51 protein-coding genes and 2 pseudogenes (1 of these 53 running past the window's edge) are annotated in these 57671 nt (G+C 68.0%); 36 read left to right on the forward strand and 17 right to left on the reverse strand.

Annotation, left to right across the window (positions count from 1 at the left end; translation table 11 throughout):
* The 5 genes from AC1DO7_RS10800 to AC1DO7_RS10820 form a co-directional block, all read left to right on the forward strand.
* Positions 1 to 736: acyl-CoA dehydrogenase family protein (locus tag AC1DO7_RS10800; RefSeq protein ID WP_477116086.1), on the forward strand; the 736-nt coding region annotated here is incomplete at its 5' end.
* 40 nt (positions 737 to 776) lie between these two features.
* Entirely contained in the window at positions 777 to 1967 is a 1191-nt protein-coding gene (locus AC1DO7_RS10805; protein WP_441614839.1) for a lipid-transfer protein, read from the forward strand.
* Between the two features lie 81 nt (positions 1968 to 2048).
* Positions 2049 to 2489 carry a MaoC family dehydratase N-terminal domain-containing protein gene (locus AC1DO7_RS10810; protein ID WP_441614841.1) on the forward strand — a complete coding sequence of 147 codons (441 nt, stop codon included), beginning with the start codon at positions 2049 to 2051 and terminating at the stop codon, positions 2487 to 2489.
* Positions 2490 to 2503: 14 nt separating this feature from the next.
* Entirely contained in the window at positions 2504 to 2920 is a 417-nt protein-coding gene (locus AC1DO7_RS10815) for a MaoC family dehydratase (RefSeq protein WP_441614843.1), read from the forward strand.
* Positions 2921 to 2945: 25 nt separating this feature from the next.
* Positions 2946 to 3770, forward strand: coding sequence for an SDR family NAD(P)-dependent oxidoreductase (locus tag AC1DO7_RS10820; RefSeq protein ID WP_477116087.1), 825 nt, complete (start codon positions 2946 to 2948; stop codon positions 3768 to 3770).
* A 50-nt stretch (positions 3771 to 3820) separates the two neighbouring features.
* On the opposite strand, the gene AC1DO7_RS10825 is transcribed toward AC1DO7_RS10820, so the two are convergent.
* The 4 genes from AC1DO7_RS10825 to AC1DO7_RS10840 form a co-directional block, all read right to left on the reverse strand.
* Entirely contained in the window at positions 3821 to 5557 is a 1737-nt protein-coding gene (locus tag AC1DO7_RS10825; protein WP_477116088.1) for a diguanylate cyclase, read from the reverse strand.
* A gap of 225 nt (positions 5558 to 5782) precedes the next feature.
* Positions 5783 to 6073, reverse strand: a complete 291-nt coding sequence (locus AC1DO7_RS10830) for a muconolactone Delta-isomerase family protein (RefSeq protein WP_441614849.1) — start codon at positions 6071 to 6073, stop codon at positions 5783 to 5785.
* A gap of 47 nt (positions 6074 to 6120) precedes the next feature.
* Positions 6121 to 7089: a tripartite tricarboxylate transporter substrate binding protein gene (locus tag AC1DO7_RS10835; RefSeq protein WP_441614851.1), complete on the reverse strand. Its 969-nt coding sequence runs from the start codon at positions 7087 to 7089 to the stop codon at positions 6121 to 6123.
* A gap of 51 nt (positions 7090 to 7140) precedes the next feature.
* Complete coding sequence (locus AC1DO7_RS10840) at positions 7141 to 8346, reverse strand: M20 aminoacylase family protein (RefSeq protein ID WP_441614853.1); 1206 nt, start codon at positions 8344 to 8346, stop codon at positions 7141 to 7143.
* A gap of 190 nt (positions 8347 to 8536) precedes the next feature.
* Between AC1DO7_RS10840 and AC1DO7_RS10845 the strand changes: the two genes are divergently transcribed.
* From AC1DO7_RS10845 to AC1DO7_RS10880, 8 genes are all read left to right on the forward strand, one after another.
* A complete protein-coding gene (locus AC1DO7_RS10845) occupies positions 8537 to 9478 on the forward strand; it encodes a LysR family transcriptional regulator (protein ID WP_441614855.1) in 942 nt (313 codons plus the stop codon).
* 403 nt (positions 9479 to 9881) lie between these two features.
* Positions 9882 to 10370, forward strand: a complete 489-nt coding sequence (locus tag AC1DO7_RS10850; RefSeq protein ID WP_441614857.1) for a VOC family protein — start codon at positions 9882 to 9884, stop codon at positions 10368 to 10370.
* A 2-nt stretch (positions 10371 to 10372) separates the two neighbouring features.
* A complete protein-coding gene (locus AC1DO7_RS10855; RefSeq protein WP_441614859.1) occupies positions 10373 to 11596 on the forward strand; it encodes an FAD binding domain-containing protein in 1224 nt (407 codons plus the stop codon).
* A 113-nt stretch (positions 11597 to 11709) separates the two neighbouring features.
* Positions 11710 to 12072, forward strand: coding sequence for a DUF485 domain-containing protein (locus AC1DO7_RS10860; protein WP_477116089.1), 363 nt, complete (start codon positions 11710 to 11712; stop codon positions 12070 to 12072).
* Positions 12069 to 13709 carry a cation/acetate symporter ActP gene (gene actP, locus AC1DO7_RS10865; protein WP_441614863.1) on the forward strand — a complete coding sequence of 547 codons (1641 nt, stop codon included), beginning with the start codon at positions 12069 to 12071 and terminating at the stop codon, positions 13707 to 13709. Before AC1DO7_RS10860 ends, actP begins: the two co-directional genes overlap by 4 nt.
* Before the next feature lie 31 nt (positions 13710 to 13740).
* Positions 13741 to 15498, forward strand: a complete 1758-nt coding sequence (gene lpdA, locus AC1DO7_RS10870) for a dihydrolipoyl dehydrogenase (protein ID WP_477116090.1) — start codon at positions 13741 to 13743, stop codon at positions 15496 to 15498.
* 112 nt (positions 15499 to 15610) lie between these two features.
* Positions 15611 to 16285, forward strand: coding sequence for a TetR/AcrR family transcriptional regulator (locus AC1DO7_RS10875; RefSeq protein WP_477116091.1), 675 nt, complete (start codon positions 15611 to 15613; stop codon positions 16283 to 16285).
* A gap of 43 nt (positions 16286 to 16328) precedes the next feature.
* Positions 16329 to 17252, forward strand: a complete 924-nt coding sequence (locus AC1DO7_RS10880) for a LysR family transcriptional regulator (protein WP_441614869.1) — start codon at positions 16329 to 16331, stop codon at positions 17250 to 17252.
* 109 nt (positions 17253 to 17361) lie between these two features.
* On the opposite strand, the pseudogene AC1DO7_RS10885 reads toward AC1DO7_RS10880, so the two are convergent.
* Together AC1DO7_RS10885 and AC1DO7_RS10890 are read right to left on the reverse strand one after the other, a co-directional pair.
* Positions 17362 to 18402, reverse strand: a pseudogene (locus tag AC1DO7_RS10885) (pyridoxamine 5'-phosphate oxidase family protein); the annotation flags it as partial.
* Between the two features lie 34 nt (positions 18403 to 18436).
* Positions 18437 to 19081, reverse strand: coding sequence for a glutathione S-transferase family protein (locus tag AC1DO7_RS10890; protein WP_441614871.1), 645 nt, complete (start codon positions 19079 to 19081; stop codon positions 18437 to 18439).
* A gap of 196 nt (positions 19082 to 19277) precedes the next feature.
* On the opposite strand from AC1DO7_RS10890, the gene AC1DO7_RS10895 reads away from it, so the two are divergent.
* The 12 genes from AC1DO7_RS10895 (at position 19278) to AC1DO7_RS10950 (ending at position 35549) form a co-directional block, all read left to right on the forward strand.
* On the forward strand, positions 19278 to 20183 hold the full coding sequence (locus AC1DO7_RS10895) for a LysR family transcriptional regulator (RefSeq protein ID WP_477116092.1): 906 nt from the start codon (positions 19278 to 19280) through the stop codon (positions 20181 to 20183).
* A 440-nt stretch (positions 20184 to 20623) separates the two neighbouring features.
* Entirely contained in the window at positions 20624 to 21736 is a 1113-nt protein-coding gene (locus AC1DO7_RS10900) for an alkene reductase (protein ID WP_441614875.1), read from the forward strand.
* Positions 21737 to 21952: 216 nt separating this feature from the next.
* The gene (gene ppk1, locus AC1DO7_RS10905) at positions 21953 to 24094 is read left to right on the forward strand and encodes a polyphosphate kinase 1 (protein ID WP_441643277.1); all 2142 of its coding nucleotides are present in this window, start codon (positions 21953 to 21955) and stop codon (positions 24092 to 24094) included.
* A gap of 62 nt (positions 24095 to 24156) precedes the next feature.
* Entirely contained in the window at positions 24157 to 25146 is a 990-nt protein-coding gene (locus AC1DO7_RS10910) for a LysR family transcriptional regulator (protein ID WP_477116093.1), read from the forward strand.
* Positions 25147 to 25246: 100 nt separating this feature from the next.
* Positions 25247 to 26218: a Bug family tripartite tricarboxylate transporter substrate binding protein gene (locus AC1DO7_RS10915; protein WP_477116094.1), complete on the forward strand. Its 972-nt coding sequence runs from the start codon at positions 25247 to 25249 to the stop codon at positions 26216 to 26218.
* Positions 26219 to 26220: 2 nt separating this feature from the next.
* A complete protein-coding gene (locus AC1DO7_RS10920) occupies positions 26221 to 27201 on the forward strand; it encodes a 4-hydroxythreonine-4-phosphate dehydrogenase PdxA (RefSeq protein WP_441614883.1) in 981 nt (326 codons plus the stop codon).
* A gap of 406 nt (positions 27202 to 27607) precedes the next feature.
* Positions 27608 to 31861, forward strand: coding sequence for a molybdopterin-dependent oxidoreductase (locus AC1DO7_RS10925; protein ID WP_477116095.1), 4254 nt, complete (start codon positions 27608 to 27610; stop codon positions 31859 to 31861).
* A 45-nt stretch (positions 31862 to 31906) separates the two neighbouring features.
* Positions 31907 to 32365, forward strand: a complete 459-nt coding sequence (locus tag AC1DO7_RS10930; RefSeq protein WP_441614887.1) for a nitrate reductase associated protein — start codon at positions 31907 to 31909, stop codon at positions 32363 to 32365.
* A gap of 336 nt (positions 32366 to 32701) precedes the next feature.
* Positions 32702 to 33085: a cupin domain-containing protein gene (locus AC1DO7_RS10935; RefSeq protein WP_441614889.1), complete on the forward strand. Its 384-nt coding sequence runs from the start codon at positions 32702 to 32704 to the stop codon at positions 33083 to 33085.
* 73 nt (positions 33086 to 33158) lie between these two features.
* Complete coding sequence (locus AC1DO7_RS10940; protein WP_441614891.1) at positions 33159 to 34472, forward strand: epoxide hydrolase family protein; 1314 nt, start codon at positions 33159 to 33161, stop codon at positions 34470 to 34472.
* Positions 34473 to 34572: 100 nt separating this feature from the next.
* A complete protein-coding gene (locus AC1DO7_RS10945) occupies positions 34573 to 34914 on the forward strand; it encodes a hypothetical protein (RefSeq protein WP_441614893.1) in 342 nt (113 codons plus the stop codon).
* A 305-nt stretch (positions 34915 to 35219) separates the two neighbouring features.
* A complete protein-coding gene (locus AC1DO7_RS10950; protein WP_441614894.1) occupies positions 35220 to 35549 on the forward strand; it encodes a CppA family protein in 330 nt (109 codons plus the stop codon).
* A gap of 300 nt (positions 35550 to 35849) precedes the next feature.
* On the opposite strand, the gene AC1DO7_RS10955 is transcribed toward AC1DO7_RS10950, so the two are convergent.
* Positions 35850 to 36641: a carboxymuconolactone decarboxylase family protein gene (locus AC1DO7_RS10955; protein WP_477116096.1), complete on the reverse strand. Its 792-nt coding sequence runs from the start codon at positions 36639 to 36641 to the stop codon at positions 35850 to 35852.
* A gap of 141 nt (positions 36642 to 36782) precedes the next feature.
* Between AC1DO7_RS10955 and AC1DO7_RS10960 the strand changes: the two genes are divergently transcribed.
* The 4 genes from AC1DO7_RS10960 (at position 36783) to AC1DO7_RS10975 (ending at position 41123) form a co-directional block, all read left to right on the forward strand.
* Positions 36783 to 37706: a LysR family transcriptional regulator gene (locus tag AC1DO7_RS10960; protein WP_477116097.1), complete on the forward strand. Its 924-nt coding sequence runs from the start codon at positions 36783 to 36785 to the stop codon at positions 37704 to 37706.
* A gap of 181 nt (positions 37707 to 37887) precedes the next feature.
* A complete protein-coding gene (locus tag AC1DO7_RS10965) occupies positions 37888 to 38772 on the forward strand; it encodes a LysR family transcriptional regulator (RefSeq protein ID WP_441614904.1) in 885 nt (294 codons plus the stop codon).
* Complete coding sequence (locus AC1DO7_RS10970) at positions 38765 to 39952, forward strand: YbfB/YjiJ family MFS transporter (protein ID WP_441614906.1); 1188 nt, start codon at positions 38765 to 38767, stop codon at positions 39950 to 39952. Before AC1DO7_RS10965 ends, AC1DO7_RS10970 begins: the two co-directional genes overlap by 8 nt.
* 52 nt (positions 39953 to 40004) lie before the next feature.
* Entirely contained in the window at positions 40005 to 41123 is a 1119-nt protein-coding gene (locus AC1DO7_RS10975) for an NAD(P)H-dependent flavin oxidoreductase (protein WP_441614908.1), read from the forward strand.
* 20 nt (positions 41124 to 41143) lie between these two features.
* Here the strand turns inward: AC1DO7_RS10975 and AC1DO7_RS10980 are convergent.
* A pseudogene (locus tag AC1DO7_RS10980) lies at positions 41144 to 41269 on the reverse strand (aldehyde dehydrogenase family protein); the annotation flags it as partial.
* Between AC1DO7_RS10980 and AC1DO7_RS10985 the strand changes: the two are divergent.
* Together AC1DO7_RS10985 and AC1DO7_RS10990 are read left to right on the forward strand one after the other, a co-directional pair.
* Positions 41262 to 41651 carry a hypothetical protein gene (locus tag AC1DO7_RS10985; protein ID WP_441614910.1) on the forward strand — a complete coding sequence of 130 codons (390 nt, stop codon included), beginning with the start codon at positions 41262 to 41264 and terminating at the stop codon, positions 41649 to 41651. The pseudogene AC1DO7_RS10980 and the gene AC1DO7_RS10985 sit on opposite strands and share 8 nt — an antisense overlap.
* Positions 41652 to 41928: 277 nt before the next feature.
* Positions 41929 to 42840: a substrate binding domain-containing protein gene (locus tag AC1DO7_RS10990; RefSeq protein ID WP_441614912.1), complete on the forward strand. Its 912-nt coding sequence runs from the start codon at positions 41929 to 41931 to the stop codon at positions 42838 to 42840.
* Positions 42841 to 43080: 240 nt separating this feature from the next.
* On the opposite strand, the gene AC1DO7_RS10995 is transcribed toward AC1DO7_RS10990, so the two are convergent.
* From AC1DO7_RS10995 to AC1DO7_RS11005, 3 genes are all read right to left on the reverse strand, one after another.
* Positions 43081 to 43560, reverse strand: a complete 480-nt coding sequence (locus tag AC1DO7_RS10995; protein ID WP_441614914.1) for a nuclear transport factor 2 family protein — start codon at positions 43558 to 43560, stop codon at positions 43081 to 43083.
* A gap of 177 nt (positions 43561 to 43737) precedes the next feature.
* On the reverse strand, positions 43738 to 44370 hold the full coding sequence (locus AC1DO7_RS11000; protein WP_477116098.1) for a flavin reductase family protein: 633 nt from the start codon (positions 44368 to 44370) through the stop codon (positions 43738 to 43740).
* Between the two features lie 76 nt (positions 44371 to 44446).
* Positions 44447 to 45133: a GntR family transcriptional regulator gene (locus AC1DO7_RS11005; RefSeq protein WP_477116099.1), complete on the reverse strand. Its 687-nt coding sequence runs from the start codon at positions 45131 to 45133 to the stop codon at positions 44447 to 44449.
* A 73-nt stretch (positions 45134 to 45206) separates the two neighbouring features.
* On the opposite strand from AC1DO7_RS11005, the gene AC1DO7_RS11010 reads away from it, so the two are divergent.
* From AC1DO7_RS11010 to AC1DO7_RS11025, 4 genes are all read left to right on the forward strand, one after another.
* Positions 45207 to 45971, forward strand: coding sequence for an enoyl-CoA hydratase/isomerase family protein (locus tag AC1DO7_RS11010; RefSeq protein WP_441614919.1), 765 nt, complete (start codon positions 45207 to 45209; stop codon positions 45969 to 45971).
* A 61-nt stretch (positions 45972 to 46032) separates the two neighbouring features.
* Positions 46033 to 47004, forward strand: a complete 972-nt coding sequence (locus AC1DO7_RS11015) for a Bug family tripartite tricarboxylate transporter substrate binding protein (RefSeq protein ID WP_441614921.1) — start codon at positions 46033 to 46035, stop codon at positions 47002 to 47004.
* A gap of 20 nt (positions 47005 to 47024) precedes the next feature.
* Positions 47025 to 48188 carry a CaiB/BaiF CoA transferase family protein gene (locus AC1DO7_RS11020; protein ID WP_441614923.1) on the forward strand — a complete coding sequence of 388 codons (1164 nt, stop codon included), beginning with the start codon at positions 47025 to 47027 and terminating at the stop codon, positions 48186 to 48188.
* 425 nt (positions 48189 to 48613) lie between these two features.
* Positions 48614 to 50041 carry an NCS2 family permease gene (locus AC1DO7_RS11025; protein ID WP_477116100.1) on the forward strand — a complete coding sequence of 476 codons (1428 nt, stop codon included), beginning with the start codon at positions 48614 to 48616 and terminating at the stop codon, positions 50039 to 50041.
* Between the two features lie 239 nt (positions 50042 to 50280).
* Here AC1DO7_RS11025 and metC read toward each other — a convergent pair whose 3' ends face one another.
* From metC to AC1DO7_RS11050, 5 genes are read right to left on the reverse strand one after another with little or no spacing between them, the layout of a single operon-like run.
* Positions 50281 to 51486, reverse strand: coding sequence for a cystathionine beta-lyase (gene metC / locus AC1DO7_RS11030; protein ID WP_477116101.1), 1206 nt, complete (start codon positions 51484 to 51486; stop codon positions 50281 to 50283).
* Between the two features lie 31 nt (positions 51487 to 51517).
* Entirely contained in the window at positions 51518 to 52375 is an 858-nt protein-coding gene (locus AC1DO7_RS11035) for an amino acid ABC transporter ATP-binding protein (RefSeq protein ID WP_441643280.1), read from the reverse strand.
* The gene (locus AC1DO7_RS11040) at positions 52362 to 53168 is read right to left on the reverse strand and encodes an amino acid ABC transporter permease (protein ID WP_477116102.1); all 807 of its coding nucleotides are present in this window, start codon (positions 53166 to 53168) and stop codon (positions 52362 to 52364) included. Before AC1DO7_RS11040 ends, AC1DO7_RS11035 begins: the two co-directional genes overlap by 14 nt.
* Positions 53155 to 53901: an amino acid ABC transporter permease gene (locus AC1DO7_RS11045; RefSeq protein WP_441614933.1), complete on the reverse strand. Its 747-nt coding sequence runs from the start codon at positions 53899 to 53901 to the stop codon at positions 53155 to 53157. The genes AC1DO7_RS11040 and AC1DO7_RS11045 overlap by 14 nt, the downstream gene beginning before the upstream one ends.
* The gene (locus tag AC1DO7_RS11050; protein ID WP_477116103.1) at positions 53901 to 54758 is read right to left on the reverse strand and encodes a transporter substrate-binding domain-containing protein; all 858 of its coding nucleotides are present in this window, start codon (positions 54756 to 54758) and stop codon (positions 53901 to 53903) included. The genes AC1DO7_RS11045 and AC1DO7_RS11050 overlap by 1 nt, the downstream gene beginning before the upstream one ends.
* A 317-nt stretch (positions 54759 to 55075) precedes the next feature.
* Between AC1DO7_RS11050 and AC1DO7_RS11055 the strand changes: the two genes are divergently transcribed.
* Entirely contained in the window at positions 55076 to 56080 is a 1005-nt protein-coding gene (locus AC1DO7_RS11055; protein WP_441614936.1) for a tripartite tricarboxylate transporter substrate binding protein, read from the forward strand.
* 166 nt (positions 56081 to 56246) lie between these two features.
* Here AC1DO7_RS11055 and AC1DO7_RS11060 read toward each other — a convergent pair whose 3' ends face one another.
* Positions 56247 to 57671: the 3' portion of a rhodanese-like domain-containing protein gene (locus AC1DO7_RS11060; protein ID WP_441643281.1), read on the reverse strand. The gene runs 294 nt beyond the window's last position; only the last 1425 of its 1719 coding nucleotides appear in the window; the start codon falls outside the window, past its right edge — the gene reads right to left on this strand; it ends in the stop codon at positions 56247 to 56249.

Consider the following 57671-nt stretch of genomic DNA (forward strand, 5'->3'; position numbering starts at 1 on the left):
CCTCAAGGCCGTGCGCACCACCGCCGTGCGCGAAGGCGACGAGTACGTGATCAACGGCAGCAAGACCTTTATCAGCAACGGCCTGAACGCCGACCTGATCATCATGGTGTGCAAGACCGATCCCGGCGCCGGCTCGCGCGGCGTCAGCCTGATCGTGGTGGAAGCGGAGCGCGACGGCTTCCGCCGCGGCCGCAAGCTCGACAAGGTGGGCCAGTACGCGCAGGACACCGCCGAGCTGTTCTTCGACAACGTACGCGTGCCGGTGGCCAACCGCCTCGGCGAAGAAGGCAAGGGCTTTGCCTACCTGATGGGCGAGCTGCCGCAGGAGCGCCTGAGCATCGCCGTGGGCGCCGCCGCCAAGCTGGAAGTGTGCCTCGAGCACACCATCAACTACGTGAAGGACCGCAAGGCCTTCAACCAGACCGTGTGGGACTTCCAGAACACCAAGTTCAAGCTGGCCGACATCAAGGCGCAGGCCGTGGCGGTACGCCTGCTGGTGGACCACTACCTGGCCGAGCACGTGCGCCGCCGCCTGACGCTGGAAGAAGCCGCGATCGCCAAGCTGTATGCCACCGAAGCCCTGGGCCGCGCGCTCGACGAGATGGTGCAGCTGCACGGCGGCTACGGCTACATGCTCGAGTACCCGGTGGCCCGCGCCTTCGTCGATGCGCGCGTGACGCGGATCTATGGCGGCACCAGCGAGGTCATGCGCGACCTGATCTCGCGCAAGCTCTGAACATGCCAGCGCAATCCCAAGCAAGCGAAGGAAGAATGACATGACTCGTAAAGTATTCGTCGCCGGCGTCGGCATGGTCCCGTTCAAGAAGCCCGGCACCAGCGAAACCTATGACACGATGGGCGCGATTGCCATCCGCCAGGCACTGGAGGATGCCGGCATCGACTACGCCGACGTGCAGCAGGCCTATGCCGGCTACGTCTATGGCGATTCCACCTGCGGCCAGAAGGCGCTCTACCAGGTCGGCATGACCGGCATCCCGGTCATCAACGTCAACAACAATTGCGCCACCGGCTCGTCCGCGCTGTTCCTGGCGCGGCAGGCCGTGCAAAGCGGCGTGGTCGACTGCGCACTGGCGGTGGGCTTCGAGTTCATGGTGCCGGGCGCGCTGAAATCCGCCTGGACCGACCGCGCCAGCGCGCTGGAGCGCGCCAACAACCTGGTCGACGAACTGGTCGGGCGCCCCGACGGCCTGAGCAACGCCATCCGCCAGTTCGCCGGCGCCGGCATGGCGCACATGAAGAAGTACGGCACCAGGCTGGAAACCTTCGCCAGGATCCGCGCCAAGGCCAGCCAGCACGCCGCGCGCAATCCGCTGGCGGTATTCCGCAACATCGTGAGCACCGAAGACGTGATGGCCGCGCCGATGCTGTGGGACGGCGTGCTGACGCGCCTGATGGCCTGCCCGCCGACCTGCGGCGGCGCCGCCGCGATCGTGGTCTCGGAAGAATTCGCCCGCAAGCATGGCCTGCGCACCGACGTGCTGATCGCCGCCCAGGCGCTCACCACCGATGTGCCCGCCACCTTCGACACCAGGGACATGATCCGCGTGGTGGGCGCGGAGATGACGCGCTCGGCCGCCAGGAGCGTCTATGAACAGGCCGGCATCGGCCCCGACGATATCGATGTGATCGAGCTGCACGACTGCTTCGCGCAGAACGAGCTGCTGACCTACGAAGGCCTTGGCCTGTGCAAGGAAGGCGAAGGCGAGAAGCTGGTCAACGACGGCGACAACACCTATGGCGGACGCTGGGTCGTCAACCCGTCGGGCGGCCTGCTGTCCAAGGGCCACCCGCTCGGCGCCACCGGCCTCGCCCAGTGCTACGAGATGACCCACCAGATCCGCGGCACCGCCGACCAGCGCCAGGTGGAAGGCGCCAAGGTGGCGCTGTCGCACAACCTGGGCCTGGGCGGCGCGTGCGTCGTCACGGTCTACAAGAAGCACGGATGACGATGCCCGGCGTCCGGCCGCAACTCCCGGACGCCGGACCCCGGACCCCGACCCTTCCCCTGCCCCGACGGAATCCCTGACATGATCGACAAGAAATTCATCGGCAAGGTGATTGCGGATTTCCGCACCACCGCCGCCCCCAGCCAGCTGCGCTTCTTCGCCAAGGCCACCGGCGAGACCAACCCGGTCTATACGGACGAGTCCGCCGCGCGCGACGCCGGCCACCCGGCCCTGCCGCTGCCTCCTACCTTCCTGTTCTCGCTGGAGCTGGCGCARCCGCCGAGCGGCTGGCGCGACGAGCTTGGCATCAAGGTCGAACGCATCCTGCACGGCGAGCAGTCCTTCATCTACCACCGCATGGCCTATGCCGGCGATACGCTGCACCTGCAGACCCGCATCTCCGACATCTACGAGAAGAAAGGCGGCGCGCTGGACTTCGTGGTGCGCGAGACGCGCGTGACCAACCAGGCCGGCGAGCACGTGGCCGACCTGCGCAGCGTGCTGGTCCAACGCAACGGCTGAAACGGAGAATCCGAATGAACAATCTGAGCTTCGACCAGATCCAGGTCGGCGATACCCTGCCCCCGCTGACGCTGGGAGCGGTCAACCGCACCACGCTGGCGCTGTTTGCCGGCGCCTCGAACGACCACAACGCGATCCATATCGACACCGACTTCGCGCGCAAGGCCGGCATGCCAGACGTGTTCGCGCACGGCATGCTGTCGATGGCCTACCTGGGCCGCCTGCTGACCCTGTGGGTGGACCAGCGCCAGTTGCGCGAGTTCGGCGTGCGCTTCGTCGGCATCACGCACCTCGGCCACCGCATCACCTGCAGCGGCCGTGTGGTGGAAAAAATGGAAAAGAACGGCGAGCGCCGCATCAAGCTGGAAATCCAGACCGCCAACCAGTATGGCGAAACCAAGATCCTCGGCGACGCTGTCGTCGCGCTGTAACTACTTGATACTCAGGAGACAAGACATGGGAACACTTGACGGCAAGGTGGCACTGGTCACCGGTTCGGGCCGCGGCATCGGCAACGCCATCGCCAGGCGCCTGGCCAGCGAAGGCGCACGCCTGGTGATCAACGACCTGGACGCCGAGCCGGCGCACCAGACCGTGGAAGAACTCAAGGCCATGGGCGTCGAGGCCGTGGCCTGCGTGGGCAACGTGAGCGCGCCGGATTTCGCCGAGCGCTTCGTCAACACCGCGATGACGAACTTCAAGAGCATCGACATCCTCGTCAACAACGCCGGCTTCACCTGGGACGACGTGGTGCAGAAGATGAGCGACGAGCAGTGGTACGCCATCCTCGACTGCCACATGACCGCGCCCTTTCGCATCCTGCGCGCCGCCTATCCGCACATCAAGGCCTTGCACRCCGCCGACCAGGAAGCCGGGCGCGAGGTCTACCGCAAGATCGTGAATATCTCGTCGACCTCGGCCCTCAACGGCAACGCCGGCCAGATCAACTACTCCGGCGCCAAGGCCGGCGTGATCGGCATGACGCGCGCCATCGCCCGCGAATGGGGCCGCTTCAACGTCAACGTCAACGCCGTGGCGTTCGGCCTGATCCACACGCGCATGACCTCGGCCGATGCCAAGGCCGGCGCCACGGTGAACATCGACGGCCGCGACATCCGCGTCGGCCTGAATCCGGAAATGCTCAAGACCCACGCCCAGCGCAACCCGCTCGGCCGCGGGGGCACCCCGGAAGAAGCCGCCGGTGGCGTGTACCTGTTCTGCTCGCCGGACTCGAACTACATCACGGGCCAGACCATCGCCGTGGCCGGCAACCTGCAGTAAGCCGCCCTGCCGCCGGTGGCCGCGCCCCAGAGGCGCGACCACCGGCGCGTTCAGGGGACATCCGTCCCGCGCGTCGATTCTTGCGCCACCACCCTGTTTCTGCCGTCGTCCTTGGCCGCATATAGCCTCCGGTCTGCGACCGCGACCAGTTCGCCAAGATCGCGGCATGCGTCGGCAATCAGCTCCGCCACGCCAATCGACACCGTGAATCGAATCTCCCGGCCGGGTGCGGTCTCCGGCAAGGTCGCCTCCGGGAGCGTACACACAGCCTGGGCAATGGCAAGCCGCATCCGCTCCGCAATCCGCGCAGCTTCATCCAGCGAGGTATCCGGCAGCAGGACGCAGAATTCCTCCCCGCCGTAGCGAGCCACCAGATCCTGCGGCCGCGCCACTGCCCGCGTCACGGTTGCCAGTGTCTTGAGGGCCTCGTCGCCGGCCGCATGGCCCCAGCTATCGTTGACATGCTTGAAGTGGTCGATATCGATCATCAACAGCGAGATGGGCCGCTCGATGCGGCGCCCCCGCGTGAGGACATCGAAGTCCGCTTCCAGCCGCCGCCGGTTTGCCAGTCTGGTCAGCGCGTCCACGCGCGTGAGCTCCCGCAACTGGTCGCCCAGTATCATCTGCCGCTTCAGCAACTGGTCGACCACGGCAAGCGTCGCCCACAGCAGGAGGCCCAGCAGTAGCCAGATACCGGCGAACGGCACGCTGAACTGGCCGACCACGGCCAGGAACAACGTTCCCGCCGGCACATGGTCGAGCAGCACGAGGTCGGCGTTTTCCAGCTTTCTGTACAGGAGAAAGTCCTGGCGGACACTCAACATACCGCCGCCAGCCCGGAACAGCGTCGGGACCGCCAGGCCGCTCCAGTATGCCGGCAGCGTCTTCAGCCAGCTTTCGTCCGTGACGGTAAACGTGCTCTCGCTCGATGCGATGAGCGTTCCGCGCCGGTCCACGAGCGCGCGGGTATCGTCGTGGCTGGTCGCGGCATGCAGGTAGTCCTGGATGCGTCTCTGCGGGATCTCGAATACGATGGCACCGCGAATCGCGCCGTCGAGGATCACCGGGGTGGCAAACAGCAAAAGCGGTCCCGCAAGGCTTCTTCGCCCAAGGACCGGGTCGAAGATCACGTCGTGGTCCGGCAGGCGTTCTCGCGCGGGGCTGAACAGCCCCGATGAAGCGAACAGCTCGACAAAGGCGGCGACCTGCTCGTCCGCCACCGGCGGGYAGGCAACGACAACGCCAGTTGCCGAAACGAAGAAGGCATGCGCCAGATCCGCGCTCATCCGATACTGGACGGCCAGCAACTGGCTCATCACGCGGGACAGCTTCAGATCCTCGAGCAGGGTCGAGTCCCGGCGGCCCAGCCCGGGAATCCGCCTCAGTTGCTGCGAGCCGATGCCGCGGACCGGCGCATCGGCATCCGGCACCTGGAGGCTCCACAGCGGATTGTCCTGCGCGGCGAGCGCCTTGCGCAGCGGCTCGTCCGCTGCCGGATCGACCTGCGCCGATTGCTCGGCGAGATAATGCTGGGCGCTGTTGCGCAGAAAGCGCATCTGTCGCTTGGCGCCGCGAATATCGGCGTCCAGCGCCAGGCCCTGCAGTTCCAGCCGATGCGCGCGCAGATCCAGTTCTCGTGCACGGACAAGGAAATACTGGCGCCCGGCAAGAACCAGCGTAACGATGAACACCGCCGCGAAGCACAGGACGACCGCCTGGCGAGGACGCGACCTTGCGCGGCGCCAGACTGTGCGTGGAGTCGTACGCGGTGGCGCGCCAAGGTGCATGCCTGTTCTCCGATGCCGTAGTGCCCGACGCGGTGCCCGATCCTGCGACCGGACCGCATAGCTGCGAAGACAGTGTAACGCCGCAATCGCCGCAGAAGGCTGCGGCATGCCTTCACGCCCGACCGCGGGCTCAGGCTCGAGGGCGGATGAAGGCGATGAAGGCGATGAAAGCGGATGAAGGCACTCGCGAGTGCGGTGCCTTCGAAGCCCGTTGCGGGACTACGCTCAGGCGCGCGGGCCGAAGCCGCGGTAAGGCAGCAATGGAATGACATGCAGGATCTGCAGCATGCCGGCCTTCACCAGCGGCAGTGAATCCACCATCGCCTGTGCCTCGCCAAGGCTGCCAGCTTCGAGGATGGAGACGGCGCCGCGTTCGTCGCCGCGATACCAGATCTGGCGCAGGTGGCCTTCGGCATACAGCGTGCGGGCGCGCTGCGCCTCGTCTTCGAGATACGGTGCGAAATCGGCGTCGGCGTACAGGTCCGTGCGCATGCGGGAAAGAGCCAGGAATTGCATGTCGGGTCTCACTGGTTGGCAAATCGATCAGGGGAACCGCCGCCCGCTCATTCGGCGGCTGCGCCGGAGCTGCGGATCACGGCCGCCCATTTCGGGATTTCGCGCGACAGGTGCGTGCGCATGGCCTCGGACGAGCCGCCTTCCGGCACGGCGCCAAGCGTGGCGAGGCTTGCCCGCACCGACGGGTCGCGCAGCGCGGCATTCACCTGCCTGTTCAGCGCATCGACGATCGCCGGCGCGGTGCTCGCGGGGGCAAAGAGCCCATACCAGGACTTCACCTCGAAGCCCGGCAGGCCCGATGCAGCCACGGTCGGCACGCCGGGCGCGAACGCCTGCGGCTGGCTGCTGGTGACTGCCAGCGCGCGCAGCTTGCCGCTCTTGATGAAGGGCAGCACGGACGGTGCGTTGTCGAACATCACCTGGACCTGCCCGGCCATGAGGTCGGTCAGGGCCGGCGCGCTGCCCTTGTATTGCACGTGCTCCATRCGGATGCCGGCCATCGACTTGAACATCTCGCCGGACAGATGCGTCGACGAGCCGACCCCGGACGAGCCGAAGTTGACCGCGTCGGGGTGGGCCTTGGCATAGGCGATGAAATCGGCGACCGATTTCACGGGCAGTGCCGGATTGACCACCATCACATTGGGAAAGCTGGTCACCAGGGCCACGGGGATGAAGTCCTTCTGGATATCGAAGGACAGCTTCCTGTACAGCGTGGCGTTGATGGCGTTGGCATTGGAGCCAAGGAACAGGGTGTAGCCGTCGCTGGTGGAGCGGGCCACCGAGTTGGCCGCGATGCTGCTGGCCGCGCCGGGACGATTCTCCACGACGAAGGGCTGGCCCATCTGCACGGAGAGGCGGCTTGCCAGCAGCCGCGCCACCGAGTCAGCGGAGCCGCCAGGGGCATAACCCACCACGATCCTGACCGGTTTGGAAGGATAGGCCGGCTGCGAGGCTGCCAGCAGCGGTGTCATCAGGCCAAGCATGGCGAACAGGACTCGGGAAATGCGTTTCATGGGTGTAGACCGGAAGAATGGCGAAATCAAGGAAAGTCGGGCGGCGGGGGCTCACGCGACGGGCAGGTAGCGCTCTACCAGCCGCGCCCAGAAGGCCGCGCCGACCGGCAGGTTGTCGTCGTTGAAGTCGTAGCCAGGGTTATGGACCATGCACCCGCCCTCTCCCGCGCCGAGGCCGACGCCGTTGCCCAGGCGCAGGAAGCAGCCCGGCCGCTCCTGCAGCATGAACGCGAAGTCCTCGCTGGCCATCACCTGCTCGAAGCTGGCGTCGACGCCTTGCGCGCCGACCAGCTCTCGCGCCACCTCGATGGCGAAGGCGGTCTCGGGCTCGCTGTTGACGACGACCGGGTAGCCATAGATATAGTCCACCTCGGCGCTGGCGCCGTAGCTCAGCGCCTGCGCCTGGACCAGCGCCTCGATGCGCGTGCGCAGCAGCTCGCGCACGGCAGGGTCGAAGGAGCGCACGCTGAGTTCCAGCGTCGCCGAGGCAGGTATCACGTTGTTCGCCGAGCCGGCGCGCAACACACCGACGGTGACCACTGCCGTGGAGGCGGGATTCACGTTGCGGGCCACGATGGTCTGCAACGCCATCACGATGCTCGACGCGACCACCACGGGATCGATGCTCAGGTGCGGGCGCGCGGCGTGGCTGCCCTTGCCGTGCACGGTGATGGTGACCTTGTCGCCGGCAGCCATGAAGGCGCCGCTGCGGAACAGGAACCTGCCCGCCGGCTCGCCCGGATGATTGTGCATGCCGAAGACGGCGTCGCAGGGGAAACGCTTGAACAGGCCTTCTGCGATCATGCGCTGCGCGCCGCTGTCGACGCCCGCTTCCTCCGCGGGCTGGAAGTAGAGCCTCAGGGTGCCATCGAACCTCCGCTGCGCCGCCAGATACTGCGCGGCGCCCAGCAGCATCGTGGTGTGGCCGTCGTGGCCGCAGGCATGCATGATGCCGGGCATCCGGCTGGCGTGCGGCAAACCCGTCGCTTCCTGGATGGGCAAGGCGTCCATGTCGGCGCGGATGCCGATGCTGCGGCCGCCGTTGCCGGCCTGCAGGCTCGCCACCACGCCGGTGCCGCCGACACCCTCGACCACGTCGTAGCCCCACTCACGGAGCATGCGGCTGACCAGCGCGGCCGTTTCCAGCTCGTTGTAGGCCAGCTCGGGGTGCTGGTGTATGCGGCGGCGGATCGCGCGAAGACCTTGGGCGCTGGCCTCGAGGTCACTCACATTGCAGAAGTGGGGGGCGGACGACATGGCGTTGGGCGTTGCTCTTTGGTGGAATCGATGGCGGATTATTGGCCCGCCCAATTGGTACGATCAATGTATGATTTCGGTGATTACCGTTGCTTTCAAGTCAACAGACAGGGCAGCAGACAAGGCAGCAGACAAGTCAACTGACGACGCAGAAGACTGACGCAGAGACAACCCCGGACACTGCAGATTTATGGCGAATACGACCTTGAACGAGAAGCGCCTGGCCTACTTCTATGAAGCCGCCAGTTGCGGATCGCTGCGCGGCGCGGCAGACCGCATGAACGTCGAGCCATCCGTGGTCAGCAGGCAGATCCAGCAGCTGGAGAACGAACTCGGCGTGGCGCTGTTCGAGCGCAAGGGSCGCGGCGTGGTGCCCACCGAAGCGGCAGCGCTGGTGATGGATCACTGCCGCAATCGGCTGGCCAGCGAAGAGGCGCTGCGCGAGCGGCTGGACGACCTGGGCGGATTGCGCCGCGGCTCGCTGCGCATCGTGGCCGGCGAAGGGTATGGCGATCTCCTTATGGACGGCATCCTCGACGTATTCTGCCGGCAATACCCGGGCGTGCAGGTGTCGGTGGAGTTCGCCAGCGCCGCCGAGGCCGTGCGCATGGTGACGGCTGACGAAGCGCATATCGGCGTGGTCCTGAGCCCGCCGGCCGATGCGGGCATCCGCGTCGTCAGCGAGCGTACGCAGCCGATCTGCGCGGTGGCCTGGGCCGGCCATCCGCTGGCGCAGGCGCGGCGGCCCCCCACGCTGCAGGATATCAGCGCCTATCCCGTCGCCACCATGGGCCCGGGATTCGGCCTGCACCAGCTCGTGCGCCTGGCCGAGTTCACCGAAGGTGTGCAGCTCATCCCGGCTTTCACGACCAGCTCCATCGCGATGCTCAAGCGCTTTGTGGTCGCCCGGCTCGGCGTGACCTTCCTGTCCGGCAGCGCGGTGGCGAGCGAGGCCGCGCGCGGTGAAGTGGTCGCGGTGCGGACGGCGAACCAGGCGCTGGAATCCGCCCGCACCAAGGTCATGGTGCGGGCCGACCGGCCGCTGACGGCGGCCGGCAAGCGGATGCTGGCGCTCATCGAAGCCGCGATGAATCGCCCCGTTGGGCCGGCTGCCGGCCGCCGCAAGGGCTAGCCCGGCGCCAGGCCGGCTTGCGGCGAGCGACTTGCGGAACGACCCGGGCTTGCCGAAATACCGCGGCAACCTGTACAGCCCGCCATTGATCCGCGCCCTGCGCGGACGGAATCATCGCCGCGCAAACCCGCATTGATAGCAGGACCAGCTCGCGCAGGCCGCGCAGATGAGCGAACAAGGGATCGGCGCGGGTGATCGCATCATGGCTAGCGCACGACACTGACGCGGCAATCTGCGTTCGGCGTCACCGGGCCCCGCGACGCGGCCCTTGATGCACGCAGGGATAGCCGGCCGGCCCACCCATCAGGGTAAATACCCCCTCGCCAGCCCTTGGCCACTTCCGATGCCTGCCCTACAATTTATCACACGATCACTAATCGATCGATCAATAGCAAGGGTACCCATGGCAATCACCAAACTCGCGCACTTCTCTATCCGCAGCACCGATCTCGAGAAGTCCTGCGCCTTCTATCAGCGCATCCTCGGCTTCAGGCGGGGCTACCGCCCGCCTTTCGATTTCCCCGGCGCGTGGCTCTACATGGGCGGCGACGAAGGCGACTTCGGCACCGTGCACATTATCGGCATCGACCCCGACAACCCTGCAGGCCTGGCTGCCTATCTTGGCGAACGCGCATTGCCGGAAGCCGGCACCGGCACGCTCGACCACATCGCCTTCCTGGCCACCGGCGTCGCCGACATGTGGGCCACGCTAAAGGCCGAGGGCATTGCGTGGCGGGACCGCACCGTGCCCAGCCTCGGCCTGCACCAGCTCTTCATCGAAGACCCGTCCGGCGTCACCATCGAACTGAACTATCCCGCAGCCGAGGTTGCGGGCCTTGAAATGCCGGGCGCCGCGGACAGCGCGCGCAGCCTCGAAACTGCAGGAGAGTGATCATGACAACCATGTCGAAGCGGCCGAAGGCCATCGTCGTCGGCGGTTCGCTGGGCGGGCTGTTCGCCGCCAACCTGCTTGCCCGCGACGGGTGGGAAGTCGAGGTCTTCGAGCGGGTTACGGAAGCGCTCGCAGGGCGCGGCGCCGGCATTGTCACGCACCCGGAATTGTTCGAGGCGCTTGGCGCGGCCGGCGTCGAGGTGGACGACTCGATCGGCGTGCAGGTCAAGTCGCGGCTCACGCTGGCCCGGGACGGCAGCGTGCAGTCGCAACGCGAGATGCCCCAGACGCTGACGGCGTGGGGCAAGATGTACCACGTGCTGCGCTCCGCCTTCTCGGGCGGCAGCTATCGCCCGGGCGCAACCGTGGTCGCGGTCGACAGCCAGCCGGACCGCGCCACGGTTACGCTCAGCGACGGTTCCATGCATTTCGCCGACCTGGTCATCGCCGCCGACGGCTTCCGCTCCGCGCTGCGGGAACGCTTCCTGCCCGAGGTCAAGCTCCAGTACGCGGGTTATATCGCGTGGCGCGGGCTGGTGGATGAAACGCTGCTCAGCCAGCCCACGCGCGACATGCTGTTCGAGAAGTTCGCCTTCTGCCTGCCTGCGCACGAGCAGATCCTCGGCTACCCGGTTGCCGGCCAGGGCAACAGCACGCAGCCCGGCGAGCGCCGCTACAACTTTGTCTGGTACCGCGCCACCAGCGAGGATATCGACCTGCCTGACTTGCTCACCGACGCCAGCGGCAAGCGCTGGCCGGGCGGCATTCCGCCCGCGCTGATCCGCCCCGACGTGCTGGCCGACATGGAGCAAGCCGCACTGACGCTTCTCGCCCCGCAGTTCGGCGAGGTCGTGACCAAGACCGCACAGCCGTTGTTCCAGCCCATCTTCGATCTCGAGGTGCCGCGCATGGCGTTCGACCGCGTGGCGCTGCTCGGCGACGCCGCCTTCGTGGCGCGGCCACACTGCGGCATGGGCGTGACCAAGGCCGCGGGCGACGCCATGGCGCTGATAAAAGCCCTGAAGAGCCACGATTCGGTGCCGTCGGCGCTGGAGACCTATAGCGCCGAGCGCGTGCAGGTAGGCATGGCGATCGTCCAGCACGCCCGCCACCTGGGCGCATATATGCAGGCACAACTCAAGGACGAGACCGATCGCCAGATGGCGGAGCGCTATCGCACGCCGGAAGCCGTCATGCGCGAGACGGCGGTGTCGACGCGGTTCTGACCGCCATGCCGCCTCGACATGCATCGACATCCCGGGTGGCAGCGCCTTGCAGCGCTCCCCGCAGCCTGCCGAAACGCCGCCCGGCATCACATACGCCCCCAATGGAGACAACCGTGGAACATACCGCCACAAGCTACCCGCCCGCCGCCCGCAAGGCGGAACCGCCGCCCCCGCCCGCGCGGAACCCGCTGCTCAACGATCCCCGGTTCCAGTCCCTGGTGCGCACGCGGCGTACCTTCGCATGGACGCTCACCGCCCTCATGCTGGCCGTGTACTTCGGCTACATCCTTACGCTGGCCTTCAACCCGGCGCTGCTGGGCCRGCCCCTCACGCCCGGCCTGCCGACCAGCGTGGGCATCCCGGTCGGCTTCGGCATGTTCGCGGTGACCTTCCTCCTGGTGGCGGTGTACGTGCATCGCACCAATACGGTCTACGACAAGCTGATCAGCGACATCAAGCAAGGGGCAGCAAAATGAAGCGCATCTTCCTCTCTCCGGCCTTGCTGCTGGCCGCGCTGCCGGCGTTGCCGGCCCATGCCGCGACATCCGCGGTGGGCCAGGGCCTGAACCTCATCGCCATCGCCATGTTCCTGGTGTTCGTCGCGTCGACGCTGGTGGTGACGCGCTGGGCCGCGAAGAAGAACAACAGCGTGGCCGACCACTATGCCGCGGGCGGCAAGATCACCGCCATGCAGAACGGCTGGGCCATCGCCGGCGACTACATGTCCGCGGCTTCCCTGCTCGGCATCTCGGCGCTGGTGTTCACGAGCGGCTACGACGGCCTGATCTACTCGATCGGCTTCCTCGCGAGCTGGCCGATCATCCTGTTCCTGATCGCCGAGCCGCTGCGCAACCTCGGCCGCTTCACGCTGGCGGACGTGGTCTCGTACCGGCTGCAGCAGCGGCCGATCCGCGCGTTCTCGGCATCGAGCTCCATCGTCATCGTGCTGCTGTACCTGGTCTCGCAGATGGTCGGTGCCGGCAAGCTGGTCGAGCTGCTGTTCGGCTTCAACTACACGGCCGCGGTGGTGCTGGTCGGCGTGCTGATGGTCGTCTATGTCTTCTTCGGCGGCATGCTGGCCACCACGTGGATCCAGATCATCAAGGCCGTGCTGCTGCTCGCCGGCGCTGCCTTCATGGCCTTCATGGTCCTGAGCCGCTTCGGCTTCAGCCTGAACGCGCTGTTCTCGCAAGCGATCGTGGCCCACGGCAAGCATGCGGCGATCATGAGCCCGGGCGGCCTGGTGTCCGATCCGGTCTCGGCGGTGTCCCTGGGCCTGGCGCTGATCTTCGGCACCGCGGGCCTGCCGCACATCCTGATGCGCTTCTTCACCGTCGGCGACGTCAAGGCCGCGCGCAAGAGCATCCTGTACGCGACCGGCATCGTCGGCACCGGCTATGCGCTGATCATCATCATCGGCTTCGGCACGATCGCGCTCGTCGCCACCGATCCGCTCTATCACAACGCGTCGGGCGCGGTGATCGGCGGCGTCAACATGGTCGCGGTGCACCTGGCGCACGCGGTGGGCGGCAACGTCTTCCTCGGCTTTATCTGCGCGGTGGCGTTCTCGACCATCCTGGCCGTCGTGGCCGGCCTTGCGCTGGCAGGCTCCTCGGCCATTTCGCATGACCTCTATGCCAAGGTCCTGCGCCAGGGTGCCGCGACGGACAAGGAGGAAATGCGGGTTTCCCGGATGACGACGCTCGTGCTTGGCGTGCTCTCCATCCTGCTTGGCATCCTGTTCGAGAAGCAGACCATCGCCTTCATCGTCAGCCTGACCTTCTCCATCGCCGCCAGCTCCAACTTCCCGGTGCTGCTGCTGTCGATCTACTGGCGGGGACTGACGACCCGCGGCGCCGTGATCGGCGGATCGCTGGGCCTGCTGACCGCGGTGGTGCTGACGGTGCTCAGCCCCACCGTCTGGGTGCAGGTCCTTGGCCATGCGACCGCGCTCTACCCTTACGAGTATCCCGCGCTGTTCTCCATGCTGGTTGCCTTCGGCGGCATCTACGTGTTCTCCGTGACCGACAGGTCCGCGCGCGGCGCGCGCGAACGCGGCGCCTTCGACAACCAGCTGGTGGACTGCGAGCTCGGCCTGATCAAGCAGGGCTGAACAGTGCATCCAGAAAAAGGGGAATCGAAACATGGCCGCGATCGAAGTCAAGGTGCCTCAACTATCCGAATCGGTCTCCGAAGGCACCTTGCTGCAATGGAAGAAAAAAGCAGGCGATGCCGTTGTGCTCGACGAGATACTTGTCGAGGTCGAGACCGACAAGGTTGTGCTCGAAGTGCCCTCCCCCGCCAACGGCGTGCTGGCCCAGATYGTTCGCGGCGACGGCGCGACGGTCAAGGCCGAGGAGGTGATCGCGACCATCGACCCTAGCGGCAAGGCCGCCGCGCCTGCACCGGCCGCGGCCGCGCCGGCTCCCGCGGCTGCCCCGGCACCCGCGGCTGCAGCAGCCACGGCCACCGTGGCCACGGATTTCGACGTGATCGTGATCGGCTCCGGCCCCGGCGGCTACATCGCGGCGATCCGCGCGGCGCAGCTCGGCATGTCGGTGGCCTGCATCGAGGAATGGAAGAACCCCGCGGGCAAGCCGAAACTCGGCGGCACCTGCCTGAACGTCGGGTGCATCCCGTCCAAGGCCTTGCTGGCGTCGTCGGAGCAATACGAGAACGCCCTCCAGCATCTTGCCGATCACGGGGTGAAGGCGAAAGGGGTGACGCTTGACCTCGACACGATGATCGGCAGGAAGGCCGCCATCGTCGAGAAGATCACCGGCGGCGTCGAGTTCCTGTTCCGCAAGAACAAGATCACCTGGATCAAGGGCCACGGCAAGTTCCTGGGGCGCGCCGACGGCGCCATCAGCGTCGAGGCCGGCGAAGCCGGCAGCGCCAGGCCCTACACGGCCAGGCATGTGATCATCGCGACCGGCTCGAAGGCGCGGCATCTTCCCGGCATTCCGGTCGACAACAAGATCGTCTCCGACAACGAAGGCGCCCTCGCCTTCGACTCCGTACCCAAGAAGCTCGCCGTGATCGGGGCCGGGGTGATCGGCCTGGAGCTGGGCTCCGTCTGGCGCCGGCTTGGCGCGGAGGTCACCCTGCTCGAAGCGCTGCCGACCTTCCTCGGCGCGCTCGACGAAGCGGTGGCGAAGGAAGCGGAAAAGCTGTTCAAGAAGCAGGGCCTGACCATCCATCTCGGGGTCAGCATCGGGGACGTGAAGATCACCAAGAAGGGCCTCACGATCCAGTACAAGGACAAGGACGGCRCCGGCCAGACGCTGGAGGCCGATCGCCTCATCGTCTCCGTCGGCCGCGTCCCCAACACGGACGATCTCGGCCTCGACACGGTAGGGTTGTCGACGGATGAGCGCGGCTTTATCCCGGTGGACGATCACTGCGCCACCGCCATCCCCGGCATCCACGCGATCGGCGATGTCGTGCGCGGGCCGATGCTGGCGCACAAGGCAGAAGACGAAGGCGTGATGGTGGCCGAGCGCATCGATGGCCAGAAGCCGCACCTGGACTACAACTGCATTCCCTGGGTCATCTACACCGAACCGGAGATCGCCTGGGTCGGCAAATCGGAGCAGCAATTGAAGGCGGAGGGCCGCGAGGTCAGGTCGGGACAGTTCCCCATGATGGCGAACGGGCGCGCGCTGGGCATCGGCAAGACGGAGGGCTTCGTGAAGATGATCGCGGATGCCAAGACCGATGAGCTGCTCGGCATCCACGTGATCTCGGCCAATGCCTCCGACCTGATCGCGGAGGCGGTCGTGGCCCTCGAGTTCAAGGCATCTTCGGAGGATATCGGCATGCTCAGCCATCCGCACCCCTCGTTGTCCGAGGTGATGCGCGAGGCCGCGCTCGCCGTGCGCAAGCGCGCCTTGAATATCTAGGGGCCCTGGCCTTGCCATGCCTGGACCAGTACCGCCGCGTCTCGCAATTTATCATCTGATTGGTACAATGCAGCCAGCACTCCGCACGGGAATGCCCTGCACAGGTGGATGAATGAATCGAGACGCGGCTTCACCCAAGAACGATGCCCCGGCAAAGACCGGCAAACGATTGCTTCCGGAGGAACGGGAGCAGCAGATCGTCCAGAAGGCCATCGAACACTTCACCCGCAACGGCTTCTCCGGCAGCACCCGGGAACTCGCGAAGCAGATCGGCGTCACGCAGCCTCTGCTGTACCGCTACTTCGAGAGCAAGGAGGCACTGATCGACCGGGTGTACAACGAGGTATTCCAGTGGCGCCCCGACTGGGAGCGACAGATCGCCGACCGCTCGACGCCGCTGACCGAACGCTTGTATGCGTTCTATCTCGACTACGCGTCCGTCATCCTGCGGGAAGAATGGATCCGCGTGTTCATCTTTGCCGGCCTGACGCGCGAGGGCATCAACAACAAGTATCTCAACAAGCTGCGCAGCAAGGTGTTCCTGCCCGTGCTGGCCGAAGTGCGGGCGGAGTTCGACATCCCCGAGCCGCGCAACACCGCCGAACTCGACGCCGAGGTCGAGATGRTCTGGAGCCTGCACGCCTCCATTTTCTATCTCGGCGTGCGCAAGTGGGTCTATGGCCTGAAGGTTCCCGCCGACGTCGCCACCGATGTGCGCCTGAAGGTCGATATGTTCCTCCACGGCGCACCCGCCGTGATGCGCACCTTGCGCAAGCCGCGCGCCTGACGACCGGCCAGCCGGACCCTCCCCCGACGCTGGAGCCATGATCATGGACAAGCTGCTGGCATTGAAGATGTTCGTCGAGACCGTCGACGCCAAGGGGTTTTCCTCCGCCGCCCGCAGGCTGAACCTCGCCACGTCGTCCGTGACCCGGCTGATGGACAACCTGGAGGAGGAACTCGGCGCCGTCCTGCTGAACCGCTCGACCCGCCAGGTCACCGTCTCCGAAGCCGGCGCCGCCTACTACCAGCGCGCGCGAAAGATCCTGGACGCGGTGGCGGAGGCGGATGCGCTTATCGCCGACCGCGGCGATACGCCGGTCGGCCAGCTCCGCGTTTCCCTGCCGGTTGCGTTCGGGCGGCGCTGCATCGCGCCGTTCCTGGGCGGACTGCTTGCACGCCACCCCAAGCTCGAACTTGAGGTCACGCTCACCGACGACATCGTCGACCTGCTCGGCGAGCGCATCGACCTGTCCATCCGGCTCGGCAGCGCGGCCGCGTTCGACGACGTGGTTGCACGGCAGATCGGCGTATTCCGCCGCAAGGTGGTGGGCAGTCCCGGTTATCTGCAGCGGCGTGGCCTGCCGGCCGCGCCGTCTGACCTGCTCGGGCACGAATGCCTGCGTTTCAGCTATGGCGCCGGCCAGCAGGTCTGGACGTTCCTGCGCGACGCGGAGGAAGTCCAGGTGCCCATCCCGGGCAACTTCAGGAGCAACAATGCGGAAGTGCTGCGCGAACTGGCCCTGGCCGACGGCGGCATCGCCCTCGTGCCTGACTGGCTCGTCGGCGAGGACATCCAGGGTGGCCGGCTGACGTCGCTGTTCGAGGACTGGACCGTCAATCCCAACCGGGCCAGCTCGGCCATTTCCGCCCTCTACCTGCCGAACCAGCGTGGCTCCAGGCGCATCGGTGCCTTCCTCGATTTTCTCGCGCGGATTCCGGGGCCGACGAACCGGGACGCCACGACCGCATAGGCTTGCCGCCTGGCGTCCCGCATCCGCGCGCGCCGTCTCCGCGCGGCTGGCCATGGCGCGATCCCATCTGTTCTGGCTCGCCCTGTCAACAACAGGACCCGGGTGGCAGCGGCAGCACCGTAGCCATCACAGATCCAGGCATAAGCTGCTGCTGCCTACCGGCGGCGCCGGCGGTCTGGGCCGTGCGGCCGAATTCGGGCGCGTACTCCACATCCGACCAGGCAAACGGCATGGCGCCAGGCGTGCGGCGCGCTTCCCGGACGCGGAACCGCAACAGGCGCTGCGCCCCCTGGAATGCCGACAGTTCGGGCCCTTCCCATATCACCTCGGCGGTCACCACGAGGTAGAGGATATCGCCCGACGCGAGGTCGACGAACAGAAGCCCGGCGCGCGGATCGTGCAGCAGGTTGCCGATCGTATTGAAGAACCGGTTGCCGCTGTAGTCCGGCACGGTGATGGCGCCGTCGTCCCCGACCTGGACGAAACCGGGCAGGCCGCCCCGATGGGATACATCGGCGCCGCCGGACATGCCGGCGGATGCATCCGCATTGGCGCTGGCGACAAAGAACGTGTCGGCGCGCGCCAGCAGGCTCCGGTCCGCATCGGATAGCGCGCCGGCACGCAACACACGGGCCCGCGAGGCGGATGGCGTCCGGGCCACGGGCACGGGCGTACGGCGCTGGATGTACTGCGCGCAGTTGCCGAAGCTCTGGCTGACCCTGAGCGTGAACGCATCGCCATCCGCTGCGCTGACCACGCCGTTGACGCGGTTCCTGCGCCGGGTCTGCGGCTGGATGCCCAGCCCGCCCACCATCGCGCCTGGCAACCAGGTGCCCGCCAGGGGATCGCCGGGCAGCGCCGCGCCGCCAATGCGAAGCGTGCACGGATCCGGCGACGACACGAATCCGGGCTCGCCGGCCCTGATCGTTGCCCAGGGCTGGCCCTGCGCATCCAGCCCGCCCAGCACCAGGAACGGCAGCGTCGCATAGAACTCCCGGTGCTGCTCCGGCATGTAGGTGCGAATGCCGCGCCGCCCGCTCCGGTCGGCCATCTCGCGCACGCCCGCATGCTGCTGGGCCAGCAGCTCGGTGGCGTGGAACGGGGATTGCGGGCCGGGCCATCCCGGCGGCGGTGCGGCATTCTGCGACATGGTCGTTCTCCCTCAGGCAGCCAGCGCGGCAGCCTTATCCGGCCAGCAAGCCGGCCTTGGTCACGGGCATGCCGGCGAAGCGGGGCAATGCCTCGATGCGGCGCAGCCATGCGCGCAGGTTCGGATAAGGCTCGAGCGACACGCCGCCTTCCGGGGCATGGGCGATATAGGTGTAGGCGGCGATGTCCGCGACGGTGGGCACCGAGCCAATGGCGAACGGGCTGGTGGCGAACCCGGCTTCGATCACTTCGAACAGGTTGACCGCGATCTTCCTGGCCGCTTCATGGTCCAGCGGCGCCCCGAACACGGTCACCAGGCGGGCGGCGCAGGGGCCATAGGCGATCTGCCCCGCGGCAAGCGAAAACCAGCGCTGCACCGCGGCGGCGCCAAGCTCGTCTTCGGGCAGCCACGCCGCATCGCCATAGCGCCTTGCCAGGTACACCAGGATCGCATTCGAGTCATACAGGACCGTATCGCCATCCTGGATCGCCGGTACCTGGCCGAAAGGGCTGATGGCGAGGAATTCCGGGCGGCGGTTGTCCTTTGCTTTCATGTCGATCTCGGTGACCTCGAACGGCAGGTCGAGCAAGGTCAGGAAAAGGCGAACCCGGTGTCCATGGCCCGAGAGGCGGGTGGTGTACAGCCGGATCGGCGCAACAGGCTTGGTCTTGGTTGGCATCTGTGTCTTTGCTTGGGTTGGAGCGCCCTGGACGGCGGGCGCGGACGGGACGGGTTAGCGCGAAAGCAGAGCCTACCCCTTGGGATTGGCCGCCGGAAGATAGATAATCGCGGAAACATAGTCCTTCTGGACAGGACAATTCAACCCCAGCGGACAGCGCACCCCGGATCCCGCCGCGGTGCCGGCAGAGTGGAACATGACCGATCTCCAGCACGTCAACCTGAATCGCCTCGCCATCTTCGTCGCCGTGGTCGAGACCGGCTCGATGACTTCGGCGGCCGAGCGCCTCGGGCTGGCCAAGACAGTGGTCAGCAGCCATATGCAGCGCCTGGAGGCCGAGATCGGGGCGAGCCTGCTGCACCGGACCACGCGGCGCCTGAGCGTGACGGACTCCGGCAAGGCCTTCTACCAGGCGTGCCGGCAGATCATCGCCACCGCCGAGAGCGCCATCGCGGACGCGGYGGGACGCACCGGCCCCCTGCGCGGCGCCCTGCGCGTGAGCGCGCCGATCGACTACGGCTCGCTGGTCGTCGCGCCGGCGCTGGTTGCCCTGCGCGCGGCCCAGCCCGCGCTGGAGATCGAACTGGCCTGCAACGACCGCTATGTGGACCTGATCGCGGAACGTGTCGACGTTGCCATCCGGCTTGGCCGCCTGCAGGATTCGAACCACCGGGCCGTCAGGCTCGGCAGCTTCGTCAAATGGCTGGTGGCCAGTCCCGGCTTCGTGAAGGCGTGGGGACAGCCACGCTCCCCGCTCGACCTGGCCGGCCTGCCCTGCGTGGCGTTGTCGATCTTGCCAAGACCCCATTCGCTGACCCTGCGCAATGGCCAGCAGCAACAGCAGACCCTGCGCTGCACCAACCTGCTGATGGCCAACACGGCCCACGCGTGCCGCGCGGCCGTGCTCGCCGGCGGCGGCTTCGGCCTGCTCACGGACTTCTCGGTGCGGGAGGATGTGCAGGCCGGGCGCCTTGTGCGTCTTCTGCCGGACTGGGAGACCGAGGCCGCGGGTATCCAGGCCATCTTCCCGCCGACCAGCCACCCGCCCCCGAAGGTCATGGCGTTTATCGACGCGCTGCGCGGATACCTCGAACACCGCTGAGGCAGGTCCCGAATTCGACGGCAAGCGCCACGCTTGCCACCGGGACACGCCTTCACCCCCCGCACCGTCCAAGACGGATATCGAGGCCTTGCCGAAGGGCCCCGGTGCATAAGGCAACGGCACGACGGCGCTGACTTGCCGCCGTGGCCAGCGCGTGCCGGCCTCCCGCGCAAGGAGGCCGCTTTTCGTTTGCCGCGCCGCGGCAGCGCCGGTCTGCGGCACCCGCATCGCTTCGAGCGCCAGTCGCGGCCTTGCTCCCGGCGCAACGCTGAGTTGCGCGGCGCTCCCATTCCGCGCAGCCGCCCAAGGGCCTACCTTAGTGACACCGCAATACGCAATACGCAGTGCGCAGTGCGCAGTGCGCAATGCGCAATACCCAAAAAACAAAAAACAAAACGCAATGCGATTCTCTCCAAATCCTTGATCGAAGGAGCCTTATCTTGAACAAGCATCTCTTTACGCCGATTTCCGTGGGCAATATCTCGCTGGCACACCGCGTCGCGATGGCGCCGCTTACCCGCTCGCGCGCCGGGCAACCCGGCAATGTGCCCACTGCGATGAATGCCGAGTACTACCGGCAGCGCGCCTCGGCCGCCCTCATCATTTCCGAGGCGGCCCAGATCTCGCAGCAAGGGCAAGGCTATGCCTGGACACCCGGCATCTACAGCCAGGAACAGGTCGAAGGCTGGCGCAAGGTGAGCGAGGCCGTGCATGCCGAAGGCGGCAAGATGTTCCTCCAGCTCTGGCACGTCGGACGGGTCTCGCACCCGGTGTTCCAGCCCGGTGGCGCGTTGCCGGTCGCCCCGAGCGCGCTGCCGGTCCCCGGCAAGACATTCATCGTCGACGAGCACGGCAATGGCGTCTGGGGCGACGTGCCCGTGCCGCAGGAACTGACCACCGAAGGGATCAGGCAGATCGTGGCTGACTATCGCCAGGCAGCCCGCAACGCCATCGCCGCCGGCATGGACGGCGTGGAGATCCACGCAGGGAATGGCTACCTGCTCGACCAGTTCATCAACTCGAACAGCAACCAGCGCAACGACGGCTATGGCGGCAGCATCGAGAACCGCGCGCGCCTGTTGCTGGAAGTCGTGGACGCCATCAGCGAAGAAGTCGGCGCCGGCCGGGTTGCCGTGCGCCTGACGCCCATGGGCCGCTTCATGGGCATGGGCGACGAAACGCCGGAAGCAACCTACGGCCATATCGTGCGCCGGCTCAGCGAGCGCAGCCTGGCGTACCTGCATCTGGTGGAGCCGGCCATGGTCGGGGTGGTGAAGGATGAGAACTTCGACCCGCGCTGGGATGCCATCATCCAGGCCCTGCGCAACGATTACGACGGCGTACTGATGCTCGCCGGCGGCTACGACGGCGCCAGCGCGGAGCAGGCCATTGCCGACGGGCGTGCCGACCTCATCGCTTTCGGGCGGCCCTTTCTCGCCAACCCGGATCTCCCGGCGCGCCTGAAGGGAAACCATCCCCTCAATGCGCCTGATGCGGCATCGTTCTTCGGCGGGACGTCGGCGGGTTACCTTGACTATCCGGCGCTCGGCTGAGCGGGGCTGGAGGCCGAAACGCGCCCRCACCGGGTCTGCCGCGCGCGGCCCGACGGGCGGCGCGGGCCCGGGAGCGGGCGCCTTTTAACACAAAGACATGACACTTTAGTTGCGCTGCCGCCGCAAAGCCTCCTCAAGCGCCGCGCGACGGGGTACTATGATCCATCTGGTCGCCCCCCGGCGGCGATCCTCACCAGAACAGGATTGAAGTCGAATATGGCAGAAGGCTCGGGTGTCCCACTCCAGAACGCCCCGTCCCTCCCCTTGCCGCAGAGTGATTCTAATGGCACTCCGGCGGATTTCCTTGCCAGCGCCGACGCCCGGCAATCCTTCCTCAATCGTGTCGCCAGCCAGCTGGAATTCAACCGGCGCGTGCTGTTCCAGGCAGAGGACCGCGAGATCCCGCTGCTGGAACGGCTGCGTTTCCTGTGCGTGTTCAGCAGCAACCTCGACGAGTTCTACGAGATCCGCGTCGCCGGCCTCAAGGAGCAGATCAAGCTGCAGGCTGCGCTGCCCGGCCCCGACGGGCTGGACCCGCGCCAGGTCTATGCGCTGCTCAGCGCGCGCGCCCACAAGCTGGTGGCCGAACAATACCGGCTGTTCAACGAGGTCCTGATCCCGGAACTGGCCACCGAGGGCATCCGCTTCCTGCGGCGCCCGGAGTGGACCGGGCCGCAAGCCGAGTACATCCGGGACTTCTTCTTCCGCGAGCTGATGCCGATGCTGACGCCGATCGGCCTCGATCCGGCGCACCCGTTCCCGCGCGTGCTCAACAAGAGCCTGAATTTCGCCGTGGAACTGGATGGCAAGGATGCCTTCGGCCGCGAGGCCGGATCGGCGATCGTGCAGGCGCCGCGGGCGCTGCCCCGCGTCATCCTGCTGCCGAGCGAGATCTCCGGCTGCGAGCATGGCTTCGTGTTCCTGTCGTCGATCCTGCATGCCCATGTGTGCGAGCTGTTTCCGGGCATGCGCGTGCGCGGCTGCTACCAGTTCCGCGTCACCCGCAACAGCGACCTGTTCGTCGACGAGGACGAAATCAAGAACCTGCGCGATGCGCTGCAGGGCGAGTTGCCGCAGCGGCACTATGGCGATGCCGTGCGACTCGAAGTGGCGGACAACTGCTCCGACGAGATGACGCGGTTCCTGCAGAAGCAATTCGGGCTCGAGGACACCGAAGTCTTCTCCGTCAACGGCCCGGTCAACCTGGTGCGGCTGATGCCGGTGCCGGACAGCGTCGCCCGCGATGACCTGAAGTACCCGCAGTGCCGGGCCGGACTGCCGAAGGCCCTGCAAGACCAGACCGACATATTCCGCGCCATCCGCGATGGCGATATCCTGCTGCACCACCCCTTCCAGTCGTTCATGCCCGTGGTGGATTTCATCCGCCAGGCGGCGGAAGACCCGGATGTCATGGCGATCAAGCAGACGGTGTACCGGGCCGGCAACGACTCGGCGCTGCTCGACGCGCTGATCGGCGCCGCACGCCGCGGCAAGGAAGTCAGCGTGGTGGTGGAGCTGCTGGCGCGCTTCGACGAAGAGGCCAACATGAACTGGGCCGCCCAGCTCGAGGAAGCCGGCGCGCACGTAGTGTATGGGGTGGTGGGCTACAAGGCCCATGCCAAGATGGCGATGGTGGTGCGGCGCGAAGGCGAAAAGCTGCGCCGCTATGTGCATCTGTCCACCGGCAACTATCACTCGCAGACTGCGCGCAACTTCACTGACATCGGCCTGTTTACCTGCAAGGAAAGCATCGCCTGCGACGTGGCCAACGTGTTCTCGCAACTGACCGGACTGGGCCATCCCGGCACGCTGGCCCATCTCTGGCAGGCGCCGTTCACCATGCACACGTCGCTGCTCGAGGCGATCCGCCGCGAAGCCAAGCACGCCAAGGCGGGCCGCAAGGGCTTCATCATCGCCAAGATGAACGCACTGCTGGAGCCGAAGATCATCCAGGCGCTGTACCAGGCGTCCTGCGACGGCGTGCGCATCGAGCTGATCGTGCGCGGCGCCTGCGCGCTGCGGCCCGGCGTGCCGGGGATGTCGGAGAATATCCGCGTGCGCTCGGTGCTCGGGCGCTTCCTCGAGCACGAGCGGATCTTCTACTTCTACAACGACAAGGCCGAAGACGTGCGCCTGTCCAGCGCCGACTGGATGGAGCGCGATTTCTTCCGCCGCATCGAGATCTGCTTCCCGATCCTGGACAAGGCCCTGAAAAAGCGCGTGATCGAAGAAGGGCTCAAGCGCTACCTCAAGGACAACCGCGACACCTGGGAACTGGAAGCGGATGGCAACTACCGGCGCCGCCGCGGCCGCCGGCAAGTCTCGGCCCAGTGCGCGCTGCTTGCCGAGCTGGCATAGCATCGGCCGTGCCCGCCTTACCCGCATCGCYTGCCGCACCCGCCACGCCCGCCACAACTTCAATGCCCGCCTCTGCCGCCGCCCGGCAGGCCGCCCGCACCGCGGCCAGCCTGCGCTTCGACCTGACCACCATGCGGCTGTTCATTGCCACTGCGGAAAGCGGCGGCATCACGCGCGCCGCCGAGCAGTTGTGCCTGGTCCCGGCCGCGGCATCGCGCCGTATCCGCGAACTGGAGGCGCAACTCGGCCTGCCCCTGTTCGAGCGCCGCCCGCACGGCATGGCGCTGACCGATGCGGGCCGCGCCATGCTGGCGCACGCGCGCAGCCTGATCCACGCCGTCGACCGCATGCAGGACGATGCCGCCGCCTTCCTGCACGGCGACCGCGGCGTGATCCGTATCGCCGCCTGCACCTCGGCCGTGGTGCAGTTCCTGCCCGCCGATCTCGGCCGCTGCCACGCGGCGTGGCCCGACATCAAGGTCGACCTGCAGGAGCTCAACAGCGTGGGCGTGATCCRGGCGGTCAAGCGCGGCCTGGCGGACGTGGGGGTCTATGAAAGCACGGTCGGGCCGGTCGCCCTGCCATCGCTGCCTTACCGCGAAGACCGCCTGGTGCTGGTGGCGCATCACGCGCACCCGCTGGCCGGATCGCGCAAGGTTGCCATCGACGACCTGCTGGCGCATGAAGTGATCGGCCTCACCGAGGGCGCCTCGATCTCCATCACGCTCGGCCGCCTGGCCGTGGCCGCCAGCCGGCCGCTGCGCATGCGCATCCGCGTGGGCAGCTTCGACAGCATGATCGCCATGATCGCGGGCGAGATCGGCATCGGCATCATGCCCGCCCACGTGGCAACCATGTTCGCGCGCGGCAAGACCTTCCGGCATATCGCCATCGACGAGGCCTGGGCCTGCCGCCGCTTCGTGCTGTGCCACCAGCCGCACGCCGAGCTGTCTTCGGCGGCACGCGCGCTGATCCCGGTCCTGACGGCGGGGTCGGCGGCAGCTTCGTCCGCGGATTCACCAAATGTGAACGCAGCAACGGCGAAAGACTGATGGCCGCTGCCGCCCCGGCGCGGCATAGTGCGGGACAGCACACACCATCGCAGTCAAAAAATACGCGTGCCCACGCCGGTGCGCGACCAGGAGACACCCCATGCAAGCACTTCGCGCACGCTGGCGCGCCGCGGCCGCCGGCACGTTGCTCGGGCTCTGCGCGCACGCGCACGCTGCCTTTCCCGACAAGCCCATCCGCATCAACGTCGGCGCCCCGCCGGGCGGCGGCACCGATATCGTGGCCCGGCTGTTTGCCGAGAAAATGGGCGGCCCGCTCGGGCAGCCCATGCTGGTGGACAACCGCCCCGGCGCGGCCAACACCATCGCCGCGGACCTGACCGCGAAGGCGCCCGCCGACGGCTACACCCTGCTGGCAGCGACCAACTCGCCACAGGTGATCGCGCCGCAGCTCATGCGCCTGTCCTTCGACCCGCTCAAGGACCTGACCCCGATCGGCCTGGCGCTGGYGGTCCCGCATGTGCTGCTGGTGGCGCCGCAGGTGCAGGCCGACAGCGTGGCGTCGCTGGTCGCCCAGATCAAAGCGCAGCCCGGCAAGTTCAGCTACGCCAGTTCTGGCATCGGCAGCGTGCAGCACATGGCGGCCGAACTGTTCATGAAGGCCACCGGCACGCAGATGGTCCATGTGCCGTACAAGGGCAGCTCGCAGGCCCACGTGGACCTGATGGCCGGGCAGGTGCAGATCATGCTGGATACGTCGTCGTCGGCCATGCCGCATATCCGCTCCGGCAAGCTGCGCGCGCTGGCGGTGACCACGCCCAGGCGCTCGGCCGCGCTGCCCGACGTGCCCACCTTGCAGGAGATCGGCATCAAGGGCGCGGACATGAGCACCTGGTATGCCTTCTACGCGCCGCGCCAGACGCCGGCGCCCGCGCTCGATCGCCTCACGCGCGAGTTCAATACCGCGCTGAAGCTGCCCGAGGTGCAAAGCAAGCTGCGCGGCCTCGGCGGCGATCCCGGCACGCTCACGCGCGAGCAGTTCATCCAGCTGCAGAAGGCGGACTACGACCGCTTCGGCAAGCTGATCCGCGAACAGAACATCAGGATGGATTGAACATGGCAGCCCTGCCCCGCATTGCACTCTTTATCGGCGACCCCGCCGGCATCGGCCCCGAGATCACCGCGCGGCTGCTCGCCGATCCCGCGCTGCCCGGGCGCGCGCAGGTGGCGCTGATCGCCAGCCGCGCCGCGCTGGAAGCCGGCGCCCGCGCGGCCGGCGTGCCCGTGCCGCAGGCGGCTCCCTGGCTGGAGATCGTCGACTGGCCCGGCATGAACGCCACTTTCGCCGCCGGCGTGGCCGCCCGCGACAATGGCGCCTTCATGCTGGAGGCGCTGACGCTGGGCGCGCGCATGGTCACCGCCGGCCAGGCGGACGCGCTGTGCTTCGGCCCGCTCAACAAGGGCGCGCTGCGCCTGGGCGGCATGCAAGAGGAAGACGAGATGCGCTGGTTCGCCAGGCTGCTGGACTACCAGGGCCGCTGCGGTGAATTCAATGTGCTCGACAAGCTCTGGACCGCGCGGGTGACCTCACATGTACCGCTCAAGGCGGTCTCGTCGCTGCTCACGCCCGGCGGCATCGACGGCGCCATCCGCATGCTCACCGACGCCCTCAAGGCTTCCGGCAACGCCGCGCCGCGCATCGGCGTGTGCGGCCTCAACCCGCACAACGGCGACAACGGCAACTACGGCAGCGAGGAAGGCGACATCATTGCGCCCGGCATCGAACAGGCCCGCGCCGCCGGCTATCACGCCGAAGGCCCCTATCCCGCCGACACCATCTTCGTGCGCGCGCGCAACGGCCATCTGGACGGCATCGTCACCATGTATCACGACCAGGGCCAGATCGCGACCAAGCTGCTGGGTTTCGAGGTGGGCGTCACGGTGGAGGGCGGCCTGCCGATCCCGGTCACCACGCCGGCCCACGGCACCGCCTACGATATCGTCGGCCGGGGCGCGGCCACGGCCGACGCCATGACCAATGCCTTCGACCTGGCCTGCCGCATGGGTCTCAGCCACCGCGCCGGGCGGGCCGCCTAGCGCTTCGCGCCGCGCAGGATCCGGCCGCTTGCCCGGCCACCGCCTGCCGCGCTCCCTGCCCGGGAGGACCCGGGATGACCCTRCGGCCACTGCCACGATGAGCCGGCGCCACCCGCGCCGGGGTCCGGCGCCTCACGCCGGGCCGATCGCAACGCCCGCCGCTCCCGCAATGCACAAAACCGGCCCCAGTAAGCACCGGTTTTGTGCATTCGCGCACCGCGCCGCGCCAAAAGCACCGCCCAACACCTGGCGCGCTACTTGCGTAGACCTCTTCAGCACGGGATCAATGCCGGTCCCTCGATGAATTCACTGCATTCGTAGCATCAGCACGAGCTTGGGCAACGGCGCCCTGCCTGTTCAGTCTTTCGACTGCACCGGCAGGGCGCTTTTTTTTGGAAACCTGCGCATGAGCACCGCCAGCGGCAACGCCCGCACCGTCAACACTGTCTGCCCGTATTGCGGCGTCGGCTGTGGCATGACCCTGCACGTGGAAAACGAGCAGGTGGTGAAGATCTCCGGCGACAAGGAGCATCCCACCAACTTCGGCCGCCTGTGCACCAAGGGCTCGTCCGCCCACGTGGCGCTGCGCAAGTCCGGCCGGCTGGAGCATGCCTTCGTGCGCCGCCAGCGCAAGCAGGACCCGGTGCCGCTGCCGATGGCGCAGGCCATTTCCGACACCGCCCGCAGGCTGCGGGCCATCCTCGATACGCACGGCCCGGATGCGCTGTCGTTCTATGTGTCCGGGCAGATGTCGATCGAGGCGCAGTACCTCATCAACAAGCTTGCCAAAGGCTTCGTCGGCACCAACAACATCGAGTCGAATTCGCGCCTGTGCATGGCCAGCGCCGGCAGCGGCTACAAGCTGTCACTGGGCGCCGACGGTCCGCCCGGTTCCTACCAGGATTTCGACCGCGCCGACCTGTTCTTCGTGAGCGGCGCCAACATGGCCGACTGCCACCCGATCCTGTTCCTGCGCATGATGGACCGCGTCAAGGCCGGTGCGCGGCTGATCGTGGTGGACCCGCGCCGCAATGCCACCGCCGACAAGGCCGGCCTGTATCTCCAGATCAAGCCGGGCACCGACCTGGCCCTGCTCAACGGCCTGCTCCACCTGCTGCACAGGAACGGCAAGACCGATCCCGCCTTCATCGCCGAATTCACCGAAGGCTGGGAGGCCATGCCGGCCTTCCTGGACGACTACACGCCCGAGCGCGTGGAGGAGATCACCGGCATCCCCGCCGCCCAGGTGCGCCAGGCCGCCGAGTGGATCGGCGATGCGCCCGAGTGGATGAGCTGCTGGACCATGGGCCTGAACCAGAGCACCCACGGCACCTGGAACACCAACGCCATCTGCAACCTGCACCTGGCCACCGGCAAGATCTGCCGCCCCGGCAGCGGGCCGTTCTCGCTGACCGGCCAGCCCAACGCCATGGGTGGCCGGGAGATGGGCTACATGGGTCCTGGCCTGCCGGGCCAGCGCTCGGTGCTGGTGGAGGAGGACCGCGCATTCACGGAACAGCGCTGGGGCGTGCCCGGGGGCACCCTGCACACGCGACTGGGCGGCGGCACCGTCGACATGTTCGCGCGCATGGCCGCCGGCGACATCAAGGCCTGCTGGATCATCTGCACCAATCCGGTCGCCACCGTGGCCAACCGCGCCAACGTGATCGCGGGGCTGCAGGCAGCCGAGCTGGTGATTGCCCAGGACGCCTTCCTCGACACGGAGACCAACCGCTACGCCGACGTGCTGCTGCCGGGCGCGCTGTGGGCCGAGGCCGAAGGCGTGATGATCAACTCCGAACGCAATATGACGCTGATGCAGCAGGCCATCGCCCCGCCCGGCGAGGCGCTGCCCGACTGGCAGATCATCGCGCGGGTGGCCTGCGAGATGGGCTATGCCGACGCCTTCGGCTATCGCAGCGCGGCGGAGGTCTTCGACGAGATCACTGGCTTCGACAATCCCAAGACCGGCTACGACCTGCGCGGCGCCAGCCATCTGCGCCTGCGCGAGACGCCTTTGCAGTGGCCCTGCTCCAGCGCGCACGGACCGGATCGCAATCCGCTGCGCTACCTCAACGACGGCACGCATCAGGCGCCGATGACGCCCGCCGGCGGCGAACCTCCGCGCCTGTGGTTCGCCACGCCTCAAGGCAAAGGCGTGTTCTTCGCGCGTCCGCATGCCGATCCCGCCGAGATGCCCGACCGCGAATACCCGATCGTGCTCAATACCGGCCGCCTGCAGCATCAGTGGCACACCATGACCAAGACCGGCAAGGTGGCGATGCTCAACAAGCTCAATCCCGGGCCGTTCGTCGAAATCCATCCGGAAGACGCGCAGGCGCTCGGCGTGCGCGACAAAGACCGCGTCGAGATCCGCTCGCGCCGCGGCCGCGCCGTGCTCCCGGCGGTGGTGACCGAACGCGTGCGCGCCGGCAACTGCTTTGCACCGATGCACTGGAACGACGCCTATGGCGACGAGCTGTGCATCAACGCCGTGACCAGCGATGCGGTCGACCCGATCTCCCGGCAGCCCGAGCTCAAGTTCTGCGCGGTGGCACTCAGCCGCGTCGCCGACGTGCCCGCGCAAGCCGGGCAGGATGCGCCGCAAGAGCACGCCACGCCCCAATCAGCTCAAGCAGCCCAAGCAGTCCAAGCAGCCCGGCACGCGCCAGCCCAGCCTGACAGCATGACCACGGAATCCGAAATGACCCGCATCGACGCATTCGCCGCCCTGCTCGACCTCCCCGCCGCCAGCGCACCCGTGCTCGGCGACGCGGAGCGCCTCTACCTGGCCGGCTTCGTTGGCGGCCTGCGCCTGGCCGGCGGCGCGTCGGGCCAGGCCGCGCCGATGCTGCCCGCCAGCGCACCGGTGGCCCCTGAAAAACGGCTTTGGCTCAACGGCCTGCTGGCCGGCATGTTCTGCCGCGCCGATGCCGGCAACGCCGTGCCCGCGGCCGTGCCTGGCGCACCGGCCGCGCCGGCCACCGGGACCTCCCCGACCGGGGTGGCCGAGCCCGCCATCAAGATCGTCGGCGCGCGCCCCGTGGTCACGCTGCTGTGGGCCTCGCAGACCGGCAATGTCGAGTCGCTGACCGAGCGCTACGCCACCGCGCTGATGGAATCCGGCTTCGAGATCCGTAGCGCCTGCATGGCCGACTACAAGCTCGCCTCCCTGGCCAAGACGCAGTACCTGCTACTGATGAGCAGCACCTTCGGCGACGGCGATGCGCCCGACAACGGCCAGGGTTTCTGGCAAGCGCTGGCGGCGGACCTCGCGCCGCGCCTGGAGCACCTGCGCTACGCCGTGCTGGCCTTCGGCGACAGCAGCTACGACCAGTTCTGTGGCCACGGCCGCAAGCTCGATGCGCGCTTCGCGCAACTGGGAGCGCGTGCGCTGCTGGAACGGGTCGACTGCGACAGCGACTTCCAGGCCACCGCCGACGCATSGCTGGATAACGTGACGGCGCGCATCAAGGCGGAGCACGCCGCGCTGCACGCCACCCCGCCCGAAGGCATGATTCCCGCCGTGATTCCCGGCACCGTCCCCACCAAGGCCAGCCCGGCGCCCTCGCGGCTGCTGCAGAACCTGCGCCTGAACCGGCAGGGCGGCAACAAGGACACGCGCTACTTCGCGCTCGACGTGGGCGATTCGGGGCTGGAGTACGAAGCCGGCGACGCACTTGGCGTATGGCCGAGCAACTGCCCCGGGCTGGTGGACGAACTGCTCGCCGTGAGCCAGTTGCGCGCCGACACCGCGGTGACGGTGCCGGGACTGGGCGAGATGCGCCTGGCCGATGCGCTCGGCAAGCATTTCGAGATCRCCCGTCCGGGCCCCGACGCACTCGCCATGATCGCCGCGCGCAGCACCAACCCGGGCCTGAAGTCGCTGCTGGCCGCATCGCGCAAGGACGACCTCAAACAGTGGCTATGGGGCCAGCAGCTGGCCGACGTGCTGCACGAATACCCGGCGCAACTCAGCGCGGCCGAGCTGCTGGGCACGCTCAAGCGCTTGCAGCCGCGCCTGTACTCCATCGCCTCCAGCCCCAGGGCCCATGCCGGCGAAGTGCACCTGACCGTGGCCGCCGTGCGCTACCACAACGGACGGCGCCAGCGCAAAGGCGTGTCGTCCACCTTCCTGGCCGACCGCGCTGACGGTGTCAGCGTGCCGGTGTTCGTGCAGAAATCCGCGCACTTCCGCCCGCCGCGCAGCGGCGACACGCCCATGATCATGGTCGGGCCGGGCACCGGCGTCGCGCCATTCCGCGGCTTCCTGCACGAACGGCTCGCGCGTGGCGACCGCGGCCGCAACTGGCTGTTCTTCGGCGAGCAGCACGCCGCCAGCGACTTCTACTACCGCGACGAGCTGGAGACCATGCGCGACAAGGGCCTGCTGACGCGCCTCGATCTCGCCTTCTCGCGCGACCAGGCCGACAAGATCTACGTGCAGGACCGCATGCGCGAACAGGGCGCGCAGCTATGGGCATGGCTCGAGGCGGGTGCGCATTTCTACGTATGCGGCGACGCCAGCCGCATGGCCAAGGACGTGGACGCGGCCCTGAGGGACGTCGTGCAGGTGCATGGCGGCCTGAGCCAGGAAGCCGCCGGCGACTACGTGACGGCAATGTCCGCCGGCAAGCGCTATGTCAGGGACGTCTACTGACGCGCCGGCAGCAAACGCGCCCACGGACAAGAGGAGACCAAAGACATGAGCGGCCCATTCTTCGCATTCGAAGCCGACTTCGTCGCCACGCTGCGATGCGTCCCGATGATCGTTCGCTTCAACCTCGACCTGTGCGGGATCAAGCTGTCGCTGCGCGCCTGGAACCGCTTCGATCACGCCACGCGCGCGGACCTTGCCGCCATGCCGGCAAGGACCCAGGCGGAGATCGCGACCTATCGGGACTACGTCTGCGACGCGCTGCTCGCCATCGGTGAGCAGCCCTCGCCGGTGGCGGTCGACGACTATCCGCTGTGGAAGGTAACCAGCGACATCCCCGCGCCGATCCGTGCCAGGGCCGATGCGCTGGCAATCATGCTGGGCGGGCGCGTCTGCTGGCAGGGCCTGACCTCGCTGCAGCGATTCGCCCTGCTCAAGCTCACGCGGGGCGGCCATGAGAATGCGAACTTCGTGCCCGCGCTGCGCGAGTTCGGCCTGCTTGCCTGACCATCCGGGCCGTTGCAACCGGGGAGCCGAGGCCGCGCGCGGGCCAGTCGGACTCCGTCCAGGGCCCGCTCGGTGCAGCCAGGCAGGCCGATGCGCGCCGTGGCTTCCCGGGCCAGCATTTCGTGCCGGATAGACCACCGGCGGCTCGGCGCGGTGGTTCGGCGCGGTGGTTCGGCGCGGGTCCGCCCTGTACCCTCGTGTATCCACCACCGCCGCGCGGACACTGGGTTACAACAATCCCCTCCGGCCGATACATCGCCGATACGTGCCGCTGCTGAAATGGCGTCTCCTCTGGCCTCAACGACGAAGGGACACCAAATGAAATCGACTCGAATCATGGCGGCAGCGTTACTTGTTCTCGGCAGCGGATTGACGATGCAGGCGGCGCAGGCGCAGCAAGCGGGAATCCACCGCACCGATCTCCTGCAGCAGGATCTGAGCGTGCCCGGGCGCGAGGCCGTCCAGGTGCGGGTCGACTTCGACCGTGACGCGTTCGCACCCAAGCACGCGCATCCGGGCGAAGAGATTGCCTATGTCCTCGAAGGCACGCTGGAGTATCAGCTCGGCGACAAGGCGCCGGTCACGCTCAAGGCCGGCGAGGCCTTGTTCATTCCGGCCGGAACGGCGCACTCGGCGAAAAATGTCGGCGGCGGCAAGGCGTCGGAGCTGGCAACGTATATCGTTAAAAAAGGGGCTCCGCTGGTCGTGCCGGTCAAGTGAGTCGCTCCTTGTCGCGCTTTGTCGCTCCTTGATACGACCTTGATCCAGGAAACCACGGCACATGAGGTGCAAGATGAGCACACAGGAATCAACCAGGGCTCCCGTCCTGTCGCGCCGAGCCCTGCTCCTGAGCGGAGCGGCAACGGCAGCCCTTGCGATGTTCCGCCCCGTCATGGCTGCCGTCCAGCCCGACGCGGGGCAGCGCTATGCGGCAGATGCCATCCGCCCCTTTCGCGTTCATGTTCCGCAAGCAGCGCTCACCGACCTTCACCGCAGGCTCGCCGCGACGCGTTGGCCTGACCCTGAAACGGTGAGTGACCGCTCCCAGGGAGTGCAGCTCGTAAAGCTCCAGGCACTCGTGCAGTACTGGGGGACGAGCTACGACTGGCGAAAGGCAGAGGCGAAACTCAACGCCTTGCCGCAGTTCCTGACGAATATCGACGGCCTGGACATTCATTTCATCCACGTGCGCTCCCGTCATCCGCAAGCATTGCCACTCATCATGACCCACGGCTGGCCCGGTTCGGTCTTCGAGCTGCTGAAAGTCATCGGCCCGCTGACCGATCCCACGGCGCACGGCGGGGCCGCCGAGGATGCCTTCCATCTTGTGATTCCGTCCATTCCAGGCTTCGGCTTTTCAGGCAAGCCCACGGGCACCGGCTGGAACCCGGACCGCGTCGCCCGCGCGTGGGACGTCCTCATGAAGCGCCTTGGATATACGCGCTACGTCGCGCAAGGCGGCGACTGGGGTGCCATCATTTGCGATGCCATGGGCCGTCAAGCTCCCGAGGGTCTGCTCGGCATCCACGTCAACAGGGTCGAGCGCGCGACGACTCTCCCGCCGGACGTCGCGAAGGCGCTGAAGAATGGCGATCCGGCACCGGCGATCCTCACCGCCGAAGAAAAGGCGGTGTTTGACCAAGCCAGGGAGTTCCTTGGCAAGGGCTTTGGATACGCCGCGATCATGGGGACGCGCCCCCAAACCATGGCATACGCCCTGGCCGATTCGCCGGTGGGACTGGCGGCGTGGATCTACGACAAGATCGCTGATTGGGTGTTCACCCGCGGCGAACCGGAGCGCTCGCTCACCCGCGACGAGATGCTCGACGACATCACACTCTACTGGCTGACCAACACAGGCCCCGCAAGCGCGCGGATCTACTGGGAAACCAACGCCAGTAGCCCCAATGTAGCCAGCATCTCGATCCCGGCGGCGGTGACGATCTTCCCCGGGGAGGTCTACAGGCCGCCGAAGAACTGGGCCGCACGCGCCTACCGCAACCTCATCTACTACAACCAGGTGGACAAGGGCGGCCACTTCGCGGCCTGGGAAGAGCCGGTCCTGTTCAGCACCGAGGTGCGTGCCGCGTTCCGGCCGCTGCGCTGAGCGCGGCGTGCGGCTAGTGTAGGAATGCGCGGTATGCGCGAGAGCCCGTCATGGAACATCTGGTATAGATTGAATCCATCGCACATGGACGGAATATCGCATGCCAGAAAAGCAAGGACCAAGGATCCGGAATGCCGCGTTTTCGGGCGCGCTCGTATGCGCGGCACTCGTGGCGGGATGTGCCGCCCAGACAGCGACCCCGGTGCCGAACCCGGGCCCGCAAGGCGGCCGCGGCACGCCGGAAGGCTGCCAGGCAGACAAGGTTGGCGATGATGCCCTGATCGGCAAGGCCGAGGCAGACGCCGTCACCCTGCTCCAGGGCTGCGCCTGGCGGTTTGGTGACCGGGAAGGCCAGCATATGCCCGCAACCATGGACTACAACCCGCAGCGCCGCACGCTGGACGTCAAGGGGGGAAAGGTGACCGCGGTACGCCGCGGGTGAGCAGCTACGCCTGGGCTGCATCGGCCGCGCAGGCTGCTTGCGATTCGGCTGGCCAGCCTCGCCTGCCACGACGCCTGCCCCCCCGGAAGTGACATCTGGCGGTCCTGTTTCGAACGTGCCGCACGGCACGTTCACCTCGAATTCCACGGCTTGCAGGGGGGCGACAGCAGTTCGCCGGTAGCGGCTGGTCAATCACAACCGGACCAGCCAGCCGGCTTTCCATCGAACCGTTCCTTGAAAATCCCCGAATACTGTATATATTTACAGTTACTGTATGGATGAACAGTATTCGCGGGGAGCCCAGCATGGAACATCTGGTCCGGGTACAGAATGAATATGATCGCCAGGTCCTGGCATGGCTGCGGGAACGGATTGGCGACGCGGCCCTGCAGGCAGCCGCCCAACGCCTGGCCGGTGACCGCAAGCCCTATCTTTCGACAATCTGCCGCAGCCTGAAGGTCACGCCACCGAGCCGACGCGCACTGCGCAACCAGGCTGGCCGCGCCACCCGTGAGGTCGGGGACCGCTACCTTGCCTCGATCCGCCAGCTTCTCGCGCGGCCGGCGCCGGCACAGCGCCATGCGCAAGTTCCGGGGAATCCGGGAAATCCACAGCACGAGGGCCGTCGGCTCTAGGCTGCCTGGCATCAACGCCCGCAACGCCAGCAACGGTGGGCAGCAGCGCCCACCGCCCTGCGCCCTCCGCACAAGAGCATCAACTCGCCATGCGGTCCGTGGCACGCACATCGCGTGTGCCATCGGTGAACACGTCGCGGTTCATCATGGCGATTGCGCCGGCGTCGGTACCCTGGTGCGCACCGTCCTGGTACGCGTCGCGCTGGCGCGCGCCGTCGGAGAAGGCGTCAGGCTTGCGGGCGCCCTGGCTGAAGCTATCGAACGCCGGCTGTTGCGCGGGCAGCCAGCCCGCGCGCGCGGTCAGTGCCGTGCCAGCGCGCGTTCGGCCAGGACGTCCTTCGCCGCCAGCGCCGCGTTGATGGCGCGCGGAAACCCTGCATAGGCCGCGACCTGGATGATGGCCTCCACCATCTGCGCCTGCGTGCCGCCCACGTTCAGCAGGCCGTGCATATGGACCTTGAGCTGCGGCGTGGCCGAGCCCATCGCCGCCAGCGCGGCCACCGTGATCATCTCGCGGCAAACCAAGTCCAGCCCGGAGCGTGCGTAGATGTCGCCGAAGCCGAACTCGATGATGAAGCGGCCCAGGTCGGGGGCGATTTCCTGCAGCGAGGCGATCACGCGCTCGCCGGCCTCGCCGTCGATCTCGCGCAGGCGTTCAAGCCCGGCCTGGTAGCGCGAGGCGCTCACCGGCTGCGGCGATGCAGATGCCGCCACGCCGATACCCGCGGCGGCAAAGACCGTCCTCAGCACGGCCATGCCGTTGAGCGCCACCGGGAAGCCTGCGTAGACCACCAGGTGGATCATGGACTCGACCAGCTCGGCCGGCRTGCAGCCCGCGTTCAGTGCGCCCGCCAGGTGGAACTTCAGTTGCGGTTCGAGCCCGCCCATGGCGGCCAGCGCGGCCACGGTGACCAGTTGCCGCTGCGGCAGCGTCAACCCGTCGCGCGGATAGATCTCGCCGTAGACAAAGCCGATGGCAAGGCTGGCGAGATCGGGGGCGATGTCGCCGAGCGCAGCGAGGATTGAAGCGTCGGTGGTGTTTTCGATGGCGGCAAGCTGCGCGCGGCCGAGTGCCATGGTCTGCGGGGTCATTGGCTGTTTCCTTGGTCCGGTAAGTCGGTGAGTCGGTGAGTCGGTGAGTCGGTGAGGCAAGCTTAGCGAGCGCCCTCGCATGCCGCCAATGCCTTCGGCGTGATACCTTGCGCGTATCAGCAAGCAAGGATCGCGAAGCCCATGCAGCCCCGCCTGGAACTCTGGCAACTCARCTACTTCGTGGCCGTGGCCGACGAACTGAGCTTTCGCCGCGCGGCCGAGCGCCTGTCGATCACGCAGCCGCCGCTGACCCGGCAGATCCAGGCGCTCGAGGAAACCATCGGCGCGCGCCTGTTCGAGCGCGACCGCAATGGCGTGTCGCTCACCCCGGCCGGCAGCCAGCTGTTGCCCGAGGCGCGCGAGCTGCTGGCCAGCGCCGACGCCCTGCTCGCCCGTGCCCGCAAGCGCGCCAGGCGCGTCGGCGGCCTGCGCCTTGGCATCACCACCGTGGTGGACGCCGCCCTGTTCACGTGGCTGGCGCCGGCACTGCAGGCGCGGGCACCCGACGTGCGGCTGGTGCAGAAGCGGCAGATCTCGCAGCAATCCATCGCCGACCTGCGGCGCGGCGCGCTCGACGCCGCGCTGATCGGCCTGCCCTCGGCCACCGGCGAACTGGAGGTCGAGCATCTGTTCGACGACCCGCTGGTGGCCGCGCTGCCGGCCACGCACCGCCTGGCCCGACGCAAGCGCATTTCCATCCTGGAACTGCAGTCCGATCCGCTGTTCTGGTTCCAGCGGCGCTTCAACCCGGCCTACTTCGACCACTACGAAGCCTTGTTCCGCACGCTCGGCTACGCGCCACCCCGCCTGCCCGAGCCGTCCGACCATCATGTGCTGCTCGGGCTGATCGCCGACGGCCAGGGCGTGGCGCTGGTGCCAGCCTCGCTGCAGGCCATGGCGCGGGTGGGCGTGATCTACAAACCGCTCAAGGAAGCCGCCGTGCTGCGCATCGGCGTGGCGCTGGCCCTGGCCCCCGGAAACCCGGCGCCGGCCCTGCCGCTGCTGCTGCAAACCCTGCGCGCACGCTATCGCCCCGGCCCGGGCCCGAAATCCCGGCGGCGCTGAGCGCCCGGTCCCGCGCGTCCTGCACGGCCTTGCAGGCGGCCACCCGTGCGCATTCCCGTGCGCATTCCCCGCGCATGGCAGGGTTTTCTTGACTTATTTATCCCCATAGATGATAGTTAACAACGATACATTCTCTTTTTAAGAACGAACTCCGGTCCGTTCTGCATCGAAGGATTTGCCCGTGGACCTCGCCGAACTGGAAATCTTCAGGGCGGTGGCGCTCGAAGAAAGCGTCACCCGTGCCGCCAAGGCCCTGGACCGCGTGCAGTCCAACGTCACCACGCGCGTGAAGCAACTCGAGGAGGAACTCGGCGTGGCCCTGTTCCTGCGCGACAGCAAACGCATGACGCTGACCCCCGAGGGCCAGCGCTTTCTCGGCTACACCGAGCGCCTGCTGGCGCTGGCAGAGGAAGCCCGCCAGTCGATGCGCGCCGACCTGCCGTCCGGGACGCTGCGGGTGGGTGCCATGGAAAGCTCGGCGGCCGCCCGGTTGCCGCGTCCGCTGGCGCGCTACCACGGCAAGTGGCCGGACGTGCGCATCGAGATCCAGACCGGCACCACGCAGGCGCTGATCGACGCCCTGCTTGCGCATCGTATCGACTGCGCCGTGGTGGCGCATCCCGGCGACGGCGCCCCCGAAGCGCTGGACATGGACGCGCTGGGTCCGGGCCTGGAGGGGAGCTTTCTCTTCTCCGAAGAGCTTGTGCTGGTGCTGCCGCCGAGCCATCCGCCGGTACGCTCGCCGCAGGACCTCACGCTGCGCAGCCTGGCCACTTTCTCGCGCGGCTGTACCTACCGCATGTGCATCGAGGACTGGCTRGCCAGCTCGGACGGCCCGCGCCCGGTGCTCAACATGCTGGAACTGTCCTCCTACCATGCCATCCTGGCGTGCGTGACGGCGGGCTCGGCCGTCGCCATCGTGCCCCGCTCCCTGCTCGCGCTGCATCCGGACACCGCCGCGCTGCAGGCCGTGCCGGTGCGCACGGCGCATACCTTCCTGGTACGCCGCTCGGGCTTCATGACCTCGGCATATGCCGCCTTCCTGCGCGAGCTCCAGCATGGCTAAGGCACAACCGGAGCGCCTCGCGCAGCCCGGCGGCGCTGCCTCGCACATGGCCATCGCGCACTGGCTGCCGGCGCTGGCCGCCTCGCTGGTGCTGTCAGTCGGCATGGGCTTTGGCCGCTTCGCCTTCACGGGCATGTACCCGATCATGGTGCGCGACGGCCTGCTCACCGTCAGCGCCGGCTCACTGGCCGCTTCCGCCAACTATGCGGGCTACCTGGCAGGCGCGCTTGCGGTGACCCGCATCTCGCCGCGCGCCACGCCGATGCTGTGCCGCATCGCCCTGGCCGGCACCGCCTTGTGCCTGCTCGCGCTGGCATTCCCCGCCGCGCCGTGGTTCATCATCGGCGTGCGCTTCATTGCCGGATTCCTCAGCGCCATCTCCCTGGTCGCCGCCTCGGTGTGGCTGTTCCAGGTGGTGGGCGACCCGCGTGGCGCGCCGCTGCTGTTCGCCGGCGTGGGCGCCGGCATCCTGCTGTCGGCCGAGGCCATCGCCGCCGGCAACCTGGCCGGCTGGCACAGCCCGTTGCTGTGGGCCGTGCTCGCGGCCGGCTCGGCGGTGCTGTCGCTGCCGGCATGGCGCCAGCTCGGCAAAGCCGTGACGCCACAACCGGCGCAAGCGGCCGACGCGGCCGAAGCCACCGCCGGCAATGGCGCGGGTCCGGGCCCGTGGCCGCTGCTCGCCAGCTATGGCCTGGCCGGCTTCGGCTATATCGTCACCGCGACCTATCTGCCGCTGTTCGTGCGCGACGCGCTTGGCCATGTCGATCCGATCCATGTCTGGGCCGTCTTCGGCCTCGGCGCGGCACCCTCGTGCTTCCTGTGGCACGCCTTGCATGAACGCCTCGGCACGCGGCGCGCGCTCGCCCTCAACATGCTGGTGCAGGCGGTTGGCGTGATCCTGCCGGCGCTGCGGCATTCCGCGCCGGCCTACCTGGCCAGCGCGCTCCTGGTCGGCGGCACCTTTGTCGGCACCGTCACCATTGCCATGCCGGCGGCCAAGCGCGTGGCCCACGCCGTGAAATTCAACCTGCTGGCCGCCATGACTGCCACCTATGGCGTGGGGCAGGTAGCCGGGCCGCTGGTGGCCGACGCGCTGATGGCGCACAGCCACAGCTTCGCCGGCCCGCTTGCCGCCGCGGCGGCCGCCTTGCTGGCCGCCACCGTCGTCCTTTTCCTGTAGATGCCCAGATGCCGCACGCGGGCATGACCACCGCTTCCGAAGGAGTCCTTCCATGAACCATCCCACCGCCGCTGCGCAACCACACTCCCTGCTATCCCGGCTCGGCATCGTCGCGCCGATCATCCAGGCGCCCATGGCCGGTACCAACACGCCAGCGCTGGCCGCCGCCGTCACCAACGCGGGCGGCCTGGGCTCGCTCGGCGTTGGCGCCACGGATGCCAGCGGTGCCCGCAAGCTGATCCAGGAAACCCGTGCGCTGACCACCGGGCCGTTCAATATCAATGTGTTCTGCCACGCGCCCGCGGTGGCAGACGCCGCGCGCGAGGCGCAGTGGCTGGCGTATCTCGCGCCGAGCTTCGCCGAATTCGGCGCCACGCCACCGGCAACCCTGCGCGAGATCTACAAGAGTTTCGTGGCCGACGAGGCCATGTTCGCCATGCTGCTCGAAGAGCGGCCGGCCGTGGTGAGCTTCCATTTCGGCCTGCCGCCGCAGCCCTGGATCGCCGCGCTGCGCGATGCGGGCATCTACCTGATGGCGACCGCCACCAGCGTAGAGGAAGCCCGCCAGGTGGCCGATGCCGGCGTGCACGCCATCGTGGCGCAGGGCTGGGAAGCCGGCGGCCATCGCGGCGCGTTCCAGCCCGAAGCCCGTGACGAGCAGCTCGGCACGCTGGCGCTGGTGCGACTGCTGGTGCGCAACACCTCGCTGCCGGTGGTGGCCGCCGGCGGCATCATGGACGGCGCCGGCATTGCTGCCGCGCTGGCGCTGGGCGCGCAGGCGGCGCAGCTCGGCACCGCCTTCGCGTCCTGCCCGGAGAGCGCGGCGGACGCGCCCTACCGCGCCGCCCTGCTGGCAGGCGAGCCGACCCGCACCACGCTGACCCGCTCCATTTCCGGCCGCGCCGCGCGCGGCTTCGTCAACCGCCTGACCGAACTGGGCGAAGCGAAGGATTGCCCGCCGCTGCCGGCCTACCCGATCGTCTACGACGCCGGCAAGGCGCTCCATGCCGCGGCCAAGGCGCGCGGCAATGCCGCCTTCGCCGCGCAGTGGGCCGGCCAGGCCGCGCAGCTGTCGCGCGGCCTGCCAGCGGCGGAGCTGGTCGCGGTGCTGCGCGCGGAGCTGGCCGAGGCGGTGGCAGGCCTGAGCCGCTTCGGCGCGGGCGCTGGCTGAAACAGCGTACGGCCTGGCCGCTACGCGGCCAGGCCGCCCAGGCAGACATACTTCACCACCAGGTACTCTTCGATGCCATACCTGGAGCCCTCCCTGCCCAGCCCGGACTGCTTGACGCTGCCGAACGGCGCGACCGCGGTGGCCACACGCCTGCGCCGGCTGCTGGTGGCCATGCTCAAGCACTGGCGCGCGCATTTCGAGCAGTACGAAATCCTGTTCTCCGGCTCGCGGCGCCGGCCCGTGCCGCGCACCAGCGACGGCACGCCGTTTGGCCGCTCGGATGTGGCGATGCGCGCGTACCAGCTCTATCAAAGCGCGGTACGCGATGTGTTCGACACGCTGCCGCGCCATCCCATGTCGCTGAAACTGGCCACGGACAGCATCGTGGTGGCGATCCACGGCGCCGTGGCCGTGCCCCTGCATCTCGAAACCATGAAGTGGTCCGCCGGCGAAAAGCTGGCCACCACCATCGCGGATGCCTTTATCTGCGCCTGGACCGCCGCGGCCAACACCCCGGCCGAGTCCTGAGCGCCCCCCGGGCCAGCCGTGACGAAGTGCCCAGGTTTCCCGCTGCCGTCCGCGTGGCGCAACATGCGCGGCGCATGGCCTCGCGCTACACTGCTGCCCGGCTCGTGCAGTAAGCTGGAAGCACGCCGCATCCGCACTAGCATTCGCACGACCGCATTCGACAAGACCAGCCCATGAGCGCACTCCCTTCCACCACGACCATTGCGGCGCGCCCGGGCCCGGCTACGGCAATCGGCGGCCTGGCTGACGACGTCATGGCCCGCACACTGCACGCAAGATGAAACGGCAATTCGACGATCTGCAACTGGGCAGCATAGAACTGTTCTGCCTGGCGGCGGAACTGAGCAGCTTCACGGCGGCGGCGGTGGCGGCCAGCGTCACGCCAGCGGCGGTCAGCCGCTCGGTGTCGCGGCTGGAAGGAAGGCTTGGCGTGCGGCTGTTCGTGCGGACCACGCGGCAGATCCGGCTCACCGACGAAGGCCGCGCTTATTTCGAGCAGGCGCGCCGAGCGCTGGCGCAACTGGTGGATGCCGAGCGGCAGGTCTCCGGCCGGCACACCAGCCCGGCCGGCCTGCTGCGCATCAGCCTGCCGACCCCCTACGCGCACTATCGCGTACTGCCCGTGCTGCCCGAGTTCCGGGCGCGCTACCCGCAAGTGGAGATCGAGACCCACATCAGCAACAGCAATGTGGATTTCGCCGACGACGGCTTCGACCTGTCGGTGCGCGGCCGCGCGCCCGACGATTCCAACCTGATCGCGCGCAAGCTCGAAGACGCCGAACTGGTGCTGGTGGCGGCGCCGGCCTACCTGGCGCGGGCCGGCGTGCCGGATTCGCTGGATGCGCTGCAGGCGCACGACTGCATCCAGTTCGAGCTGCCCAGCAGCGGCCGGCACATTCCGTGGGTGTTCCGCGAAGGCGGCGAGATGGTCGATGTAGCCACCACCGGCGGCTACAGCTGCTCGGACGATGTGCTGGGCGGCGTCACGCTGGCGCGCAGCGGCGCGGGGCTGTTCCAGACCTACCGCTTCGTGGTGGAGCAGGACCTGCGCGACGGCAGGCTGATGGAGGTACTGCCGCAGTTCGGCAGCGCCACCCGGCCCTTCATGCTGCTCTACCCGCACGCGCGGCATATGTCGTCGCGCGTGCGGGCGTTCGTGGACTTCCTGGTCGACAAGTTCGCCGCGTAGCGCCCGCGGCAGGCTTTGCGCGAGTTCCGCTTACGCAGGCGCAATCTGCGCGATCACCACAGCACCACCGCTGCATTGGCCGGCAATTGCGTCGCGGGTACGCCGCGCGCGCATGGCCGGCATTGCGCGAGCGAGGCGGGGCAAGACAGTGGGCAGGAGGAAGGCGCCGCCACCGTCGGATCACGGCAGCGGCAGCGGCACGGCGGGCATCAAGCCGCGTGCCGCACGCCGCATGGCCGGTCAGAAGCCGAGATCGCTCAGGCTGGGGTGATCGTCCGGGCGGCGGCCCAGCGGCCAGAAGAACTTGCGGTCCGCTTCCTTGATCGGGGCATCGTTTATGCAGGCGAAGCGGCGCTGCATCAGGCCGGCCTCGTTGAACTCCCAGTTCTCGTTGCCATAGGAGCGATACCAGTTGTTCGAGTCGTCATGCCATTCGTAGGCGAAGCGCACGGCGATGCGGTTGCCCTCGAAGGCCCACAATTCCTTGATCAGCCGGTAGTCCAGTTCCTTCTGCCACTTGCGTGCCAGGAAGCCGACGATGGCCTCGCGCCCGTTGACGAACTCGGCGCGGTTGCGCCAGGCGCTGTCGACGGTGTAGGCCAGCGCCACGCGCTGGGGGTCGCGGCTGTTCCAGCCGTCTTCGGCGCCACGCACCTTCTGGATGGCGGACTCAAGGGTGAACGGGGGAAACGGCGGACGGGACTCGGCTGGGGTCGACATGGGTTCTCTCCTCAAAGGAACAATGCAGCGGGATGCAGCGGGATCTGGCGGCGGTTGGCACTGGGTCGGCACTGGATCGATACAGACCTGTCTACATTATTCGAGTAGACAGATCTGTATGTCAAGGAGAGATTGGGATGCATCGCAGCAAGGCCTGCCCGCGGTTGCCGACCGCCCTCAGCGCGGGYGGCGCATGCGGAACAGCGCCTCGGGCCCGATCTCGAAGTAGTCTGCCGGCCCGCCGCCGCGCAGGATCGGCCGGGCCGCGGCCGTGTCGTAGATGCCGTCCTTCAGGAGCGTCCTGTCGACGTGCACGCCCACCACTTCGCCCAATACCAGCCAGGTCGGCACCTTCTGGCCATCGACGCCTTGGAGCTGGATCAGCTGCGTGAGCCTGCACTCGAAAGAGACCGGGCTTTCCGCCACGCGGGGCACCGCGACCGCGCGCGAGGCGGCAGGCGTCAGCCCGGCCAGCGTGAACTCGTCCACCTCGGGCGGCACCGCTGCGCAGCTGGCGTTCATGGGATCGGCCAGCGCGCGCGTGGCGAGGTTCCAGCAGAACTCGCCGGTCTGCTCGATATTGCGCACGCTGTCCTTGTAGCCGACGCTGGAGAAACCCACGATGGGCGGCGTGTAGTTGAAGGCGTTGAAGAAGCTGTACGGCGCGAGGTTGACGACGCCATCGGCGGCGCGCGACGAGATCCAGCCGATCGGGCGCGGCCCGACGATGGCGTTGAAGGGATCGTGCGGCAGGCCATGCCCGCGCGCGGGTTCGTAGAAGTAGAAGTCGTCGGACACGGAGCGGGACATCCGGGAAAACTGCGTTGAAGACGGCACCGGGCGGCACGGGTGCAGCCCGGCAAGCTCCCTGCGATGCTACCAGTTGTCAGCGCAGCGCGTGCTGCGGCGCGGTAGCCTCGTCGTATGCGTCCTGCGCCAGCAGCACCAGGTCTGCAATCGCCTTGCCGCCTGCGGAGATATGCGCGCGCATGGCGGCCGCGGCCGCGTCCGCATCGCCCGCCAGCACGGYGGCCACGATCACGCCGTGCTCCTGGAAGGAGCTCGGTACGCGCGCCGCGTTGATCAGCCCGCGCTGGCGCCAGTAGATCGCCAGGCGCCGGCGCAGCATGCGGATCTGCTCGGCCAGGTAAGGGTTGGCGCAGGCGTGGTAGAGCACGTCGTGGAACTCGCGGTTGGCCTCCACATAGCCCGGCGTGTCGGCCGCCTCGACATACCCGCGCCCTTGCTCGAAGGCGGCCGACAGCGCCGCCCTGCCCGCCTCGGTGATGCGCTGCGTGGCCAGCCGCGCCACCACGCCCTCCATCTCGGCCAGCGTCTCGAACATGGCCACCAGTTCGGCCACCGTGGGCTTGTGCACGAAGATGCCGGCGCGCGGGGCGATCGTCACCAGGCCCTGCGCCGCCAGCATCAGCAAAGCCTCCCTCACCGGGGTGCGCGAACTGTCGAACTGCTCGGCCAGGGCGCGCTCGTCGAGCTGGGAACCGGGCTTGAGCGTGCCGGCGTGGATCTGCGCTTCGATGGCCTCGCGGACGCGGTCCTGGAGCGACTGCACGGGTAAACCTCGATTTGACGGTTCTTTGGGCATATCTAGAATCAGTTTCAATATATCTAAACAACGATCTTATATGCAAATCCACGGCGAACCGCGGCTCCGCATCGAAAAAAGCGTAGCGACAATCACTCTTGACCGTCCGGAAGTGGCCAATCGACTGAATCCGCACGATCTGCAGGTATTGCGCGAGCATATCAACTCCGTCAACGCGATGGAGAATGTCCTGGTGCTGCGCTTCACGGGCACCGGCAAGTACTTCTGCAGTGGCTACGACATCGGTTCGCTCGGCAGGGCCGACACCGCCGGCGCGCCGGCCTTCGGCGAGCTGATCGACCTGATCGAAGCCGCGCGCCCCATCACCATCGCCGCGGTCAACGGCGGCGTGTACGGCGGCGCCACCGATCTCTGCCTGGCCTGCGACTTCCGCATCGGCGTGCCCCATTGCGACATGTTCATGCCCGCCGCCAGGCTTGGCCTGCACTTCTACCGCGGCGGCCTGGAGCGCTATGTGAGCCGGCTCGGCGTGGATACCGCCAAGCGCCTGTTCCTGACTGCCGCGCGCCTCGATGCCGACGAGATGCTCGCAACCGGCTTCCTGACCGAAATCGTCGCCGCCGACGCGCTGGCGCCGCGCGTGGACGAACTCAGCGCCACGCTCGCCGGCATGGCACCCCTCGCGCTGCTGGGCATGAAACAGGCGCTGAACCAGATCGCGCGCGGCGCGCTCGACGTGGCGGCGCTCGCACACGCGATCGCACACGCCGAGGCATCGGCGGACCTGCGCGAAGGCGCAGCCGCGTGGCGCGAGAAGCGGCCGCCCGTGTTCACGGGCAGGTAGTCGCCCGCGCATGCGTCAACGCGCGCGGCGCACGGAACATACAACAACACCGGAGACAAGCATGACCAAGCGGCACCCGACCTTGCTGTTCCTGATGGCCTTCTCGCTGGCCGGCCCCGCGCTGGCGTCGGACGCATTCCCGTCCAGGCCCGTGCGCATCGTGATCGGCTTTCCCGCCGGCGGCGGCGCCGACAATGTGGCGCGACTGTACGGCGATGCCCTGTCGAAGGAGCTGGGCCAGCCGGTCATCATCGACAACAAGCCCGGTGCCGGCACCACGATCGCCGCGGAGGCGGTCGCCAAGGCGCCGCCCGACGGCTACACGCTGTATATCGCCACCGCCAGCGTGATGGGCGGCGACAAGGTGCTGTACAAGAACATCCGCTACGAGCCCGCGGACTTCGCGCCGGTCACGCGGCTGACCGTATCGCCGCTGCTGCTCGCGGCCAACAAGGCGTCCGGCATCGGCAGCGTGCGAGACCTGCTGGCAAGGGCCCGGCAGCATCCCGGCTCGCTCAACTATTCGTCGTCGGGCAATGGCGTGATCACGCACCTGGCCGGCGTGCAGTTCGCCAGGCTGGCCGACGTGCAACTCACCCACGTGCCCTACAAGGGCGGCGCGCCGTCGGCACAGGCGGTAGCCGCCGGCGATGCGCAGTTCACCTTCGCCACGCCGGCATCGGTGCAGGCCGTCATCGATACCGGCAAGGTCGTCGGCATCGCGGTGACGTCGGCCAGGCGCTCACCCGTGCTGCCCAACTATCCCACCATCGCGGAAGCCGGCATCAAGGGCTACGACGTGACCAACTGGTACGGCCTGTTCGCGCCGGCGCAGACCCCGCCCGCCGTGATCGAGAAGCTGTTCGCGGCCTCGGCAAAGGCGCTCTCCAGGCCCGAGTTGCGCGCGCGGCTCGCAAGCCGCGGCGAAGAGGTCTCGCCATCCGCGTCGCCGGCGGAATTCAAGCAGTTCGCGCTGCGCGAAGGCAAGACCGTGACCGAACTGACGCTGAGCAGCGGCGCCCGCATCGACTGAGTTTCTTCAAAAGGATCGCCATGAATCGCAATGCCGCAGACCTCCCGCTCGCGGGCTTTACCGTAGTGGACCTGACCCGCGTGCTGGCCGGGCCCTACTGCACCATGATGCTGGCCGACCTCGGCGCGCGCGTGATCAAGATCGAGAACCCCGAGGGCGGCGACGACTCCCGGCATGTGGGGCCCTTCGTCGACGGCGAGTCGGCTTACTTCGCCTCGGTCAACCGCAACAAGGAATCGATCGCGCTCGACCTCAAGTCGCCGCGCGACCGCGCCGTGCTGAGCGCCATGATCGCCGGCGCCGATGTACTGGTGGAAAACTTCCGCGCAGGCGTGATGGAGAAGCTTGGCTTCACCTGGGAAGCGCTGCACGCGGCCAACCCGCGCCTGGTCTACGCGTCGATCTCGGGCTTCGGCCAGACCGGCCCCTACCGCGACCGCCCTGCCTACGACATGGTGGTGCAGGCCATGGGCGGCCTGATGAGCGTGACCGGGGAAACCGCCGGCAACCCGGTGCGCGTGGGCGTGTCCATCGGCGACCTCGGCGCGGGACTGTATGCGGCCATCGGCATCCAGTCGGCGCTGCTCAAGCGCAGCCGCACCGGGCTGGGCGAGCGCGTGGATATCGGCATGCTCGACTGCCAGGTGGCGCTGCTGGAGAATGCCATCGCGCGCCACGCGGCCACGGGCGCCGTGCCCGCGCCGCTGGGCACGCGCCACCCGTCCATCACCCCCTTCGACATGTTCAAGAGCGGCGATGGCTTCATCGTCATCGCCGCCGGCAACGACAACCTGTTCCAGAAACTCTGCGCCGCGCTCGGCGACGCGGCGCTGGCCGCCGATCCGCGCTTCGCCACGGTGGCGGCACGCAACCAGCATCACGCCGAGCTGAAGGCGGGCCTCGAGGCATGCCTGGCGCATGCCGACACCGCAACCTGGTCTGAGCGGCTGGAAGCCGCCGGTGTGCCGCACGGGCCGCTGCAAAGCGTGGCCGACATCGTGCGCGACCCGCACGTGCAGGCCCGCGGCATGCTGCTGGAGGCGAGCATCGGCGCGGGGCGCCCGATCACGCTGGCGGGCAACCCGGTCAAGGTCGGCACCGGCCTGCCACGGGGCGGCTTCGCCCCCGCGCCCAGGCTAGACCAGCATCGCGAGGCCCTGCTCGCCGAGTTCGCAGGTACCTGAGCAAACCGGCGCGCCAGATTGCCGGCCGCGCCCATATCGCAAGCGGCCCGCCCCCCTCTCCCGTGAAGCCGGAGAGGGGGAGGCAACACGCGCCAACGACGCCGCCACCGCACACCGCCGCTTCCCCGCACGGCACACACCTCCCTCATACAAGAATCGCAATGCCCGCCATGCGCGGCCGATTATGGGAAAGCGCCGCGCCTCCCTTAGTCTTCGCCATGCCGGACCACTTCGGCCAGCACGGAGTGGCGAACAAGTGGCCGGCATCGGCGTACCGCAGGCAACGCAGTGCAGCACGCGACACAGGCAGCCCCGGCTTGTGCACGTCTTCCTGCCTGCCCGGCAACGACAAAGATAAAGCGAGACAGCCTGGGTGCGAGTGGCAGAGCCACCGCCCCAGCGCACCACAAAGGAGACACTCCGCCATGCTTGAGCAGCCGTTCCCCGGCCGTGCCGCCGCCCCCGGCACCGACGCCCTCGAAGCCAAGGCCATCGACGCGATCGATGCGATCGAAGCCATCGAGGTCAAAGGATTTCTCGACAGATACTTCCAGATCAGCGCGCGCGGCAGCACCGGCCGCCGCGAAGCCGTGGCTGGCGTGACCACCTTCATGGCCATGGTGTATTCCGTCTTCGTGGTGCCGGGCATGCTCGGCAAGGCGGGATTCGACACCAGCGCCGTGTTCRTCGCGGTATGCCTGACCGCGGCCTTCGGCTCGCTGCTGATGGGTATGTGGGCGCGACTGCCGATCGCCATCGGCTGCGCCATCTCGCTGACCGCGTTCACCGCCTTCGGGCTGGTGCTGGGCCAGGGCCTTTCGCCCGCCGTGGCGCTCGGCGCGATCTTCCTGATGGGCTTGGTGTTCACCGCCATCTCCGTCACCGGCGTGCGCTCCTGGATCCTGCGCAACCTGCCGGCCGGCGTGGCGCACGGCACGGGCATCGGCATCGGCCTGTTCCTGCTGCTGATCGCCTCGAGCGAAGTCGGGCTGGTGGTCAAGAATGCCGGCGCCGGCCTGCCGGTTTCACTGGGCAAGATCACGGCGTTCCCGGTGGTGATGTCGATCCTCGGGCTGGCCGCCATCTTCGGGCTGGAGCGCCGCCGCGTGCCGGGCGGCATCCTGCTGGTGATCGTCGCCATCTCCGCGCTGGGCCTGGCCTTCGACCCCGCAGTGAAGTTCGCAGGCGTGTTCGCGCTTCCCGCGCTGAGCGCGCCCGGCCATGCCTCGCTGATCGGCGCGATGGACATCAAGGGTGCCTTGTCGCTGGCCGTGCTGCCCAGCGTACTGGCCCTGGTGATGACGGCCGTGTTCGATGCCACGGGCACCATCCGTGCCGTGGCCGGACAGGCCGGCCAGCTCGACGAGAAAGGCCAGATCCCCAACGGCGGGCGCGCGCTCACCACCGACTCGCTCAGCTCGATCTTCTCGGCGGTCTTCGGCGGTGCGCCCGCCGCGGCCTACATCGAATCGAGCGTGGGCGTGGCAGCCGGCGCCAAGACGGGCCTCGCCGCCGTGGTGGTCGGCCTGTTGTTCCTGGCGGTGATCTTCTTCTCGCCGCTGGCGGCGCTGGTGCCGTCCTACGCCACCGCGCCCGCGCTGATGTACGTTGGCCTGCTGATGCTCAGCAGCGTCAGCAAGCTGCATATGGACGATTTGGTCGACGCCATGGCCGGCCTGGTATGCGCGGTCTTCATCGTGCTGACGTGCAATATCGTCACCGGCATCATGCTGGGCTTCTGCACCCTGGTGATCGGCCGCATCGTGGCCGGCGAGTTCCGCAAGCTGAACGTCGGCACGGTGGGCATTGCGCTGGCGCTGGCGGTGTTCTACGCAGGGGGCTGGGCCATCTGAGCGCAACCTGGGCGCCATCCGGGCGCCACTTGGTGCGACTGCGCGGGCCGGATGCGCCCGCGCCGCTCCCCTGCCACAGGAAAGCACAGGAAAGCACGCGAAAGCACACGAAAGCGTACTGGAGGCCAGTGCACGATGACACTGGCTTCTTTGGAAGCGGGCGACACCCGTGCCCGCTTCTCTTTTTGACCGTATCGACCACGGCGCTGCGCAATGCATCGCCAGGGCGCTCAGGCCGGTCAGGCCACCTTGAGCGGCCGCGCCGGCAGGCCTTGCGCCGCCGCCAGTCCCTGCGCCAGATCCGCGATGAGATCCTCCACCGCCTCCAGCCCCACATGCAGCCGGATCACCGGTTCCGTGCCGCGCCAGTATGAATGCTCGGCCAGGCGCTCCGGCGCCGCCACCTGCACCAGGCTTTCGTAGCCCCCCCATGACGCGCCCAGCCCGAACAGGCCGAGCGCATCCACCAGCGCGTTCGCCGACGCCGCATCGGCTCCCGGCAGCGTGAACGACACCAGCCCGTTAGCGCCCGAGAAATCGCGCCGCCACAGCGCATGGCCCGGGTCGGACGGCAGCGCGGGATAGAACACGCGGCCCACGGCCCCGTGGGTTTCCAGGTACTGCGCCACCGCCAGCGCGTTGCGCTCGTGCTGGGCCAGGCGCACCGCCAGGGTGCGGATGCCGCGCAGCGCCAGGTAGGCATCGTCGGCGCTGATGGCCAGGCCGAAGCCGTCGTAGGTCTCGGCGATACGGCGTGCCAGCGCCGCGTCCTTCACCACCACCGCGCCCTGCATCAGGTCCGAATGGCCGCTGACGTACTTGGTCGACGCCAGGATCGAGATATCCACGCCCAGCACCAGCGGCTGCAGCAGATGCCCCGAGGCCCAGGTATTGTCGGTGGCCACCAGCACGCCGCGGCGCTGCGCGATCTGCGCCAGGCGCGGCAGGTCGAGCACCTCGTAGAGCAGCGAGCTGGGCGACTCCACGTATAGCAGCCGCGTATTGGGGCGGATCAGTGCCTCGACATCGTCGTGCGACGGCGAGAAATAGGTCAGCTCGATGCCCAGGCGGCGCAGCAGCGATTGATCCAGCCGACGCACCGGCGCATAGACGCTGTCCGCCACCAGCGCGTGATCGCCCGGCGACAGCAGCGCCACGAACACCAGCGAGATCGCCGCCAGCCCGGACGGCGCCAGGAAGGTGTGGCTGCCGCCTTCGAGCGCCGCCAGCGCATCCTCCAGCGCGCGGTGCGTGTCCATGCCCTGGCGCCCGTAGGAGCTGACGCGCTCGCCGCGCGCATGGCGCGCGCGGATTTCGTCATAGGCGGCGCTGTTCTCGAAGCRCACGGTGCTGGCGCGCACCACCGGCACGTTGACCGGCCCGTGGCCGTCGGTGAACGGCGGCGTGCCGGCGTGGATCAGCTGGGTATCGCGATGGTGGCTCATGATGATCAGTTAGGGAGGCGGGTGAGAGTGTTCAGATGGCAAAGCGCAGCTTGTCGAAGCTGGCGACAAAAGGATCGGCGGGCGGGCGCGCCTGGGCGCCGAGCGCGCGGTTGAGGAAGGCGCGCGTGCGGTCGCTGGCCGGCTGGCTGAAGATGCGGCGCGCCGGGCCGTGCTCGACGATCAGGCCGCCCTCGGTGAAATACACCTCGTCGCTGATCTCCTCGGCAAAGCGCATCTCGTGCGTCACCAGCAGGCAGGTCAGGCCCTCGTCCACCAGGTCGCCGATGACAGTCAGGACCTCGCCCACGGTCTCCGGGTCGAGCGCCGAGGTGACTTCGTCGAACAGGATCAGCTCCGGCTCCATCGCCAGCGCGCGGGCAATCGCCACGCGCTGCTGCTGGCCGCCGGACAGCTCGCCGGGATAGGCCGATGCCTTGTCGGCCAGGCGCACCTTGCGCAGCAGCTCGATGGCGGTGGCCTCGGCCTGCGCGCGGCCGCGCCCCAGCACGCGCAGCGGCGCAATGGTGAGGTTCTGCAGCACGGTCAGGTGCGGGAACAGGTTGTATTGCTGGAAGACGAAGCCCACGCGCTTGCGCAGCGCGATGCGCCCGGCCTCACTGCGCAATTCGCGCACCGCCACGTCACCCACGGTGACGCTGCCCTGCTGCGGCTCGAGCAAGCCGGTGATGCAGCGCAGGATGGTGGACTTGCCAGAGCCGGACGGCCCGATGATGGACACCGCCTGCCCGCGCTGCACGTCGAGGTCGATGCCCTTGAGCACCGCATTGCCGCCGAAGGACAGATGCACGTCGCGCAGGGAAACCAGCGGCGCGGCCGGCACGGGCGACGCGGCCAGCGATGGGCCGTCGGCATGTTCAGGCAACAGCATGTTTTTGTTCCAGGAAACGGGTGAAGCGCGAAATCGGGTAGCACCAGGCAAAGAACATCGCCATCACGACGAAGTAGATCAGCACGGTGAAGGCGGTCTGGTTGACGGTATTGCTGGCGATCTGCGCGGTGTCGAGCAGGTCGTGYACGCCCACCAGCGACGCCAGGGCGGTACCCATGGTCAGGGTGGCATACAGGTTCATCCAGGGCGGCAACATCCGCCGCACGCACTGCGGCACGATCACCAGCCGCAGGATCTGGCGGCGCGAGAACGCCATCGAGCTGGCGGCCTCCCACTGCGTGAGCGGGATCGACTGCACCGCGCCGCGCAGCACCTCGGCCACATTGGCGCTGGCCGGCAGCGCCAGCCCCACCACCACCTTGAGCCAGTCCGGGAACGGCACGATATGCCGGCCGAGGTTCAGCTCGAACGGGAAGACGTAGGTGGCGAAATAGATCAGCACCAGCCACGGCGCGTTGCGGAACACCTGCACATAGAGCTGTGCGGGCCGCGACAGCAGCCTCGCCGGCGACAGCCGCAGCGCGCCCACCAGCAGCCCTGCGGCCGTGCCCAGCGCGATCGCCAGTACGCTGACGCCGATATTGACCAGGAAGCCGCGCACCAGCGCCGGCGACCACTGCCACGCGCTGGCCAGCGCGCGCGCCAGGTCGGGATGGCGGCTGGCCGCCAGCGCCAGCRCCGCCAGCGGCAGCAGCCACAGCAGGCCGGCGAAGCGGCGCGCGCCCGGCCAGGCAATGCCGGCGCGCGGCAGGCCGGAATCAACGGTTGCCATAGCCGGGCATCCTCAGTCGGAGTTCGAGCCAGTTGCCGGCCTGGCTGACCACCCAGGTCAGCACGCCAAAGAACAGCAGCAACAGCACCATCAGTTCCAGCACGTTGTCGCGCTGGGTCCAGATCATGATCGAGGCGTAGGTGATGTCGCCCACCGCGATGGCCGATGCCACCGCCGTGGCCTTGACCAGCTCCACCGAGTTGTTGACCAGCGCCGGCAGCGCAAAACGCGCCGCCAGCGGCAGCTGCACGCGCCACAGCAAGGTGCGTCGGTCGAAACCCAGCGATGCCGCCGCCTCCAGCGTGACCTTGGGCACCGCTTCGATACCGGCGCGCAGGGCCTCGGCATGGAACACACCCTTGTGCAGCGAAAGCACCACCACCACCCACAGGAACGGCGTGAGCGGGTTGCTGCGCTGCGCATCCTGCAAGGCATGGGTGATCAGCATATTGAGCACCAGGAAGGCGCAGTAAAGCTGCACCAGCGTCGGCGTATTGCGCGTGACCTCGACGAAGGCGCGCGTGGCGCCGGCCACCAGCGGCCTGCGCGAGGTCAGCAAGGCCGCCATGGCCACGCCCGCCAGCAGGCTGCCGGCGAGCGTGCACAGCACCAGCTGCACCGTGACCCAGGCGCCGTGCACGAAGGCGCTGCGGTCATAGGCATCGGCCAGGAACGCGTAGTTCAGTCCGATATGGCGACCGCCGTCGATCAGCGCGGCGATGACGGCATCCATCAGGAGCGGCCGCCCTTGAACTTGTCGTGYAGTTCGCTGAGCGCCGGCGAGGCCGGCTGGATGCCAGCCTTCTTCTCCGTATTGATCAGCCAGCCGGTACGGTGCCAGGTCTGCACCACGCGGTCGATGGCCTGGATGGTGTCCTGCTCGCCCTTGCGCGTCCAGATCACCGTGGGCGCGGGATTCAGCTCGGGCAGCACGATGCGGTAGTTCTGCCATTCGGGATTGCCGCGCACCAGCGGCTGCAGCAGCGTGTTGTCGTGCACGGCGCCGGCGCAGTTGTCGCCGCGCAGTGCCAGCAGGGACTCCGAAGACCYCTTGAAGCCTTTCGGGATGGCGCCGTATTCCACCTGCACCGGGCGCGTATAGCTGCTGCCCTGCGAGATGCACACGGTCTTGCCCCTGAGGTCTTCCCAGCGGCGGATATCGCTTTGCTTGGGCACGATCACGGCGCCGCCGACGCGGTAGTACGGCGTGGGCACGTGGCCAAGCTGCTCGCCGCGCTCGGCGTTGTACTCCATTGCTGCGATCAGCACGTCGACCTTGCCCTGCTGGAGGAACTGCACACGGTTCGACGGCTGGACCTGCACGGTTTCCAGCTCCACGTTGAGCTGCTTTGCAAGGTCCTGCGCCAGATCCGCGTTGAAGCCGACCGGCTTCTGCGTGGCGGGATCGATCGAGCCGAAGGCACTGCCGGACAGCATGATGCCGACCACGATCTTGCCGCGCTGGCGGATCTTGTCGAGCGTGGCGTCGGCATGCGCCGCGCCGGCAACGAAGGTGCCGGCCAGGAAGGCGGCGGCAAAGGCAAGGCGGCGAAGCGGGCGCGGAGGGCGCGGCGAAGCGGTGCGTGTCATGGTGTGTTCGCGTTTTCCGGGATGTTCGGGATGTTCGGGTTGATGTCGTGCGTCGCGCTGGCGGGTACTTGCCGGCCAGCGCGGTCGACAGACTGTACGCAAGCGCGGGCCGCCACGGAACGAATAAAAGAAGCCATCGTTATGCAGCGCGCGTTGCATCTGCGATGGCGCGCGCGCAGCGCGGGGGCGGCGCAGCGCCGCATAACCATGCGCGGAAAGATTCGTTGGCCGCGCCCGGGTGCATTCATAAGCTGTCCCTCCTCTCTTCGCAGCACCTTCCCCGGTAAATCGCCGGGCAACATCCGGGCAACATCACCATGCAACGCCGCACTCTCCTGCGCACCCTATCGAGCCTTGGCGCCGCCGCCGTCGTCGGCACCCCATTCCTGCTCCACGCCCACGCGGCTCCGGCGGACGCTGCCGAATCCTTCCCGGCGCGCCCCGTGCGCATCGTGGTGCCAGTCTCCGCCGGCGGTAGTGCCGACAAGCTGGCGCGCACGCTGGCGCTCAAGCTGAGCGAAAAATGGGGCCAGCCGGTGGTGGTGGAAAACGTGGTGGGCGCCAGCGGCACCCTGGGCGCCGCGCAGGTCGCAAGGGCAAAGGCGGATGGCTATACGCTGCTGCTTGGCGGCGAGGGCGTGACGCTCAACGCGTCGCTGTTCAAGACGCTGCCTTACGACACCGGCCACGCCTTTCGCGGCGTGAGCAAGGCGGTGGTCAATCCGCAGATCCTGGTGACGCGCCCCGACCTGGGCGTGCGCACCTTCCAGGACTACCTGGCGCTGGCGCGCAAGAAGCCCGGCGAAGTGACACTCGGCCTGCCCGGCAACGGCGGCATCGCCCATGTCGCGCACGCGATGCTGTCGCGCCAGGCCGGCATCAAGGTCAACTACATCCCGTATGCGGGCGGCGCGCCTGCCACGGTGGACCTGCTCGGCGGCCATATCGACGCCACCCTCATCACGCTCGCCGCCGTCACTGACTATGTGCGCGCAGGCCGCCTCACCGCACTCGCGGTGACCACGCCCTATCGCTCGAAGGCCTTGCCGCAGGTGCCCACCATGGCCGAGGCAGGGGCCACCGGTTTCGCCGTGGAAAGCTGGCAAGGCCTGATCGCGCCGGCCGCCACGCCCACGCCGGTGGTGGACCGCATCAGCCGCGACGTGGCGGCGGTGCTCAATGTGCCCGCGACCCGCAGCCAGCTCGAAGAGGCGGGCTACGTCGTGGTGGGATCGACCGCGCAGGAACTGGATGCGACGCTGTCGAAGGACCTGCCGAGGTATGCGGCGGCGATCGCGAGTTCGGGGATTTCGTTGCGGTGAGCTTGGTCAGCCGGCCTGGCCGGTGCGCCCGGCTGCCGATGAAGCAGGCTTGCCGCGTGTAGCGCCCCCTCTCCCGCTGCATGGCGCTGCATGGCGCCACATGGCTCTACATGGCTCTACATGGGAAAAGGGGACAGGCATTCGACGCGGCCCACGTCGCGAGCTCTCACACCCCGCGATAGTCGACCAGGTTCACCGGCAGGTCGCCATCGCGCTCGAGCTGGTCCACCAGCCCGATCTCCCAGTTCAGGTAGGCATGCATCTCGGCCTTGCGGCGGACTTCGTCCTCGTACGCGTAAGCGCTATACCAGGCATCTTCATCCCCGCTCAGCACGCGCGCCGCGGCGGCCGAGCCGGCCTGCGCAGGCTCGACGGGCAAACCCAGTGCCTGCCAGCGTGCATTGCCGCCAAGCAGTGCGCGCACATCGCGCGTGCTGGTGCGCCGCAGTTCTGCCGCAACCGCCTGCGCCAGGACGCCGTCGGAGGAGGTGATGACGACCACGTCGGCGCTGCCGGCCCGCTCCAGCACCAGTGCCACCTTTTCCGGCGTGGTGAACCACGCGCCGGGCACGTGGCCGCGGCGGAAGGCCAGGCTGCTGTCCACGTCCGCCACCGTCACGCCGCCATGCGCCTGCAGCGCGGACAGCGAAACCGCTTCGATCCACGGTGCATCCGCCGCCGATGTGCGCAGCACCCGCAGCGGTTCCGGCCCGGCTTCGCGCGGGGCCAGCGGCGCCGGACGGAACAGGAAGACTTCGTGCCCGCTGAACTGGGCCAGCCATGCCGCCGTGGTCTGCGCGCGCACGCCGTCCCAGTCGGCCAGCACGATGCGGGCGCGCCGCGTGCCGGCGTAGGCGTCGGTAGCCTGCACCAGCTGCCCGCCGGGCGCGCTGCGCCAGCCTGGCAGGTGGCCGGCCGCGTATTCCTCCGGCGAACGCACATCGAAGCGGTACAGCGTGCGCTCCCCTGCCTGTTGCTCGAAGGCGGCCAACTGCGCCGCGTCGATGTGGCCCACCCCGGCGCGTTCAGCCACGCGGGCGGCGCGCTCGCGCGCAGCGGCCTGCGCGGCCTCGCCTGGCTGCGGCGCGAAGCGGGTCTGGCCCTGATCGAGCTGGTAGCCGGCCAGCAGCCATGCCATGGTGCCGTCCTTGAGCGACACCACGCGGTTGGGAATGCCGGCATTGATCAGCGTCTGCGCGCCGACGATGCTGCGCGTGCGGCCGGCGCAGTTGACCACCACCAGCGTCTCGGGATCGGGCGCGATCTCGCCGATGCGGTAGACCAGTTCGGCGCCGGGGCAATCCACCGCGCCGGGAATGCTCATGTTCTGGAATTCCGCGAGCGGGCGGCTGTCCACCACCACCACGTTGTCGCCGCGCTGCTGGTGCAGGTGCAGCGCTTCGGCGGTGATCCACGGCGTGTGCAGCTCGTGCTCGATAACTTCGCCGAACGCCTTGCTCGGCACGTTGGTGCCGCTGAACACTTCGTAGCCCGCGGCCTGCCAGCCACGCGTGCCGCCCGCGAGCACCGACACGTCGGTGTAGCCGAAACGCAGCAGCCTGGCCGCCGCCGCGTGGGCGATGTCTTCGGC

It is taken from the genome of Cupriavidus sp. 05N40, from assembly GCF_056397305.1.

What these genes read in the sequence shown, in the direction of transcription:
- AC1DO7_RS10805 (WP_441614839.1), top strand. Translation starts at nt 777, where the DNA reads ATGACTCGTAAAGTATTCGTCGCCGGCGTCGGCATGGTCCCGTTCAAG.
- AC1DO7_RS10815 (WP_441614843.1), top strand. Translation starts at nt 2,504, where the DNA reads ATGAACAATCTGAGCTTCGACCAGATCCAGGTCGGCGATACCCTGCCC.
- AC1DO7_RS10830 (WP_441614849.1), bottom strand. Translation starts at nt 6,073, where the DNA reads ATGCAATTCCTGGCTCTTTCCCGCATGCGCACGGACCTGTACGCCGAC.
- AC1DO7_RS10840 (WP_441614853.1), bottom strand. Translation starts at nt 8,346, where the DNA reads ATGTCGTCCGCCCCCCACTTCTGCAATGTGAGTGACCTCGAGGCCAGC.
- AC1DO7_RS10850 (WP_441614857.1), top strand. Translation starts at nt 9,882, where the DNA reads ATGGCAATCACCAAACTCGCGCACTTCTCTATCCGCAGCACCGATCTC.
- AC1DO7_RS10855 (WP_441614859.1), top strand. Translation starts at nt 10,373, where the DNA reads ATGACAACCATGTCGAAGCGGCCGAAGGCCATCGTCGTCGGCGGTTCG.
- actP (WP_441614863.1), top strand. Translation starts at nt 12,069, where the DNA reads ATGAAGCGCATCTTCCTCTCTCCGGCCTTGCTGCTGGCCGCGCTGCCG.
- AC1DO7_RS10880 (WP_441614869.1), top strand. Translation starts at nt 16,329, where the DNA reads ATGGACAAGCTGCTGGCATTGAAGATGTTCGTCGAGACCGTCGACGCC.
- AC1DO7_RS10890 (WP_441614871.1), bottom strand. Translation starts at nt 19,081, where the DNA reads ATGCCAACCAAGACCAAGCCTGTTGCGCCGATCCGGCTGTACACCACC.
- ppk1 (WP_441643277.1), top strand. Translation starts at nt 21,953, where the DNA reads ATGGCAGAAGGCTCGGGTGTCCCACTCCAGAACGCCCCGTCCCTCCCC.
- AC1DO7_RS10920 (WP_441614883.1), top strand. Translation starts at nt 26,221, where the DNA reads ATGGCAGCCCTGCCCCGCATTGCACTCTTTATCGGCGACCCCGCCGGC.
- AC1DO7_RS10930 (WP_441614887.1), top strand. Translation starts at nt 31,907, where the DNA reads ATGAGCGGCCCATTCTTCGCATTCGAAGCCGACTTCGTCGCCACGCTG.
- AC1DO7_RS10935 (WP_441614889.1), top strand. Translation starts at nt 32,702, where the DNA reads ATGGCGGCAGCGTTACTTGTTCTCGGCAGCGGATTGACGATGCAGGCG.
- AC1DO7_RS10940 (WP_441614891.1), top strand. Translation starts at nt 33,159, where the DNA reads ATGAGCACACAGGAATCAACCAGGGCTCCCGTCCTGTCGCGCCGAGCC.
- AC1DO7_RS10945 (WP_441614893.1), top strand. Translation starts at nt 34,573, where the DNA reads ATGCCAGAAAAGCAAGGACCAAGGATCCGGAATGCCGCGTTTTCGGGC.
- AC1DO7_RS10950 (WP_441614894.1), top strand. Translation starts at nt 35,220, where the DNA reads ATGGAACATCTGGTCCGGGTACAGAATGAATATGATCGCCAGGTCCTG.
- AC1DO7_RS10970 (WP_441614906.1), top strand. Translation starts at nt 38,765, where the DNA reads ATGGCTAAGGCACAACCGGAGCGCCTCGCGCAGCCCGGCGGCGCTGCC.
- AC1DO7_RS10975 (WP_441614908.1), top strand. Translation starts at nt 40,005, where the DNA reads ATGAACCATCCCACCGCCGCTGCGCAACCACACTCCCTGCTATCCCGG.
- AC1DO7_RS10990 (WP_441614912.1), top strand. Translation starts at nt 41,929, where the DNA reads ATGAAACGGCAATTCGACGATCTGCAACTGGGCAGCATAGAACTGTTC.
- AC1DO7_RS10995 (WP_441614914.1), bottom strand. Translation starts at nt 43,560, where the DNA reads ATGTCGACCCCAGCCGAGTCCCGTCCGCCGTTTCCCCCGTTCACCCTT.
- AC1DO7_RS11010 (WP_441614919.1), top strand. Translation starts at nt 45,207, where the DNA reads ATGCAAATCCACGGCGAACCGCGGCTCCGCATCGAAAAAAGCGTAGCG.
- AC1DO7_RS11015 (WP_441614921.1), top strand. Translation starts at nt 46,033, where the DNA reads ATGACCAAGCGGCACCCGACCTTGCTGTTCCTGATGGCCTTCTCGCTG.
- AC1DO7_RS11020 (WP_441614923.1), top strand. Translation starts at nt 47,025, where the DNA reads ATGAATCGCAATGCCGCAGACCTCCCGCTCGCGGGCTTTACCGTAGTG.
- AC1DO7_RS11035 (WP_441643280.1), bottom strand. Translation starts at nt 52,375, where the DNA reads ATGCTGTTGCCTGAACATGCCGACGGCCCATCGCTGGCCGCGTCGCCC.
- AC1DO7_RS11045 (WP_441614933.1), bottom strand. Translation starts at nt 53,901, where the DNA reads ATGGATGCCGTCATCGCCGCGCTGATCGACGGCGGTCGCCATATCGGA.
- AC1DO7_RS11055 (WP_441614936.1), top strand. Translation starts at nt 55,076, where the DNA reads ATGCAACGCCGCACTCTCCTGCGCACCCTATCGAGCCTTGGCGCCGCC.